Here is a 47,346-nt window from a genome sequence, read left to right on the forward strand (position 1 = left end):
GGACGCCAGGACAGCCCAAAAGACTCACGGGTCCTGACCAGCTGCAGACCGCTCCACCGAGCACGAAAAACCGGCGCCCACCCCGAGGGGTGAGCGCCGGTTCCGCTCTTGCCGGGAAGGTCAGCGGCGCCGGAACATCAGCGCGCGCTTGACCTCCTGGATCGCCTTGGTGACCTGGATGCCGCGCGGGCAGGCGTCCGTGCAGTTGAAGGTCGTGCGGCAGCGCCACACCCCGTCGACGTCGTTGAGGATGTCGAGGCGCTCCTCGGCACCCTCGTCACGGCTGTCGAAGATGAAGCGGTGCGCGTTGACGATCGCCGCCGGGCCGAAGTAGTTCCCGTCCGACCAGTACACCGGGCACGACGTGGTGCACGCCGCGCACAGGATGCACTTGGTGGTGTCGTCGAACCGGGCCCGCTCGGCCACCGACTGCACCCGCTCGCGGGTCGGCTCGTTGCCCGAGGTCATCAGGTACGGCTTGACCGACCGGTAGGCCTCGAAGAACGGCTCCATGTCGACGACCAGGTCCTTCTCCAGCGGAAGGCCCTTGATCGGCTCGATGGTCAGGGTCGTCTCGCCGCCCTTGACCAGCAGGTCCTTCATCAGGACCTTGCAGGCCAGCCGGTTGACGCCGTTGATCCGCATCGCGTCGGACCCGCACACGCCGTGCGCGCAGGACCGGCGGAAGGTCAGCGAGCCGTCGACGTACCACTTGATGTAGTGCAGCAGGTTCAGCACGCGGTCCGAGGGCAGCGCCGGGATCCGGTACGCCTCGAAGTGCGGTTCCTCGTCGGTCTCCGGGTTGTACCGCAGGATCTTGACGGTCACCATCGTGGCGTCGTCCGGGATCGGCGGTGCGTCGTCCGGGAGCTGGGTCGTCTCGTTGTTCGTGGTGGCGGCGGTCATCAGTACTTACGCTCCATCGGCTGGTACCGGGTGACGACGACGGGCTTGTAGTCCAGCCGGATGTCGGCCTGGAAACCGGTCAGCCCCAGCGGGGCGTCCGGGTCCTCCTTCTCCGGCAGCACCTTGTACTGCATGCTGTGCCGCATGAAGTTGACGTCATCGCGGGCGGTGTAGTCCTCGCGGGCGTGCCCGCCGCGGGACTCCTTGCGGGCCAGCGCGGCGTTGACCAGGGCCTCGGCCAGGTCGAGCAGGAAGCCCAGCTCGATGGCCTCCAGCAGGTCGGAGTTGTACCGCTTGCCCTTGTCGTGCACGGAGATCCGGCCGTAGCGCTCCTTGAGCGCCTGCACGTCCGACAGCGCCGTCTTCAGCGTCTCCTCGGTGCGGTACACCGACGCGTTGGCGTCCATCGTCTGCTGCAGCTCGGTGCGGATCGTGGCGACCCGCTCGCCGCCGTGCGCGGTGCGCAGGTGGTCGACCATGCCCTCGACGAGCTTGGTCGGGTTCTCCGGCATCTCGACGTGCTCGTGGGCCTTCGCGTACTCCGCGGCGGCGATGCCGGACCGGCGGCCGAACACGTTGATGTCCAGCAGCGAGTTGGTGCCCAGGCGGTTCGAGCCGTGCACCGAGACGCAGGCGCACTCACCGGCGGCGTAGAGGCCGGGGATGACGTTGTCGTTGTCCCGGAGGACCTCGCCCTCCACGTTGGTGGGGATGCCGCCCATGGCGTAGTGCGCGGTCGGGTAGACCGGCACCGGCTCCTCGGTCGGCTCCACGCCCAGGTAGGTGCGGGAGAACTCCATGATGTCCGGCAGCTTCGCCTCGAGCAGCTCTTCGCCGAGGTGCGTGACGTCCAGCAGCACGTAGTCCTTGTTCGGACCCGCACCGCGGCCTTCCAGCACCTCCAGGGCCATCGACCGGGCGACGATGTCGCGCGGCGCGAGGTCCTTGATGGTCGGGGCGTAGCGCTCCATGAACCGCTCGCCGTCGGCGTTGCGGAGGATGCCGCCCTCGCCGCGGACGCCCTCGGTGATGAGGATGCCCAGGCCGGCCAGACCGGTCGGGTGGAACTGGTAGAACTCCATGTCCTCCAGCGGCAGGCCCTTGCGGTAGACGATGCCCATGCCGTCACCGGTCAGGGTGTGCGCGTTCGACGTGGTCTTGAAGACCTTGCCGAAGCCGCCGGTCGCGAAGATGACCGCCTTGGCGTGGAAGACGTGGATCTCGCCGGTGGCCAGCTCGTAGGCGATGGCGCCGGTGCAGACCTGCTGCCCGTCCGGGCCCTCGCTGAGCATCACGTCCAGGACGTAGAACTCGTTGTAGAACTCCACGCCGTGCTTGACGCAGTTCTGGTACAGCGTCTGCAGGATCATGTGGCCGGTGCGGTCCGCGGCGTAGCAGGCGCGGCGGACCGGCGCCTTGCCGTGGTCGCGGGTGTGGCCGCCGAACCGGCGCTGGTCGATCTTGCCCTCGGGGGTCCGGTTGAACGGCAGACCCATCTTCTCGAGGTCCAGGACCGCGTCGATGGCCTCCTTCGCCATGATCTCGGCGGCGTCCTGGTCGACCAGGTAGTCACCGCCCTTGATCGTGTCGAAGGTGTGCCACTCCCAGTTGTCCTCTTCGACGTTGGCCAGCGCCGCGCACATGCCGCCCTGGGCGGCGCCCGTGTGCGAACGGGTGGGGTAGAGCTTCGTCAGCACGGCGGTGCGGGCGCGCTGCCCGGACTCGATCGCCGCGCGCATCCCGGCGCCTCCTGCGCCGACGATGACCACGTCGTACTTGTGGATTTGCATGGTCGCCTCCTCGGGCGGCGGCGAGGTCCGTGGTCGGGCGACGACCTCGCCGCGATGTGGTCGTCTGCGGCTAGCCGATGTTCGGGTCGAAGGTGAAGAGGACGAAGGTGCCCAGACCCACGGTCAGCAAGACCGAGACGTACAGCAGCATCTTCAGCCAGAAGCGCGTGCCGTCCTTGCGCGAGTAGTCGTTGATGACGGTACGCAGACCGTTGCCGCCGTGCAGGCCGGCCAGCCAGAGCATCGTCAGGTCCCACATCTGCCAGAACGGGGACGCCCAGCGACCCGCGACGAAGGCGAAGTTGATCCGCTGCACGCCGCCGTCCAGGAACAGCATGATCAGCAGGTGGCCCAGGACCAGGAACAGCAGGACCACGCCCGACAGCCGCATGAACAACCAGCTGTAGAGCTCGAAGTTGTTGCGGCGGGCGGCGGGCCGGGAGGAGGAGCGCGGCTTCTCCACGGAAAGCGGTGCGTCGGTGACGGTCATTGCCCTCAACCCCCGAAGAACTCGTTGACGGCGCGGCTGAGCAGGCTGATCGCGGCCGGGACGATCAGGACGAGCCACAGCACCAGGACGGTCCACAGCATCGGCTTCTGGTACTTGGTGCCCTTGGACCAGAAGTCGACGAGCATCACGCGGATGCCGTTGAACGCGTGGAAGATCACGGCCGCCAGCAGACCCAGCTCGAAGAGGATCATCACCGGGTGCTTGTAAGTCTCGATGACCGTGTCGTACGCGTTGGGCGAGACCCGCACCAGGGCGGTGTCCAGAACGTGCACGAACAAGAAGAAGAAGGTGAGTACGCCCGTGATCCGGTGGGCGACCCACGACCACATGCCCAGATCGCCGCGGTAGAGACGCCCCTTGGCGCGCACCTCGGTGGCGCGTTCCGGTGCGTCGGCCGCGGAGGCGGTGGTGCTGGCCATGGTGGAAGGCCTCCAACCTCGCTGGTGGACTGACGGCCCCGTTCGGGAACAGGAGCGACCGGCTCCCGAGTCGCAGTTGGTCCCAATGGGTATTGGGTGCACGCCCGTCACCGGCCACGAACAGGGGCCTTGACGCATCGGATGCTAGACCCGACCAAACACCCAGGCCTACTCGCCCGCGCTCTCTGTGATCGACCAGACAAGCCGGCCGGTCCGGTTGATCGATGTAGAAATCATTTCGTGACACGCGAGCAATGTCCACTCGGTGGCGTCAAGACTTAATTTCGAGAGCCACGTCACCGAATGGCGTGCGCCGCGAACCGGAAGAACAATCCACCGAGGACGACACCATCGAGTGGAGTTCTACCGGAACCGGATCTCTCCGGCATGCCGGAGGGGCGCGGTTGGGGGCGTCGCGGTGGGACCAACAGGAAAGGGGAACGGCATGCGGCGGACGCCGACATGGAGGCGCTCGGGTGCCGGACGTTCACGAACGGCCACCGCGGTGGCCGTGCTGCTCACCGGAGCGCTCGCGCTCTCCGGCTGCGCGAAGGACAGCGGAGGGGGTGGCGGGAACAACGCCAGCGGTCAGGGATGTCAGCTCACCGCGCCGCCGGCCGGAGCCCCGGCGCCGAACCCGCCGCAGCCGCCGCCGGCCCCGCCGAACGCCAAGGACATGCGGGTCGGGCTGGCCTTCGACATCGGCGGGCGCGGCGACGCCTCGTTCAACGACGCCTCGGTGGCCGGGCTGGACCGGGCGAAGTCCGAGATGGGCTTCTCCGACGTCAAGGAGCTCGACGCCGGTGCCGGTGAGTCCGAGGACGCCAAGCAGACCCGCCTGCGGCAGCTGGCGCGCGAGGGCTACAACCCGGTGATCGCCGTCGGCTACGCCTACGCGGACGCCATCAAAGCCGTCGCGCCGGAGTTCGCCGGCACCAAGTTCGCGATCATCGACGAGCAGGTCGACGGCGTGCCCAACGTCACCCCGCTGGTCTTCGCCGAGGAGCAGGGCTCGTTCCTGGTCGGCGTGATCGCCGCGCACCGGTCGAAGAACTGCCAGGTCGGTTTCGTCGGCGGGGTGCGGACCCCGCTGATCCAGAAGTTCCAGGCCGGGTTCGAGGCGGGCGCCAAGGCCGCCGCGCCGTCGATCAAGATCGACAGCAAGTACCTGACCCCGGCGGGCGACTTCAGCGGTTTCCAGGACCCGAACAAGGGCGCCGAGATCGCGACCGGCCAGCTGGAGGAGGGCGCGGACGTGATCTACCACGCCGCGGGCGCCTCCGGTAAGGGCGTGTTCTCGTCGGTCAAGCAGTCCGGGGCGATGGCGATCGGCGTGGACTCCGACCAGTACAACCAGCCGACCGTGGCCGAGTCCAAGGACGTGATCATCTCGTCCATGCTCAAGCGCGTCGACCTCGCGGTGTACGACTACATCTCCGCGGTCGCCCGCGACGACCTGGGCTCGTTGCCGAAGAAGTTCGACCTGGCCATCGACGGCGTCGGCTACTCCAAGTCCGGCGGCAAGGTCGACGACCTGGTGCCGGTGGTGGACGCCTACCGCAACGCCATCGCCAACGGCGACATCAAGGTCTCCGACAAGCCGTGACGTTCGACGGCGGTTCCGCGCGGGTCCCGCGCGGAACCGCCGCGCGGAGGTTTCACCCAGGCGGTGGCGGTTTCGCGCCAACGAGGTTGCGCCGGGGCCGAAACCGTCCATTGTTGAGCGTCCGTTCGCTTCGCCGCTGCGAGACGACGTCCCCTGGAGCGCCATGAACACCGCCACCGAACCGGAATCCGGTGATCCGCCGGCCGTCGAGCTGACCGGCATCACGAAGGCCTTCCCCGGCGTGGTCGCCAACTCCGACGTGAACCTGTCGGTGCGCGCCGGCGAGGTCCACGCGCTGTGCGGCGAGAACGGGGCCGGCAAGTCGACCCTGATGAAGATCCTCTACGGCATGCAGGCCCCGGACTCCGGCACGATCCGGGTCCGCGGCGAGGAGGTGCGGCTGCGCACCCCGGCCGAGGCGATCCGCGCCGGGATCGGCATGGTGCACCAGCACTTCATGCTGGCCGACAACCTGACCGTGCTGGAGAACATCGTGCTCGGCGCGGAGGGCGCGCACGGCATCGGCGCGAAAGCCCGCCGCGAGGTGCGGGAACTGGCTTCCCGGGCGGGTTTCGAAGTTCGCCCGGACGTGCTGGTCGAACGCCTCGGCGTCGCCGACCGGCAGCGCGTCGAGATCCTCAAGGTCCTCTACCGCGGCGCGCGGATCATCATCCTGGACGAGCCCACCGCGGTGCTCGTGCCGCAGGAGGTCGACGAGCTGTTCGCGACCCTGCGCACCATGCGCGAGCAGGGCTTCACGTTCCTGTTCATCTCGCACAAGCTCGACGAGGTGCGCGCGATCGCCGACACGATCACGGTCCTGCGCCGCGGCACCACCGTCGGCACCGTGCCCACCGGCGAGGTCACCAGCCAGCGGCTGGCCGAGATGATGGTCGGCAGCGAGCTCCCGGTGCCCGAGCGCGGCGAGTCCACGGTGACCGATCGCGAAGTGCTCGTCCTCTCCGGACTGTCCGCATCGGAGCAGGACCGGGCGGTGCTGTCCGACGTGGACCTGGTGGTGCGGGCCGGCGAGGTGGTCGGCATCGCCGGGGTGGAGGGCAACGGCCAGACCGAACTGGTCGAGGCGATCATGGGCATGCGCCCGGTCGACTCGGGCCGGATCGCCCTCGGCGAGCGCGACCTGACCGGCCTGCCCACGCTGGCCCGCCGCGAAGCGGGCATCGGTTACGTGCCCGAGGACCGGCACCGGCAGGGCCTGCTGCTCGACGAACCGCTCTGGTACAACCGCATCCTCGGTCACCAGACCCGCCGCCCGGTCGCCCGCGGCAAGTGGCTGGACCGGCAGGGCGCGAGGACCGACTCGGTGCGCATCGTCGAGCAGTTCGACGTCCGAACCCCGGGCATCGAGGTCGACGCGGCCGCGCTCTCCGGCGGCAACCAGCAGAAGTTCGTGGTGGGCCGGGAGCTCTCCGGTGACCCAGTGCTGCTGATCGCGGCGCACCCGACCCGCGGCGTGGACGTCGGCGCCCAGGCCGTCATCTGGGACCACCTGCGCGCCGCCCGCGCGGAAGGACTGGCGGTGCTGCTGATCTCCGCCGATCTGGACGAGCTGATCGGCCTGTCCGACACCATCCGGGTGATGTTCGGCGGCCGTCTGGTCGCCGAAGCGGACCCGACCTCGGTGACCCCGGAAGAACTCGGCGCTGCGATGACCGGCGCCAGGGACGGTGAGGTCGCATGAGTCGCTCTGTGCCCGACCGCACCTCAGGGGAACCACGGAAAGGCGGAACTGCCGCAGGAGTGGGTTCGTGCCCAACCGCACCTCAGGGGAACGTGACGCGACTCAGCCACAGGAAACCGCGAAACGTGAGGTCGCTTTCGGAGGCAACCACCACTGTGAATCGCGGAGAGGCGGAATGCGCATGAACAACTGGCGGACACGCCTGCTCCCCGCGGCGTTGGCGATCGTCTTCGCGACCGTGCTGTGCAGCGCGGTGCTGGTGTTCTCGGGCGCGAACCCGGTCGACACGCTGCTGGAGATGGTCACCCAGGTCGGCCGCGGGACGACCGCGGTGGACGTGGTCAACACCGCGGGCAGCTACTACCTGGTCGCCATCGCCGCCGCGATCGGGTTCCAGATGAACCTGCTCAACATCGGCATCGAGGGCCAGTACCGGCTGGGCGCCTGCGTGGCGGCGATCGTCGGCGGCGCGGTCAGCCTGCCGTTCGGGCTGCACGCGCTGCTGGTCGTCGTGGTCGGCGCGGTCACCGGTGCGCTGTGGTGCGGGATCGCGGCGGTGCTGAAGGTCTACCGCGGGGTGTCCGAGGTGATCTCCACGATCATGCTCAACACCCTGTCCATCGGGCTCATCGCCTACCTCGTGCAGGACTTCGGCGAGATGCGCGGCAACATGCAGGGCACCGCGATCATCCCGGAATCCGGCTGGGTGCCGGGGATTCCGCTGGGCGGTGCCGGGACGGTGTTCGGGCTGGTGCTGCTGTCGGTGGCGGTGGGCGTCGGGTACGCGGTGCTCGTCGACCGCACCCGCTACGGCTTCCAGCTGCGCGCATCGGGCCTGTCGCCGACCGCCGCTCGGGCCGGCGGCGTCGACTCCAAGCGCATGATCATGTCGGCGATGCTGATCTCCGGTGCCATCGCCGGGGTGGCCGGGCTGCCGGAGATCCTGAGCCGCGACCACACCTTCACCGTCAACTTCCCGATCGGCTACGGGTTCGCCGGCCTGGCCATCGCGCTGCTGGGCCGCAACCACCCGATCGGCATCGCGTTCGGCGCGCTGCTGTGGGCCTTCCTGGACAAGAGCTCGCTGACGCTGGACAACATCGGGGTGCCGAAGGAGATCGTGACCATCTTGCAGGGCACCATCGTGCTGTCCGTGGTCGTGGCCTACGAGCTGGTGCGCCGCCGCGAACTCGCCGCCGAGCAGCGGCGGGTCGGCCGCGCGCTGGGGACCGGCGAGCCGGTCGCCACCGGAGGTGAGCGGGCATGACGACCGCGCTGAGCACCGAACCGGAGAAGACTTCGCACAAGGCGGCTCGACGCCCGATGCCCGGCTGGGCGCGCGTCGTGCTCTGGGTGGTCGTCGCGTTCACGGCGGTGGCGATCGCCTCGTACCAGACCGGCGTGCCGCAGCTGACCTCGTCGGGCACCGTGCAGTCCGCGGTGCGCCTGGGCATCCCGATCCTGCTGGCCGCGCTGGGCGGCCTGTGGGCCGAGCGCGCCGGGGTCATCAACATCGGCCTCGAGGGCATGATGATCCTCGGCACCTGGGGCGGCGCCTGGGCCGGCTACCAGTGGGGACCGCTCGCCGGGCTCGTCGCGGCGGCCGTGTTCGGCGCGCTGGGCGGCCTGGTGCACGCGATCGCGACGGTGTCCTTCGGCGTCAACCACATCGTGTCCGGTGTGGCGATCAACCTGCTCGGCGCGGGCATCGCGAAGTACCTGTCGACGCTGGTGTTCGAGCCGATCTCGCGGAACCCGCGGGAATCGCCCATGGTGCCGAAGTTCGACACCTACTCCGCGCAACCGCTGGGCACCTGGCTGGAACAGCTCGAAGACCTGCAGCGGGTGGGCATCTCGGACCTCGCGGGCATCCTCGGCGGTCTGGTCACCGAGGTCTCGCCGCTGACGATGCTGGCGTACCTGCTGGTGCCCGCCAGCTACCTGCTGCTGTGGCGCTCGCCGTTCGGCCTGCGCCTGCGCTCCTGCGGGGAGAACCCGGTCGCGGCCGAATCCCTGGGCGTCAACGTCTACCGCTACAAGTACCTGGCGGTCATCATCTCCGGCGCGCTGGCCGGGATCGGTGGTGCGGCGCTGATCCTCAACCCCGGCCAGGCGGGTTACCTGGAGGGCCAGACCAACAACCGCGGCTACATCGGCCTGGCCGCGATGATCTTCGGCAACTGGCGGCCGGGCGGTCTGCTCGGCGGTGCGGCGCTGTTCGGCTACTCCGACGGCCTGCAGCTGCGCAGCGGCGAGACCAGCGTGCACGCGCTGTTCTACGGTGCGACGCTGCTGCTCGTGGTGGTCGCGGCGGTGCAGGTGTGGCGGCGCAGCTGGTTCGCCGCCGGTATCGCGCTGGTCGCCGCGGCGGTGATGTACTCGGTGTACTGGTACACCGATTCGCTGCCCGAGGAGCTCACCGCCTACACCCCGCATCTGGTGACGCTGGTGGTGCTGGGCGCGGCATCGCAGCGGCTGCGACCACCTGCGGCGAACGGCCTGCAGTACCGCAGAGGGGCGGACTAGTGACCGCAGTGGACTGGGAATTGCTGCGCGCCGAGGCGGTGAAGGCCGCATCGATGGCGTACTGCCCGTACTCGAACCTGCAGGTGGGTGCGGCGGCCCTGTGCGACGACGGCAGGGTCGTGACCGGCTGCAACGTTGAGAACGGTTCCTACGGCGTCACCCTGTGCGCGGAGTGCACGATGGCCGGTCAGCTCCGCCTGACCGGAGGGGGCCGCTTCGTCGCGGTGGCCTGCCGGAGCGGCACCGGGGACCTCCTGATGCCCTGCGGCCGCTGCCGCCAGGTCCTCCAGGAGCTGGGCGGCCCGGACTGCCTGGTCGACACCCCGCGAGGAATCCTCCCGATGACCGAAGTCCTCCCCGACGCCTTCGAGTTGTAGGCGCGGCAGAATTTGCCGCTCTGACCAGGACTTCTGGGTAGATCACTCGTTCGGGATGTATCTGTGGGAGGGGTTCGCGCCTCTATACATGCGAGGGGTTTCTTCGAGCTGGAGGTGGCTGGGATGCATTCCGCGGTTGATGTGATCCGGGCGAAGCGCGATGGCGGGCGGCTCAGCGATGAGCAGATCGACTGGGTGGTCGACGCCTACACGCGCGGCCAGATCGCCGACGAGCAGATGGCGTCGTTGGCGATGGCCATCCTGTTGCGCGGCATGACGGCGGCGGAGACCGCGCGCTGGACCGCCGCGATGGTCGCTTCCGGTGAGGTGTTAGCGCTCGACGGGGTGCGAAAACCCACTGTGGACAAGCATTCCACCGGTGGCGTCGGGGACAAGATCACCCTGCCGCTGACCCCGCTGGTCGCCGCGTGCGGTGCCGCCGTGCCACAGCTGTCCGGGCGCGGTTTGGGGCACACCGGCGGCACGCTCGACAAGCTGGAGTCGATCCCCGGGTGGCGGGCGCAGCTCTCCGACGAGGAGATCCGCGCGCAGCTCGACGACGTCGGCGCGGTGGTGTGCGCGGCGACGGAGGGTTTGGCGCCGGCCGACCGGAAGCTCTACGCCCTGCGGGACGTGACGGGCACGGTCGAGTCGATCCCGCTGATCGCCAGCTCCATCATGAGCAAGAAGATCGCCGAGGGCGTGCAGTCGCTGGTGCTGGACGTCAAGTGCGGCTCCGGCGCCTTCATGAAGGAACCCGGCCAGGCGCGGGACCTGGCCACCGCACTCGTGGAGATCGGTGCCGCGAACGGGTTGCGGACCAGCGCGCTGATCACCGACATGTCCGTCCCGCTGGGGCGCGCGGTCGGCAATGCGCTGGAAGTGGCCGAGGCGGTGGACGTTCTGCGCGGTGGTGGTCCACCGGACGTCGTGGAGCTGACCCTCGCCCTGGCCCTCGAGATGCTCGACCACGCTGGACTGTCCGATGTGGACCCCGCGGAGGTCTTGTCGGATGGTCGTGCCTACGACTCGTGGTGCCGGATGATCCGGGCCCAGGGCGGAGATCCCGAAGCGGAACTGCCACGCGCGCGGCACGTCGACGTGATCACCGCGCCGGAGGGCGGTGTGCTCGCCGAGCTCGACGCGTTCGCGGTGGGCATCGCGGCATGGCGGCTGGGTGCGGGACGGGCCCGCAAGGAGGACGACGTCGAGCACGCCGCCGGGGTGCTGTGCCTGGCCAAGCCGGGCGATCGGATCAGCGCTGGCCAGCCGCTGCTGGAACTGCACACCGACCGGCCCGAAACCGTCGCGGGCGCCAGAGAGGCACTGGCCGGCGCATACGAAATCAGCGGCGCCGACCGGAAGTCGACGCCGCTGATCCTGGATCGAGTGGCTGCGAACAGCTGACTCAGCTGATGCGCGGCGGCTCGGGCACTACCCGCGCCGCCGCGCAGAGCCTGGAATCAGGCGCTCTCGGCGGTGAAGTCCTCTTCGCCGTCGGTCAGAGCCTTGTCCGTGGTGTCGCGCTTGGCGCTCTTGGAGCGGCCGCGGCGCTGCTGGCGGGGGAGCGTGGTGGGCGGCGGCGGGGCCGACGGCGCGCTGCCGCCGAGGATCAGCTCGGCGAAGGTGGCCATGGCCTCGTCGAGCTGCCCGGCGTGGCGCCGCTCGCTCTCCTCGTTGGCCTCGCGGACCAGGGCGTTCAGCGAGTCGCTGTCCGGGCGGGACGCGAGCGTGCCCGACAGCTGCGTGAGGTTCTTCGACAGCGTGCCGCCGAGGTCGCCCAGACCCGTCTTGACGCCTTCCTCGACGGTGTCGAGGCGGTTGGTGAAGCCCTGCTCGACGGTGTCGATGCGGGTGTTGACGTTGTCCTCGACCTGGTCGAGGCGCGCGGTGACCTGGTCCAGCCGGTCGGTGAGCTGCCCCAGGCGGTCGGCCAGCTTGTCCAGCTTGTCGGTCGGGTCCACCGCCGGGCGGGCCGCGAGCTGGTCCAGCTTGGCGTCGATCTGGTCGCGGGTGCCGGCCACGGCGTCGGACAGCGCGTTCTGCGCGTTGCCGGTGGACTCGGTGACCGCGCGCTGCAGGGCCTCGCGGGTGCCGTCGAGGTGCTCGTGGACGCCCTCGTCGATCTCGGCGAAGCGGCCGCGCAGGCTGGTCTCCAGCGAGTCGATGCGCTCGCGGACCGGGCCGTGCAGCGTCGCGGGCAGCGACTCGAGGCGGCCGTCCTGCTTGTCCAGGTGCAGCCCCAGCTCGTCCAGGCGCTTGTGGATGTGGCCGAGCTTGTCCTCCAGGCCGTCCATCCGGCCGACCACGCCGTCCATCCGCCCGCCGACTCCGTCGAGCCGACCGTCCAGCTGGGCGAAGGGCTTGGCGAGCTTGTCGACCAGACCGTCGACGGAGCCCTTCAGCTCGAGCAGCGAGCCGTCGTGCGCCTCGAGCTTGGCCAGCGCTTCGTCGAGTCGTTCGGCCAGCACGCTGACTTCGGTGCGGTCCGGCAGCTCGCTCAGGCGTTTCCGCACGGAACCCAGCGACTCCAGCGGGGAGAGCCGGGCGTGGATCTCGTCCAGTGCGTCGAAGATCTGCTGTTGTTCGCTCTCGCGGATCTCAGCCGCACGCGTGAGCATGTTGCGCATGCGGTCGAACGACATGTTCTCGGTCACGGCTAGGGGCGTCCTTCGTCGAGGGGGGATGAGGACTCGCCGAGCCTAGCCACTCTGTTCCAGCGTTCCCAGGCGCCCCCCGATACATTGCGTGATTACCTGACGGGGCATGGATCCATTTGGAGCAGCATTGTTCCGCCGAAAAGTCCAGCCGACTCGCCGTTCGCTGCGATAAGCGTTGTATTCGGGATCCGTCCGAGTGAGTTTTGCGGGACGGTTGTCCGGTTCGGCGTGCCCCGGAAACCCGCTGTTCCCGAAGTTTTCGCAGGGCTGTCGCTGGTAGCTGTCCGTGGTGCGGCCATCGGCGCCCTGTAACGTGGATGCATGTCGACTCCGGTGAACCTGAACTCCATCCGGCAGGCGCCCAAGGTACTGCTGCACGACCACCTCGACGGTGGCCTGCGGCCCCAGACCGTGATCGATCTGGCGCATGCTGCCGGGTATTCCGAGCTGCCCCACGACAACGCCGCTGAACTGGGACGATGGTTCGAAGCTGCGGCGGATTCGGGTTCGCTGGAGCGGTACCTGGAGACCTTCGCGCACACCGTCGCGGTGATGCAGACGGAGGAGGCGCTGATCCGGGTCGCGGCCGAGTGCGTCGAGGACCTGGCCGAGGACGGCGTGGTCTACGCCGAGGTGCGCTACGCCCCGGAGCTCTTCCAGGACGGCGGGCTGACGCTCGACCAGATCGTGCAGGCCGTCCAGGACGGATTCCGGGAAGGTGAACGCCGCGTAGCCGCCGCCGGAAAACGTATCCGAATCGGTACCTTGCTGTGCGCCATGCGGCAGAATGCGCGGTCGCTGGAAATCGCCGAGCTCGCGGTCCGGTACCGGGACGCGGAAGTCGTCGGTTTCGACATCGCCGGACCGGAGGCGGGATTCCCGCCCACCCGGAACCTGGACGCGTTCGAATACCTGCGCCAGCAGAACGCGCATTTCACGATTCACGCTGGTGAGGCGTTCGGGCTTCCGTCGATCTGGGAAGCCATCCAGCACTGCGGCGCGGAACGGCTCGGGCACGGCGTCCGCATCGTCGACGACATCAAGGTCGACGAGGACGGCTCGGTGCACCTGGGCCGCCTGGCGTCCTACGTCCGGGACCGGCGGATCCCGCTGGAGATGTGCCCGTCGTCGAACCTGCAGACCGGGGCGGCCGAGTCGATGGCCGAGCACCCCATCGGGCTGCTGGCGAAGCTGCGCTTCCGCGTCACGGTGAACACCGACAACCGGCTGATGAGCCACTGCTCGATGTCGGGCGAGTTCGCCGCGCTGCACGAGGCCTTCGGCTACGGCTGGGAGGACATGCAGTGGTTCACGGTGAACGCGATGAAGTCGTCGTTCCTCGGCTTCGACGAGCGCCTCGAGCTGATCAACGACGTGATCAAGCCGGGCTACGCGGCACTGCTGGACTAATTGCTGCATCGCTTTTTGCGCATAAGGTGCTGCGTTCGGATCGGCGGCATTGGATACTGCCAGTCCTGAACGCGATTCGTGGTAGGCGCGAGGACAGCGGCGCCGGGGACTCCCGGGGAGGGACACGGTGGCACGGGGTGGCGAGCCAACGCTGATCACGTCGGTGCAGCGCGCGCTTCGGTTGTTGGAGGCCGTGAGCGAGCAGCCGTCTGGCACCACGGCGAAGAACCTGTCCAGGCGGACCGGGATCGCGCTGCCGACCACGTACCACCTGCTGCGCACCCTGGCCCACGAGGGCTACCTCGAGAAGCTGGACGACGGCGCGTTCATCGTCGGTTCCCAGGTCGCCGGGCTGCATTCGGCTGCGCAGGACCAGGTCCTGCGCAGCCGGATCCGCTCGGTGATGACCGAGCTCCGCGACGACCTGAACGCGGCGGTCTACCTGGCCCACTACCACGAGGGTGACGTGGTCGTGGCCGACATCGTCGACAGCCCGCGCAACCCGCGGGTGGACACCTGGGCCGCTTTCAAGGAAGCCGCGCACGCCACCGCGATCGGGAAGTGCCTGCTGTCCGGGCTGAGCCGGGAAGAGCGCGCGGACCACCTCGACCGCTACCCGCCGGCGGACCTCACCCCGCGCACGATCACCCGGACCCACGAATTGATAGACGGTCCGGAGAACGCGGTCGTCACCGATTCTGAGGAGTACTCGCTCGGCACGGCGTGCATGGCCGCGCCGGTCGTGGGCACCGCCTCGCCGATGACGCTGGCGATTTCGTTCCCGGCGCGCAAGCTCACCGCCACCGATTCCTTCGAGAACCCGTTGCGCACGGCCGCCGGGGAGATCTCCAGGACGGTCGCGGTCGTCGGCGACTTTCCCACGGTCGGGTGACTTTCGAGCGCGGAAATCCTTCCCACCTGGGAGGAATCACTATCTGAAATATTCCATCTTGTCCTATGCCAGCGGTTTCGCGAACATCTTTCGCAGCGGGGGCGTATTCGGTGAGGGGCGTTGACCACCCCCTTGGCGGCGCCCCTCACCGGTGCAAAGGCTGAGGGGAACCATGTACGCGGGCGACGACGGAACACTGCTCGAAGCGGTTCGATCCGGCTCGTCCGCAGCGTTCGCCGAGCTCTATGCCCGGCACCGCGCCGCAGCGCGGACCATGGCCAAGCAGGTCGCGGCGACCCCCGCCGATGTGGACGACCTGGTGTCCGAGGCGTTCGCCAACATCCTCGACGTCCTCCAGCGCGGTGCTGGACCGGTCACCGCCTTCCGCGCCTACCTGCTCACCACCATCCGGAACCTCGCGGCCGCGGCCAGCAGCCGTGATCGCCGCGTCTTCCTGGCCGCCGAGCTCGACGGCTCCCATCTGGACGAAACCCTGCCGTTCGTCGATCCCGCGGTGGCGGAGCTGGAGCGCAACCTGGTCAAGCAGGCCTTCTCCCGGCTCCCGCGCCGCTGGCGCCACGTGCTGTGGTGCGTGGAGGTCGAGAAGCAGACCCCGGCGGAGGTCGGCAGGTACTTCGGGATCAGCCGGAACAGCGCGGCAGCGCTGACCTACCGCGCCCGGAAGGGCCTGCGCGAGGCCTACACCCAGGTCTGCCGCGGCGAACCGGCCCAGCGCCGCCTCGCAGCCCCCGGCGAACTCCTGGCCGCCGCCTGATCCCCGTTCGAATCCGGAAACCGAAAAAGCGCGCACCTCCGATGAAGAAGTGCGCGCTTTCTCGAGTTCGGGTCAGTGCGAGCGGAAACGCTCCTCCAGGTCTTCGACCAGTTTGCGCCAGGATTCGACCTCGGTGTCGAACGGGCCGCTCGGGGGCAGCCGGTTCGGGCTGGGGCGCAGGATGAACGAGACCAGCCAGCCGAGCCGCTCCGACGGCTGCAGCGCCTGCTCGACGCTGGTGTCGCCGGCCCAGGCCGCCGCATCCATCAGCAGTTCCTCGGCCAGGTCCAGCTGCGTCGGGTCCACATCGGACGGACCGCTGCCGAGGTCGGCGTCCAGGCCGGTCAGCACGTAGGTGTTGTCGTCGTCGACCTCGACCTCGAGCTCACCGGCGGTGGCCTTGTCCCGCACCTGCGACCAGGTCGAGACCCGCTCCAGGTCGGTGCCGGACACCGCGTCGTCGTCGGCGACGAACCGGGCCAGCGCGCGGGCGCTCGGGAACACGTCGATCTTCCCGCCGCTGCCCAGGAAGACCGGGTCGTCGTCGAGGTAGCAGCGCAGCGAGTAGTGCTCGCCGGTGCTGGTGATGATGCGGATCGGGTCGATGCCGACCTCGCCCCAGAAGCCGAGCTCGACCTCCTCGATCTCGTCCACGTCGGACTCGTCGGAGGTGTCCGCCTCCTCCTCGGTGTCGGCCTCCAAGGACTCGGCGAGCTCGGTCTCGGCGGCGGCGACCGCGTCGGCCGGCACCTCCGGGGTGGTGACGACGGCGTCGATGGCGTCCAGGACCTCGTCCCAGCGCTCCACGACGACCTTGCACAGCTCGGTCCAGCGGCGCTGCCCGTCCTTGCCGGAGAAGGCGAAGGTGCCCTGGTCGAGGATGGCGAAGCCGTCGGCGGAGTCCAGCACCTCGTGCACCGCGTCCAGCTCGCAGACGTCGGCCAGCGAGCGGGCGATCTCGACGATGTCGGCGAGTTCGCCGACGGTCCAGGTGTCCAGCGGCTCGGCCACCAGCTCCGGGACGCCCACCAGGTCGTACTGGTGGTCCTCGTCCGGGTTCAGGTCCTCGGCGGCGAGCTGGGGCACCACGTGCCACGCCGGGTGGTCGTCGAGGTCGTGCTCCTTCGCGGTGCGCACGAACGCTGCCAGGTGCGCGGCGTCGGGGAACGCGTAGAGGTCGTCCTCGTGTCCGAGGAACGCTTCCCACTCCTCGCCGTCCTCGCGCCAGCGCGGCGCCCACAGGGTGACGACGTCGCCCTGCGGCAGCCCGAGCTCGATGGGGACGATGTCGTGCGCCATCTCTCTACCTCCGGTCACCGAACCAGACCTCGCGGAAGCCTACGGGTTGTCCGTTCGCTGCGTGTTCCCCGGTCCAGCTGTCACCGTATCGAGCCCGGGGAGTGCAACGGTCGACGGAACAATTCGTAACGATCAGTCGTCGGTGTGGTGGATGCGTCCCAACGCGGTTGGGCTGTTCGGCGCAGCGGGGCTCGAGGTCACCTTTGGCGGTACCCCTCCGACGTCCGCCGGGCGATCATGATCGGAATGGACGTCACGGAGCTGTGGACCGAGATCGTGCGCTGGTTGTCGGAGCACGCGCCGGTCACCGCAGCGTCGTTGCGCCCGCCCGTGCCCCCGGACCTGGCCGAGCTGGAGGGGGAGTTCGCCGTCGAGATCCCGGCCGAACTCCGCGAGCTGTGGCTGTCCTGCGGGGGTACCGACGCGGACGTGCTCGCTGACGTCCTGCCGCCGTTCTACACGCCCTACAGCGCGGCCGAAGCTCTCCAGGCGTGGCGCGATCACCGCAAACACTGGGCCGCTCAGTGGGAGCGCCCGGCCTGCGACTACTACGCGGGCTCGCCGGGTTCGAGCTTCCACCCTGCCTGGATCCCGATCGCCGGCGACGGTTTCGCCGACGAACTGGTGGTGGACCTGCGCCCAGGGCCGCTGCACGGCTGCGTCCTGGAGTGGGAGCAGGAAGCGGCCCAAGTCCTCCGCCCCGAGTGGAAGGGTGTCGCGGCGATGCTGTCCGACGTCCGCCGAGCCCTGGCCGAAGGAGTCCCGGCGGGCCACAGCTACCCGACGATCACCGAAGACGGCCGCCTCGACTGGCAAATCCGCTGATCGCCCAACCGCTCACTTCCAGGTGACATCAACTGCTGCTCCGTCGCCAGGTGAGGTCTGGTACAGAACCGCAGTTTCAATTGAAACTGTAAATCCCAGGCACGGCGGATCACAGTTTCAATTGAAACTGCAGGTTCCGAGGCTGCGTGCGCCCGAGGGGAGCCTCGGTGCGGGTTAGCTCTTTTGGGCAGGGGTGTGTTGATCGGACCTAGGGTCCATGTCGCCGACTAGTTTGTGACGCCTACTAGTTGGCGCTACAGTGTTGGCATGGCGGACAGGACGGTCTCCGGGCGGCAGGCGCAGTGGCTGCGCGGCGTGCTCGACCTCGCTGTGCTGGCACTGCTGGCCGAGGGCGGCGAGGGGTACGGGTACACGCTGCTGCAGCGGCTCGCCGAGGCCGGTTTGCCGGGGATGAAGGCCGGGACGCTCTATCCGCTGCTCAACCGGCTTGCTGCCGATGGGTTGCTGAGCGCTGAGTGGCGGGCTGGGGAAGGCGGGCCCGGTCGGAAGTTCTTCGCGCTGACCGACGAAGGGCGCGCGGTGCTCGCCGAACAGGGGCCCAAGTGGGTCGAGTTCGCGAAGAACTCGATCTCCGTTGTGGAACGAGGGGTGCAGTCGTGATGGCGCTTGACGAGAAGTACCGCGACGAGCTGCTGCTCGCGCTGCGGATGCACGAGATCTCCGGGGAGCACGTCGGAGAGGTGCTGGCCGAGGTCGAGGCGCACGTCCGGGAGACCGGGGAGGACCCGGCCGAAGCCTTCGGGAAGCCCCGCGAGTACGCCGCGCAGGTCGCCGAGCAGCTGGACGGCGCGGGCAAGTCGTCCACGCTGGGAATCGCGATCAGCGTGCTGGCGACGGCAGCGCTGACCATGTTCGGCTCGGACTTCCTGCTGGACGCGCTGTTCGAGCGAACCGACTCGATCGCCTACACGCTGAAGGACACCGTGGCCCTGCTGTCCCTGCTGGTGCTGTTCGTTGCCGGGACTTTGCTGGTGTTCAAGGCGTACACGGCGAAGGCGGCGAACAAGGCCTACGGGTTTGCGGCGATCGCGGCGTTCGGGCTGGGCATCCTGGCCCAGTACCTCGCCGGCCAGTTCTTCGACGACGTGACCCCGCTGTACGAGCTGCCGCGCTGGGGCGCAGGCGTCCTCGGTGCGCTGGCGCTCGCAGGGGCCATCGCCTTCATGGTCCGTGCGGCCCGCCGAGGTCGAGTGGTCTACCCGAAGGTCAGCTGACTCCGCCGAACCCAGCGATGTCCACCGCGGCTAGATGTTTCAGTCGCGACTGAACACAGTTTCAATTGAAACTGTGGTCCCACGAGGTGTGCCGGGTGCCGGACACGCCGGAGGGTGTGGACAGGTCGTGGGTGTTGTGGAGAACTTCCGCAAATTCAATGGAAATCGGACGTCTGATTTCCATTGAATTTGCGGAAGTCCAGGAGCCGGGGTCAGGTGCCGACGGGGTGCCAGACGGTTTTGACCTCGGTGAAGGCGCGGAGGCGCTGGATGTCCGGCTCGCGGGTCCAGTCCGGCTCGCCGCGGACCGGGAGCACCCGCTTCACCGTTTCCGCCGCCGCGCGCCCGAGTTCCGCGCGCAGGTCCGCCGGGGCGCCGGTCGGGTCCAGGGCGTTGACGTCGGCGTGCGAGGCCAGCCACGGGCCGAGCTCGGCCGCCTGACCGGTCAGGACGTTGACCACGCCGCCGGGGACGTCCGAGGTGGCCAGCACCTCGGCGAGGGTCACCGCGGGCAGCGGCCGGTCCGCGCTGGCCACCACCACGCAGGTGTTGCCGGCCGCGAGCACCGGCGCCACCACGCTGATCAGGCCGAGCAGCGCGGATTCCTGCGGCGCGAGCACGCCGACCACGCCGGTCGGTTCCGGCACGCTGAACGAGAAGTACGGTCCCGCCACGGGATTCGCCGCGCCGAGGACCATCGAGATCTTGTCCGTCCAGCCCGCGTACCAGACCACCCGGTCGATCGCCGTGTCCACGATGGACTGCGCCTGATCGGCCGAAACACCTTCCGCGGCGGCGACTTCGGCGGCGAACTGGTCGCGCCGGCCCTCCATCACCTCGGCGATCCGGAACAGCACTTGGCCCCGGTTGTAGGCCGTCGCGCCGGACCAGCCGGGGAACGCCTTGCGCGCGGCGGCGACCGCGTCGCGGACGTCCTTGCGGGACGCGTGCGCGGCGTTGGCGAGGAACTCGCCGTCCGCGCTGCGCACCGGGTACACCCGGCCGGACTCCGAGCGCGGGAAGGATCCGCCGATGTAGAGCTTGTAGGTCTTGGCCACGGCAAGCCGCTCCGAGGTGTCAGACATCGAGGTACGCCTCCAAACCGGCTCGGCCGCCTTCCCGGCCGAATCCGGATTCCTGGTAGCCGCCGAACGGGGCGGTCGGGTCGAAGCGGTTGAAGGTGTTCGCCCACACCACCCCGGCCCGCAGCTGCTGCGCCGCCCACAGGATCCGCGAGCCCTTGTCGGTCCAGATCCCGGCGGACAGGCCGTACGGGGTGTTGTTCGCCTTGGCGACGGCCTCGGCCGGGGTGCGGAACGTCAGCACCGACAGCACCGGGCCGAAGATCTCCTCGCGGGCGATCCGCATCGACTGCTGCACGTCGGAGAACACCGTGGGGGAGAAGAAGAACCCGCGTTCCGGCAGCGGGCACGAGCTGGTCCAGCGCTGCGCGCCCTCGGCGTCGCCGCTGTCGGCCAGTTCGGTGATCTTGGCCAGCTGCTCGGCCGAGTTGATCGCGCCGACGTCGGTGTTCTTGTCCAGCGGGTCGCCCACGCGCAGCGTCTGCACCCGCGCCTGCAGCTTCTCCAGCAGCTCGTCGGCGATCGACTCCTGCACCAGCAGCCGCGAGCCCGCGCAGCAGACGTGGCCCTGGTTGAAGAAGATCCCGTTCACGATGCCCTCGACGGCCTGGTCCAGCGGCGCGTCGTCGAACACGATGTTGGCGGCCTTGCCGCCGAGCTCCAGCGTCAGCTTCTTGCCGGTACCGGCGACGGTGCGCTGGATCTGCTTGCCGACCTCGGTGGATCCGGTGAACGCCACCTTGTCGACGCCGTCGTGGGCGACCAGCGCGGCACCGATGTCCCCGGCGCCGGGGACGATGTTCACCACACCCGGCGGCAGCCCGGCCTGCTGGCAGATCTCGGCGAACACCAGGGCGCTCAGCGGCGTGGTCTCGGCGGGCTTGAGCACCACCGTGTTGCCGCAGGCCAGCGCCGGGGCGATCTTCCAGGCCAGCATCAGCAGCGGGAAGTTCCACGGGATGACCTGCCCGGCCACGCCGAGCGGCCGCGGGTCGGGGCCGTAACCAGCGTGGGCGAGCTTGTCGGCCCAGCCGGCGTGGTGGAAGAAGTGCGCGGCGGCCGTCGGGATGTCGGAGTCCCGGGACTCCTTGATCGGCTTGCCGTTGTCCAGGGTTTCCAGCACCGCGAGTTCGCGGCCGCGCTCCTGGATCAACCGGGCGATCCGGAACAGGTACTTGGCGCGCTCGGTGCCCGGCATCGTCGACCAGGTCTGGTCGAAGGCCCGCCGCGCCGCCCGCACCGCCCTATCCACATCGGACTGATCGGCGCCGGCGACCTCGGCGAGCACCTCCTCGGTGGCCGGGTTGATGCTCTTGAGCGGCTCACCGCCGCCGTCGGCGAACTCGCCGTCGACGAACATCCGGTAGCTGGGCTTGAGGTTCGCGATGTCCCGCGACTCGGGGGCGGGCGCGTACTCCCACGGGGTTTCGATCATCAGTCCACCGCCACGTAGTCGGGGCCGCTGTAGTGGCCGTCGAGCTGGGTGCGCCGCTGCATCAACAGGTCGTTGAGCAGGCTGGACGCGCCGAAGCGGAACAGCTCGGGGGTGAGCCATTCCGGACCGGCGACCTCGTGCACGGCCACCAGGTAGCGGATCGCGTCCTTGGTGTTGCGGATCCCGCCCGCCGGTTTGACACCGCGCAGTTCGCCGGTGGTGTCGCGCCAGTCGCGGACCGCCTGCAGCATCAGGTGCGTCACGGGCAGGGTCGCGGCCGGGGAGACCTTGCCGGTGGAGGTCTTGATGAAGTCGCCGCCGGCCAGCAGCGCCAGCCAGGACGCCCGCCGCACGTTGTCGTAGGTGGCCAGCTCGCCGGTCTCGAGGATGACCTTCAGGTGCGCGTCGCCGCAGGCGGCCTTGACGGCCTTGATCTCCTCGAAGACCTGCCCGTACCGGCCGGACAGGAACGCGCCGCGGTCGATCACCATGTCGATCTCGTCGGCTCCGGCGGCCACCGCGTGCTCCACGTCGGCCAGCTTGATGGCCTGCGCCACGCGGCCCGCCGGGAACGCGGTGGCGACCGAGGCGACGTGGATGCCGGTGCCTTCCAACGCCCGCACCGCGGTCGCGGCCAGGTCGGAGTAGACGCAGACGGCGGCGACCTGCGGGGTGTCCGGTCGCGCCGGGTCCGGGCGGCGCGCCTTGGCGCACAGCGCGCGGACCTTGCCCTCGGTGTCCGCGCCTTCGAGCGTGGTCAGGTCGACCATCGAGATCGCGGTGTCGATCGCCTGGAGTTTGGCGTCCTTCTTGATGCTCCGGGTGCCGAGCCCGGCGGCCCGCTGCTCCAGCCCGACCTGGTCGACACCGGGCAAGCCGTGCAGGAACCGCCGCAGCGACCGGTCATCCCGGACCGCATCGGCGAGCTCGGACGAAGTCGGCGACTGTGCCATGCCCGGAGTCTATTCGGCGCGCCCTCGCCACCGCTGGGCTTGGAGCGATCACGCCAACGGCGCAGCCGGCCGACCTGCTCCTTCAGGTGTTGTCGTCGTCCGGTTGGGTGCGAAGGCGGTCTCCGACGTGGTCGAGCAGGCGGTGGAAGATCGCCAGCTCTGCTGCGGGAACGTCGCCGAAGAGGTCCGCGGCTGCCCGGTCCGCCCGGTGGTGCATCTCGGTCAGCATGGCGTGCCCTTCGTCGGTGAGATCGACCAGTGTCGCTCGCCGATCTGTCGGGTGCGCGTGGCGGGCGACGAAGCCGCCGTCCTCGAGTGCGTCGAGCAAACCGGTGACGTTTCGCGGGGTTACCTCGAGTGCGCGGCTGATCTCGCGTTGGGTCGACGGTCCGCGCTGGTAGAGCTGCCAGAGCACGTTGGCTCGCGCTCGGCTCAAGCCGCGTTCAGCGAGTCCGCGTTCGACGCCGTCGGCCAGCAGCAGCGCTACGTCCCACAGCTTGCCGAGCATGGCGAACGGCACAACTGGTTCGTCCGTCATATTGTGTACCTAGTTCACTATGTATTAGATTCCCGTCTGTCGCCACGGTACCGCCGCGCACTGGGGCGCGGCACGCGAGATGGGGGTTTGCATGCCGACGACGAAATATCCCTCGTACCCCTTCGGCCGTCCGAGCGCGTTCGCGGTGCCCCGCGAGTACGCGCGGCTGCGGAAGAACTCACCCGTTGCCCGCGTGGAGGTGCCGGAGATCGGCCCCGCCTGGCTGGTCACGCGCTACGACGATGTGCGCAAGGTGTTGTCGGATAACAGGTTCGGCGTCGAACCGCCCGGCCGAGCGGGCTCGAACGACTCGTTGTTCCAGGATCCGCCCGGGCACACCCGATTGCGGAGCTTGGTGTCGAAGGCGTTCACTCCGCGCTACCTGGCGGGCATGCGAGCGCGGGTCGGTGAGATCGCTGCATCGCTGTTGGCCGACATGTCCCGCCGGGCCGGGCCGGTCGATCTGGTCGAAGCACTGGCGATCCCGCTGCCCCTCGCAGTGATTGGCGAATTGCTCGGAATCGCCGAGGTGGAACGGGATGCCTTCCGGGACCGGGTGGATGCGGTGGTCACGATGGATCTGATGAGCCCGGAGGCGGTGCGGCGTGGGCGAAGCTGCAGGACTACGTGCTTGGTCTGGTCGCTGCGAAGCAGGCGGACCCCGGCGCGGACCTGCTCAGCACTTTGATCGGGATCCGCGAGGACGATGGGGACAAGCTCAGTGAACCTGAGTTGGCAACCATGGCCATCGCCCTCCTCCTCGCCGGATACGCCACGACGTCGCACGCGATCAGCATCGGTACCGTGCTGCTGCTCGCCAGTGGCGAGTACGCCGAGCTCTCCCGTGATCCGGATCTGGTCGCTCCGGCGGTCGAGGAGGTCCTGCGGCACCAGACCGGCCGGAACGCCGAGATCACGCCGCGCGTCGCGCATGCGGACGTGCGGCTCGGCGACGTGGAGATTCGAGTAGGAGAGACCGTGCTTGCGTCGTTGGAAGCGGCCAACAACGACCCCGCTCGCTTCCCCGAGCCGCACCGGTTCGACATCACTCGGCGACCCAATCCGCACCTGAGCTTCGGGTACGGGCCGCACCACTGCCTCGGTGCCGCCCTGGCGCGCATCGAGCTCCAAGCGGTCTTCGTCGCGCTCACCGCCCAATTTCCCGGCCTTCGGCTGTCCACGCCGCCGGAGCAGTTGCCGTGGCGGACCGTTCTCATGGACTGCGGCCCGCAGCACGTTCCCGTCACGTGGTGATGTCCGTGAGCATTTTGTGGTGCTATAGCCCCACAAAATGCTCACGGGTCCGAGCCTGGAGCGATCACGCCAGTTGATCGGCCGACTCGGCATACTGGTCCGGGACCGAACGGGGTGGTGCACGTGCTGATCGGGGAGCTGGCGCAGGTCAGCGGGGTGAGCGCGCCGCTGTTGCGGTACTACGAGGCGCAGGGACTTCTCGACCCCCGCCGGGGTGCGAACGGTTATCGCGAGTACGACGAGGACGCGGTGGTCGTCGTGCGGCAGATCCGCGCGCTGCTGGACGCCGGGCTGTCCACCGAGGTGATCCGCGCCGTGCTGCCGTGCGTCCGCGGTGAGCTGCCGGAGTTCGAGTGGTGCGTGGACGTGCGGGCCATCATGGACCGGGAGCTGGCGATCGCCGAGGAGCGGATCGCCGAACTCCAGCGCAGCCGCAGCAACCTCGCCGCATACCTCGAGAAGTCCTGATTCACGGCGCGACGAGGGGTTCGGCCGCGTACGCCTCGTGCAGCAGCTCCACGAACTCCGGTGCCGCGGTGATGGGCGTGGTGTCGATCCGGTGCACCGCGACGCCCGGCGTCCAGGAGTTCATGACCACTGCTCCGGCCAGATCCGGGAGGCCATCGGGCGTGATCTCCGCGGTGCGCTGGGGAACGCCGAGTTGTTCCAGCTGCCTGCGGAGGATGGTCATCGTGATGCCGCCCAGCATCTCGGCTTCGGGCCACACCACCGCTTCGCCGTCCCAGAACGCCAGGTTCCAGATCGACGCTTCGCTGAACCGGCCGCGGCGGTCGACGAAGGCCGCGTCGTCGAAACCCCGCGCCACGGCTTGCCGCAGGTAGTAGGTCTTGGCCACCTCGCCCACGTGCTTCAGCTCCGGGAGCATCCGCTCGTGCTCGACCGCCGCCAGCGACAGCGGCCCGGTGGGTCCGCTGGTGGCCGGGGAGGTGCGGACCAGGACGTTGAGCGGGCGGTCGGCCGCGGTGAACTCGCCTGCTCCTGAGAACACGTTGGCGAGCAACGAGTGGTCGGAGGGCGAACCGCCGACGGCCGTTCGCAGGTAGGACCGCACCTGGTCGTCGGGCAGCGCCTGCCCGAACATCGCCAGCGAGGCGGTGCGCAGCCGCTCGAGGTGCAGGTCGAGGCCTCGCACCCCGCCGTCCCGCACCTGCATCGCGGTCATGTGGGCGAAGCCGGCGAAGGCCAGCGGCGCCAACTCCTCGGCGGTGGCTTCCCGGCCGTTGCGCTGAACGACGTAAGAGGTCATGCCCATCTCCCAAGCTCGTGCTTCTCACCCGTCCGGGCTCAGCGAGGAAGCTATGGCCTCAAACCGGTTTGAAGGTCAATCCACGATGGTGCGGATCACAGCTGCGGCATGCTGGGGAGGTGGCGCGCACGCACACCCCGTGGGGTGATTGGGAGCCGGCTGCACCGGCCGATGTGCACGAGTTGTTCGCCGGATTCCCGGCGCCGTGGTGGCTGGCCGGTGGCTTCGCCGTCGAGCTCGCGCTGGGGCATTCGCTGCGCGAGCACGGCGACATCGACGTGCTGGTGCTCCGACGCGATCACCTGGCTGTTCAGGACGTCCTGCGCGGGTGGGAGTTGTGGGCCGCCGATCCGCCGGGAGCGCTGCGCCCTTGGCGCGCCGGGGAGGTTCTGCCTGCCGGGGTCTGCGACGTCTGGTGTCGCCCGGCCGCTGATCAGCCGTGGCGGATCCAGATCATGGTCGACGAGTCCGAAGGTGAGTGCTGGACGTCGCGGCGCAACCCGCGGGTGCGCCGCAGCGTGTGGTCGATCGGCCGCATCGGCGAGGGCGGTATCCCCTACCTGGCGCCCGAGATCTTGCTGTTCTACAAGGCGAAGAACACCCGGGCGAAGGACGAGACCGACTTCGCCGCGCTGCTGCCGCTGCTCGGTGCTGAGCAGCGGAGGTGGTTGGCCGAGGCGATTCGCGACACCTGCGGGGCCCACCAGTGGTTGTCGCGCATCGGACCGGGACTCGGCAGTCCTGGCTGCTGCTGTTGACCTTCGCAGTGGCGGTGCTGGTGGACGCCTTCGTGATCCGCGTGCTGATCCTCCCGTGAGTACTTTGGGCTGTCATAGCGACCCAAAGTGCTCACGGGACTGGGGGATCCGCAAATTCCATTGAATTTCGACGTTCGATTTCAATGGAATTTGCGGATCCCTCGGTCACCTGCGGGCGCGGCGGGTTGTTGCTGGGCGGCGGGCTGCTGGTTGGCGGTCTCCTCGGTTGGGGGTGGTGACTCCTGCCGTTTGCTGGCGGTCCCAGGGGAGGAGCTGCTTGGAGCTGCTGCGGTCGGCCAGGCGGAGGGACTGGGCCGAGGTGAGCCATTCCTCCGACGGTTCGGCGATCTCCAGCAGCAGCGCCTCGAACTCCGAGCGGGTCGTCTCCAGGATGTGCGGGGCCGCCAGCCAGCGCAGGACCTTCCGGCCGGTCACCGCCATCCGCTGGCGCGGCGAGGTGACCAGCTGCTCGCCGAAGTAGCGGACCAGCACCTCGTCCATCACGTCCCACGCGTTGGCCGCGCCGAACAGGTCCTTCACGTCCTCGGCGTCGAGGATCCGGAAGCACTCGTCCAGCAGCTGCATGACCTCCACCCGCAGCACGTTCAGGTGGCCGTAGGAGGTGAACTTCAGGTTGTTGCGCAGGTCCAGCCCGCTGCGCCGCACCACCGCCATGCTGCCGAACGACGGGTCGTGCGCGCGCTCCCGGATCACGTCGGAAACCCGCTTGTCCCGCCAGAACAGCGCGGTCTGGTTGTTGAACTGGGTGAACAGCCGGTGGAAGTCGGTGTTCGGCCGCGAGTGGCCCGACCCCAGGCCGCGGCCGTAGCCGAGCACCCGGCGGTAGGCGTTGATCCGGTCGCGCTTGGTGTAGCGCAGCACGTCCCGCCGGTCGAACCGGTACAGCCCGAACGCGCCTTCGCCGTCGAACAACCGGATCGCGCCGCGCTCGAACAGCTCCCGCAGCTTCTGCACCACGCGGAACATGCCCATCCGCTCGTGCTGGTACAGGTAGTACATGTCGGCGACGGCGATGATGCGCTCGGACGCGATGGTCTCGTCGTAGTTCTCGATGCCGTGCGGCATGCGGGTCGAGCCCATGTCCCCGGCCGACTCGCCGCCGATGCCGACCAGCTGCGCGAGACCGCCGTCCGGTGGTCGGGGTTCGCTCTGGTCCTCGGTCTCAACGGCGAAGAGCATGTCGTCGATCTGCTTCAGCAGCGCCTCGCCGACCTGCGGGTTGCTGCCGAGCTCGTTCGACAGGTTGCCGGCGACTTCCCTGCGCAGCGCGGCGACCCGGTCGAACAGTTCCCGGTACTGCTTTTCGGTGGCCATCATTCCTCCGTGCGGGGCGCGGGCGGACCGCTATTCCGGCCGCGGGGCGGGCTTGGGCTCGGGTCGCGGCTTGCGTGTCCGCCGCTTGGTCGCGGCATCGGGCTCCGCGACGACCGGTTCCACCGAGGCGCTGACCACCGGCGTCGGCTGCCCGGCGCCCGGCGGTGGTGCGGGAGCCGGGGGTGGTGTCGGGCCCGCGTCCGGTGGGGGCATCGGTCCGGGGTTCGGCGGCGCTGGTGGACCAGGCGGGTCTTCGGGCACCGCGCCGTGCCGGATCGGCTTGGCTACGCGCACGATCTCCTGGAGGTGGTCGTGCAGCTCGTCGATCGCGCGCTGCACGCGGGAGCTGAAGAACCCGGCAGGCAGGGTTGCGCGGTAGTTGCCGTGCACGTCCTCGGTGCCGCCTTCGTCGCGCCGCGGCAGGGCGCCGACGATCCGCGTCAACCGCGTCACCACCTGCAGGAACGCGCTGTCCACGCCGTCCTTGCCCGCCGATTCGATCAGCGTGCGGCCTTCGAAGCAGGCGAAGTCGTGCACCCAGCGCAGCAGACCGCCCAGCGCCATCGAGCCGCCCTCGGGATCGGGGATCCGCAGGACCTCCCGGTCGCCGCGGTGGATGTGCACCGACTTCAGCGCCCCGACGAGCTCCTCGACCTGCACCGCGGTCGCCGACAGCAGCTGGGACAAGGCGGTCACGGCCGGCCCGAAGAACGGCTGGCCGTTCTCCGGCTGCGCGAACGGGTCGATGCGGTCCCGCGAGTCCAGCCAGCCCCGGTACAGCGACAGCACCCAGTCGACCAGCGTGATGAACGAGGTCTGGATGCGTTCTTCCTCGATGGTGTTGACCAGGCCGCCGACCATGCCGAACTCGTCGCGCAGCATCCCGAGGTGACCGCGCACCCGGTCCGGGTCCACCGCGGCGGAGGGGCTGCCGAGCAGCAGCAGGAAGAGCTGGTCGACGCGCGGCACGCGGAGCAGCGCGCATTCGAGCTCCTTGCGGATCTCCTCCAGGTCGTGCCGGACCAGGCTGCGGAATCCTTCGCAGTTGTCCGGATCAGCGCCCGGGCGCAGCGGTTTCAGCGAGTCCAGCAGTTCGGTCGCGTCCTTGATGGCGCTGCGCGCGCGGGCGGCCAGCGAGGCCTGGCCACCGGTGACCGCACCCAGGTCGGCCTGCACCGCGTAGCCGCGCGGCGTCCACCGCGCTTCGGTGTGCCCCTCGACGCGCTTGAGCTCGAAGCTGCCGGTCAGCGCGGCGGTGAAGGCCTTGGTGTCGCCGTTGCGCCACTTCCAGCCGAGCACGTCGCTGATCGCCTTGTTCGCCACCTTCCCCGGATGCGCCCACCACGGCGGGCAAGGTGGTTCATGCCGTGTGACCAGCGGATATGCGCTGTCGATGTCCTGGGCTTGGGGGAGTGCGGCGCCCCGGTCCTCTTCCGCGTTGCGCTGGCGGTCGTCGTTGATGGTCATCGCCTGCCCTCGCTGCCTTCCTCGATGCCGAACCGCATCGCGAGTTCGGCGGTTTCGCGCCAACACCGCAGCATGGTGTTCTCCGTGCTGCGCAACGAATCCACGCATCCGTCCACACCGGACCGGATGCTGCGGGCCCAGCCGATCCACTCCGGGCCGCGCCCCTGCACGGCCCGCGCCAGCTCGGTGGCCGCGTGGTGGCACCGGAACTCGTCGTCGAGCCGCCGCTGCGTGCGCAGCAGCGCCAACGCGGCGGCGTGCAAGGCGTCCGCAATTTCAATGGAAATCGGACGTCCGATTTCCATTGAAATTGCGTCCATGGCACGCAACGCAGGCTGCAGGTCCGCGGTGCCGTCGGTGACGACTTCGGCGAGCCGGTCGGAGGCGGCCGGGCGCTCACCGCTCGGCAGGTCCTCGACCACGCTCACCTCCAGCGCGCGCCACGCCGCCGCGAGCTGCCGGAACTTCCGGGCCAGCACTGGGAATTCGCCGCGCAAGGTCACCGCGCCCGCCTCCCCAGCTCTTCCACGAAGAAGTTCGCCAAGCGCTTCGGCGGCGCCATCCGCTGCTCCAGCGCGTACCGGACGGCGCCGATCAGGAACCGCTCCGGCGCGACGCCGGGGGACACCCCGCAGGCGAGCCGCTCCGCGACCTCCTCGACCATCCGCTGCTCCTTCGGCTCGAACCGCAGGACCTGCGCCAGCTTCCGGTCGCCCAGCGTCGGGTACGAGGTGAAGCACATCGCCTGCACCACGGCCGGGACCGCCTTGTTCGCGGAGGCCAGCAGCGCGGGCGGTGCGCCGATCAGCTTCGGCCGCGGGTACATCGCGTGCCACGCGCGCTCGTGCTGCTCGGCCCGCTTCGGGAAACCCATCCGCCGCAGCAGCTCGATGTTCAGCTTCCCACGCAGGTAGGACGCGGGGTGCGGGTCCCGCGCGCGGAACTTCGAGGCGGCGCGCGGATCCCGGGCGATCACGTCGAACAGCGAGCCCACGATCATCGGCCCGCCCAGCAGCAGCCCGGCCAGGTCGGCGAAGGTCTCCCGGTTCCACCGCACCCACTGCGACACGATCGTCGGCGGCACCCCGGTCTCGGTCAACCGCGCCGCGACCTGCATCGGCACCGCCTTGGCCAGCCCGAGGTCGTTCTGCAGGTTGTGGCTGACCTCGTGCAGCACGGCGCCGAGCGTCCACGGGTTGATCAGCCGGTGGAACGGCAGCTGGATCAGCGGGAACGGGTTGATCCGGTGGCTCAGCCGCTGCAGCGGGATGCCGCGGCGCGAGGTGGCTGGCCCGTGGCTGGGTTCCAGGTAGCAGAACGGCGGCGGGGTCGGGATCGAGCGCCACTTCCCGATCCCCAGGTAGGCGTACTGGTAGCAGTCGAGCGCGATCCGGTCCGCGGCGACCAGCCACGGGGCGAACGAGCTCTGCCGCTGGTTGAACAGCTCCAGGTAGAAGTCCCAGATCCGCTCGGTGTCGCGCACCAGCCGGTAGGTCTTGGACTTCGCCCGCAGCACGGTCCGCACCCGCTGCGAATCCGGTTGCCGGGCCGCCTGTTCGGCGACCCGCCGCAAGTCGCGGGTGGCTTCGTGGAGGGGTTCGCGGAGACCGGCCATGGTCTCGTTGACCGCGGCCAGGTGCGCTCGGCTGGGGCCGGTGGCCGGGTCGCCGAACTCCGACCAGCTGAACGGCCGGAGCGCGGCGAGGTGGCGTTCGCTGCTGATGGCCTGGGTGCGCACCCAGGTCGCCAGCAGGCGCGCGGTTCCGCGGTCGATCGGCTGCGCCGGCCGCCGGGTGCGCGCCGCGGCCGACCGCAGCTCAACGCCGGCGGCCACGGCCCTTGCTCCGGCGCGGCGCCTTCGCCCGGCCCCTGGCGACGCGGGCCTTCCGCATCTGGGCTGCGCGGCGGGCCTGGATGGCGCGGCGGTTCTTCGGCGCGGTCACGCGGCGCTTGGTCGGACGCCGGCGCCCGCGCACGGCCTTGCTGCGGCCGACGGCGTTGGCGGTGTGCCCGGCCAGCGAGCGCGCGATGTGCTTGCCGGTGACCTTCTGGCCCCGCGCGTAGCGGCGGCCCATGTCCCGGACCGTGCGGCCGGCGATCTTGGGCACCTGGCGGACCGCGCGGCGGGTCACCGGGCTGCGCCACAACTTCTTGCCGACCGACTTGACGCCCTTGATGATCTTCGGGGCGAACTTCTTGGCCAGCGGCGCGACCTTCGGCGCCAGGCTCATCGCAATCGGTGCCAGTGCGCCCAGGAATCCCTCGACCTCGGCCTCGGACTCGGCGCGCTCGGCCTCGAAGGCGAGCTTGGCCATGGTTTCGGCGTCCGAGTAGACCCGGCTGACCGGGTTGGCGAAGGACTCGTACTCGTCCTCGAACTCCGCTTCCAGCTCGCGGACCAGCTGCTCGAACTCCGCTTCCAGCTCGTCCTCGTCTTCGTCCTCGAACTCGTCCTCGTCCTCGAATTCGAACTCGAGCTCGTCCTCCAGCTCCTGGACCAGGCCTTCCAGCTCGTCCTCGAGCTCGTCTTCGAACTCGTCCTCCATCTCGTCCTCGAGCTCCCGGGCGAAGTCCTCGTCTTCGAACTCGTCCTCGAACTCGCCTTCCAGCTCGTCCTCAAGCTCGCGGGCCAGCTCGTCCTCCAGCTCCCCGTCGACCGCTCGGTAGCGACTCATGGTGGGTCCTCCTGTCCTGCACCGCGGCCGGCGGAGTTGTCGGCCGGTCGTCGGTGAGCGCGTGCGAACAGTCCAGTTCAAGCGGCATTCGGGTGGTAGTCACACGTTCTGATGCCGATTTGAAGGATTAGTCAGCCCGCGTGTCACACGAATCGACGATGCGCGGATGGACGATGTTGGCTTTGCTGGTACGCGCGGTGGACGCCGCATCGGCCCGGCGTGGGGGCGCGGGGCCACTCCGAGGTGGCGCGACCCGCCGCCCGAACTGGTTCTGGGGAGGCCGGTTGCATTGACGAAAGACGCGACTGCAACGCCGATTCCGCACGTCGGACGCGAACTGCCGGAGCCGACCCGGCGCAGTCCTGACCTGCACTCCGACGAACTGGTCCAACACCTGGTGCGGGCGCTGGTGCGCCGCGTCGGCGAGATCGCCGGACCGAACCGGGGCGTGCGAAAACCGCTGCTGGACATCACCGATCTCGGCGTGCGCTGCCTCCTGGTGCCGGTTGCGCCGAAGGTCGACGAACTGCTCAGCCCGCGGGAGCGGGAGATCGCGCGGATGGTCGGTCTGGGCTACACCAACCGAGCCATCGCCGCCGTCCTGGACATCAGCCTCTACACGGTTTCCGCCCACATGCGACGGATTTTCACCAAGCTCGGCGTGGGATCGCGCGCCGCGATGGTGGCCGCGCTCTCCGACAACCCCGACCTCTACGCCGCGGACTGACGCGGCGGAATCCGGATGCTCCGAACACGGCTTCTGCTCCGCTTTCCGATCGGGCGAGCGCGGAGCGGGAAGGCGCGTTCAACGGGTTCCCGTCTTCCCCGTCCCGCTCGACGCCCTCGGCTGAAGCTGATCCTGGTAGAACGGGTCGTGAGTGCGTAACCGTGTTCTTACCACCATCCGCACTCACGACCCCGGTACCGCACCGGGGCGAGCTGGGGCTCGGAGGTCCAGGTGATCCAGCTACCGAAAGCGCTGCTGTGGGACCACAACGCGCACTACCACCCGTGGTTGCTGCGGCAGTTGCCACCGCGGAGCGCGAAGGTCCTCGACGTCGGATGCGGAACCGGTGCGCTGGTCCGGCAGCTCGCGGAGCGGGCGGAGCACGTCGACGCGGTGGACCGCTCGGCCGAGATGATCGAGCACGCCAGCAGCGCATCGACTGCGACGAACGTCCGGTGGTTGTGCGGTGACCTGCTAGATCCCGAGCTGGAGCTCGATCCGTCCGGGTACGACGCGGTGACGGCCATTTCGAGCGTCCACCACATGCCGTTGGACCTGGTGCTGACCAGGCTGTCCGAGCTGGTGCGGCCAGGTGGGGTCCTCGCCGTCGTCGGCCACTACCGGAAGGCGACCCGGGCGGACTTCGCCCTGGACGCGCTGACGCTCCCGGCGAACGCAGCGGTCGGCGCCTACAAGGCCGCGCGGGGTCGCGCGGGCAAACCCCACGACAAGGGCATGCCGGTCAAAGACCCGACGGACACCCTGTCGGAAATCCGCGCAGCAGCAGCGAAAACCCTCCCAGGATCAGTGCTCCGCCGCCGCCTCTTCTGGCGCTACACGCTCCTGTGGCGCAACCTCAGCCACATCGTCGAACAGCAGCCAAGAACCCAGCCCACTGAGCCCGGCTGAAGGGGAGGGGCCCGCCGGCGCGGTCCTTCGTATCGCTGAGAGCGCACTTGCCGGTCTCAGCCACGTCCTCCAGGGCCGGTGCTTCCCGCAGTTTCAATTGAAACTGCGGATTCAACGGAAATTGCGGATCACGAGCTGCGGCCGGAAGAAGTGCAGTGGCCGCAGGAACCGGTCGCCGAGTACGTGGGTCGACATCGGCTGCGGTGGAACGTCGACGAGCATCCTCAGTGCCCGGTCGATCTCCACCTGGGTCAGGTTTTACCTGGTCAGGTCACGTGAGTACTTTGGGGTGCCAGGACGCCCCAAAGTACTCACGAGCCAGCGCCTGACCGGTATCAGGCGGAGCAAGGTGGGGACGCGACCGGGCGATCACCGGGACCGCGAGTGCTTTTCGGCGCAGCAGGACCGAAAAGCACTCGCACGGCCGCTATTTCCGGAACGGTCCGCTGATCTCGTAGGTGTAGCCGTCGGAGAACTCGCCCGAAGGGCCGTACTGCGAGGAGAAGTACATCCGGTCGCCTGCCGGGTTGAACGCCGGTCCGGTGAGCCCGGACGAGTCGTGCCCGTTCACCCGAAGCATCGGCGCCACCACGTCGTCCGGCGTGATGATGCAGATCTCCATGTTGTCGCCGTCCTCGGCGACGTAGAGGTCGCCGAACGAGCTGCCGGTCATGTTGTCGACGGCGCCCAGGTCCCCGCCGCCGTCGTAGGCGAGCCCGAAGGTGTCGTCGGCGACGTTGAACTGCCACACGCGGGTGTCGCCGGTCGTGGTGAACCAGCACCGGTCGGCGGCGTAGTAGCAGCCCTCGCCGCCGTCGAAGTGCTTCGCGCCGTCGACTTGCTCGCGCGTCGGGGTGTCGCCCTCGGACGGCGTCGGGTTCGGCACCTCCACCCAGCTGGCCTTGCCCGAGGTCTCGTCCCCGGCGACGAGGAGTTCCAGCAGTCCGCCCGCGCCCAGGTCGCCCCAGTTGTTGGGCCGGAACCGGTAGAAGCAGCCGTCGGGTTCGTCCTCGGTCAGGTAGATGACCTTGCGCACCGGGTCGCACGCCGCGGCCTCGTGGTTGAAGCTGCCCATCGCATCCCGCCGAACGGCCTCGTTGCGCCCCCACGGGTCGGTCTCGAAGACGTACCCGTAGCTGACCTCCTCGCAGGAGAGCCAGGTGTTCCAAGGAGTTGCGCCGCCCGAGCAGTTCCGCCGGGTGTCCTCGAGGATCCGGTAGGCGTCGACGACGTTGCCGCCGGCGTCGAACTTGATCGCCCCGACCCCGCCGCCGGGCTCGACCTCGGAGTTCGACACGTAGATCCAGCCGTCCCCGTCGACGAAGCACGCCCCGCCGTCGGGTGCGTCGTGCCAGGTGTAGTCGGTGCCCGCGACCTTGTCGGAGGAGTGCGCGATGACCCGGCTGGTGAAGCCCTCCGGCAGCTCGATCCCGTTGTCATCGGCGCCCAGCAGCGGCCCGTAGGGACTTTCGGCAACCCGCCGGACCGGCCCGCCCACAGCGGCCCCGGTCCACAACCCACCGGTGAAAGCGGCAACCCCGCCACCGATCACGGCAGCCCGAAGAAAAGAACGACGCCGCACAACGACTCCCTTCAGTCCGTCGGCGGCGGACCCCCATCCTGACCGTCCGCTGCGGCGAAACACCAGCGTTGGCCCCCGAATGGCCGAGCGGCAGCTGTGCGTCGATTCCTTGCGCGGTGTGGATCTGGTCGACGCCGCCGGGTGGCCGATTTTCGAGTGCCCTCGTTCGGGTGACCGCCATCCGTGTCTTGTTTCGCCCGGTACGGGGTAGTCCCGAGGCGGCACGGACAGGGGAAAACGCGCGTCTTCACCCGGAGGTGGTCTGCCATGAAGGCAGTCGTGTACCAGGAGCCGTTCTCGGTGGCCGTCGACGAAGTGGACCGGCCATCGATCCAGCACCCCAACGACGTGATCGTGCGGGTCACCTCGACCGCCATCTGCGGCTCCGACCTGCACATGTACGAGGGCCGCACGGCCGCCGAGCCGGGCATCGTGTTCGGGCACGAGAACATGGGCATCATCGAGGAGCTCGGTTCCGGGGTGACGAGCCTGAACCGCGGTGACCGCGTGGTGATGCCGTTCAACGTCGCCTGCGGGTTCTGCAAGAACTGCATGGCCGGCAACACCGGGTTCTGCCTGACCGTGAACCCCGGTTTCGCCGGCGGGGCCTACGGCTACGTCGCGATGGGTCCCTACACCGGTGGGCAGGCCGAGTACCTGCGGGTTCCCTTCGCCGACTTCAACTGCTTGAAGCTGCCCGCCGACGGCAGCCACGAGGCCGACTTCGTGCTGCTCGCCGACATCTTCCCCACCGGCTACCACGGCTGCGAGCTCGCGCAGGTCGCGCCGGGCGAGAGCGTCGTGGTGTACGGGGCCGGACCGGTCGGGCTGATGGCCGCCTACTCGGCGCTGCTGCGCGGGGCCGCGCGGGTGTTCAGCGTTGACCGCGTTCCGGAGCGGCTGGCCAAGGCCGAGGAGATGGGCGCCATCCCGATCGACTTCTCGAAGGGCGACCCGGTCCAGATGATCAAGGATCAGACCGACGGGGAGGGCACGGACAAGGGCGTCGACGCGGTCGGCTACCAGGCGCAGGTCGGCTCCGGCGAGAAGGAAGAACCGGCCGTGGTGCTGAACTCGCTGATCGACACGGTCCGCCCGACCGGGCGGCTGGGCGTGCCGGGCCTGTACGTGCCCTCCGACCCCGGCGGTCCGACGGACGAGGCGAAGAAGGGCATGCTGCTGGTCTCGGTCGGCCGGATGTTCGAGAAGGGCCAGGTCATCGGCACCGGTCAGTGCAACGTCAAGCGCTACAACCGGCAGCTGCGCGACATGATCATCGCGGGTAGGGCCAAGCCGAGCTTCGTGGTCTCCCACGAGCTGTCCCTCTCCGACGCCCCGGACGCCTACCGCAAGTTCGACCAGCGGATCGAGGGCTACACCAAGGTCGTCCTCCACCCGTGACGACCTGCTCAGGTGCAGGGCGCTGATCATTTCGGCGGAAGGCGCCCTGCACTTTCCGCCCGGAGGTCGCCGCAGATCCCGTCGAGGCCGGTGCGCAGCATGTCGAAGGCGCACTCGGCGGCGGCGACGGCCTCGGGGTAGAGCTCGTCGGGGGAGCGGCCGCTCGAGAGCTGGCGGACGTTCTCCTCCGCGAGCACGCGCTGTGCCGTCACCACTTGGTGCGCCGCGATGCGAGTCGCGATTCCCGCCGGCGCACCTGCTTCGACCAGCGCGTCCGCCAGCGCTTCGGCGCGGCGTTCGGCGAAACCGAGCATGCGGGCAGACAGGGCGGGCGTGCTCTCGATCAACTGGTGCAGGCCCCGGACTTCCGGAGTGTCGTTCAGGCCGGTGATCGGATCGCGCGCGGCGAGCGCTGCCAGGTGGTGCCGCCGCAGCGCCGCGAGCGGATCCTCGCTCGCGGCCCGTTCCCGGGCCACCGCCGCCGCTTCGCCCTCGTGGTCGGCGATGCGGTGCAGCACCAGGTCTTCCTTCGCCGGGAAGTACTTGAACAGGGTCGGTTTCGACACCTCGGCCCGCGCGGCGACGTCAGCGCAGGAGACCTCGTCGAAGCCGGATTCGAGGAACATCGCGATCGCCGCGTCCGCGATCGCGGCCCGGGTTCGCTGCTTCTTCCGCTCCCGGAGACCGACTCGTTCTGCCACGTCACCGAGGCTAGCACGAGTGGTTACACAGTAAAATTTTTAACTCGGTTAACCTTTGTGCTCCGCGAAGGAATGGAGCACATGATGCGCATCGGCGTTGCACTGCACAGCGAGACCACCGGGGTCTCCAGCGAAGCGAACTCCGTGGACGCCCTGATCGGCCAGGTGGAAGAGCTCGCCGACGCCGGGCTGCACGCAGCCTGGTTCACCCAGCGTTTCGACTACGACGCGACCACGGTGGCCGCCCTCGCCGCGAGGGAGGTCCCCGGCATCGACGTCGGCACCGCGGTGGTGCCGATCTACCCGCGGCATCCGATAGCCCTCTCGATGCAGGCCCAAACGGCGCAGGCCGCCGGCCACGGCCGCTTCACCCTCGGCGTCGGGATGTCGATCAAGTCGTTCGTCGAGCACGCCTACGGGATCACCCCGCACCCGAGGGGCCGGCACCTCCGCGAATTCCTGGCGGCGCTGCGCGACCTGTTCGAATCGGGGTCGGTGGACCTGGTCGGGGACACGCTGGTCGCCAGAACGGCGATGCCCGCGAGCGTGCTCGGAGCCCGGCCGCGGGTGCCGGTGCTGGTGGCGGCGGCCGGTGATCTGACCCTGCGCGCGGCCGGCGAACTCGCCGACGGTGCGCTGCCGATCCTGTCCGGGCCGCGGACGCTGGCCGAGTACACCGTCCCGACCCTGCGCCGCTACGCCGAAGCCGCCGGGCGGCCGGAACCCAGGATCGCCGTGATCGTCCCCGGCGTGGTGACCGCCGACGTCGCAGGTGCCCGAGCTCGCGCCGAGGAACTCATCGCTCCCTACGGGAACATCCCGTCCTACCGCGCGGCGCTGGATCGCGAAGGGATCGACAACCCCGTCGACCTCGTCGCGATCGGAGATGAGGAGATGATCGCGAAGCAGGTCGCCGAGTACTTCGAGGCGGGCGCGACCGAGCTCATCTACGTCCAGACCTCGATCGGTTCGGCCGAGGACGAGCGCCGGACCTGGAAGCTGCTCGGCGAACTGGCCGCGAGCTGATGGTGCGGGTGCGCGGGTGCGGCTGGAACCGCGCACCCGGCTCTCAGCGGTCGAGGACCGCGCGGAGGGCGCTTTCCAGATCGGCGGCCGAGCCGGCGCCCTTGGCGCGCCAGGCGATGAAGCGGTCCGGGCGGACCAGGACGGCTCCGTCGGCGGTGACGCCGTACTTGCCGGTCCAGTCGCCGGTCACCTCGCCGCCGAGCAGTTGCGCGCGCAGGCGGATTCCGAGGTCCTCGGCCAGCTTCTCGGCCGACTCGGCCCAGGTCTCGGATTCGGTCAGCAGGACGAACTCCCGGCCGAACAGGTCGATCGTGGACCGCTCTCCGTCCGGTGTGGACAGTCGGACGTGCGGAGCTCGCGAGCCGGGACGACCGGTCGGCTCGGTCGGTTCCTCCAGGAGCTCACCCTCGTCACAGGGTTCCGCGACGACCGCGCCGTTGTGCCGGTAGCCGAACATCAGCACGGCGGCGTCCTCGATCGGCGGGGTGTCGTCCGGCCGCATCAGGTGCGGCATGCTGCGCACGATGGCGTTCATGTACTGGTTCTTCGCGATCAGCTCGCCCACCGGGCGCCGTTCGACGTCGTGGCTGTCCAGCAGGCCCGGACCGGCTTCGCCGCGGAGCACGGCGGCGAGCTTCCACGCCAGGTAGAAGCCGTCCATCACCGCGGTGTTGCCGCCCATCCCGCCCTGCGGCGGCATGGTGTGGGCGGCATCGCCGACCAGGTGCACCCGGCCGCTGGAGAACCGGTCCGCGACGTGCATGCCGGCGGTCGTGGTGTCGGCGTTGAGGATCTCCAGCTCCACGTCGGGCTTGCCGATGACCATCCGGATCTGGTCCAGCGCGCGCTCTTCCGGGAAATCGGCCAGGTCTTCGCGCTGCGGGTCGTAGCCGACCCCGGCCACGAACTCGTCCGGCCGGTCGGTGCTGACCAGGAAGCCCATGCCTCCGGAGAGCTGCGGGTTCTGCAGGTTGTACAGGACCTGGCGGTCGCCCACGACGGGCGCCAGGTCGGCGCGGATCAGCCAGAGGACCGAGTGCCACAGGGCGCCGCGGCCGTGCGTGCCGATGCCGAGCCGCTCGCGGATCGGGCTGCGGTGGCCATCGGCGGCGACGAGGTAGTCCGCGTGCACCGCGTGGGTTCCGCCGGCGTCGGAGAGCACTGCGCGCACCCCGGATTCGTCCTGCTCGAACGACTCCAGCGCGGTGGAGAAGCGGATCTCGGCGCCCAGTTCGCGGGCGCGCTCGACGAGGATGCGCTCCGCGCTGGCCTGGCTGGCATCCGCTGAGCGGCAGGGCGTCAGCTCGTCGAGCGGGATGAACGTGTCGTGCAAGATCTCGCGGAACACCGGGCCGCTCGCGCTTTCCGCTATTCGCAGCTGGAAGCCCGTGTCCCGCGGCGATGCTCCGACCATGGCATCGGCCAGGCCCGCGTAGTTCAACGCCTCCATCACGTGGTGCTGCTGGCCTCGTGCTTTCGGCTGGGTGGAGGTCGTCGGGTGGCGCTCGACCACCAGCGACGGAGTGCCGTGCAGGCCGAGGAAGACGGCGGTCGACAGACCGGCCAAGCCGGCGCCGACGATCAGGACGGGAGTGCGTTCGGACATCTCGGTGACCCCTCTTCGCGAACAGTGTTCGTGTGACGAACGCTGTTCTACGCTCGAACGGTGTTCGCGTCAAGTACGGTGTTCGTAGCAGCGACCGGAGAAGTGGAGACCGATGTCCGTGCCCGTCCCGCCCTGGCGGCAGCGCGTTGCGCGCGAGCGGCCGGTGAAGCAGCCGTTGAGCCTGGAGCTGATCGTGCGCACGGCGCTCGACCTGCTCGACACCGAAGGGCTCGACGCGGTCAGCATGCGCAAGGTCGCGCAGCGGCTCGGCACCGGCGCGGCCTCGCTGTACGCCTACGTCCGCAACAAGGACGAGCTGCACGAACTGATGCTCGACCTGGTGATCGGCGAGATCGCGTTGCCGGAACCCGCCCCGGAGAAGTGGCAGGAGCAGATCAAGGAGCTGATCCGCCAGCAGGTCGCGGTGCTCAGCGCCCACCCCGGCATCGCCCAGGTCGTCATGCGCACGCCGGCGCCGACCGGTCCGAACGCGCTGGTCGTCAGCGAAACGATGATGGCGGTCCTGCGCTCGGCCGGGATGCCGGACCGAACGGTGGCCTTCGCCGTGGACATCCTCGCCCTCTACGGCACGGCGGTGGCGATGGAGCGCACCGCGGACTTCGGCCTCACCGACGCCGAACGCGACGAGCGCTTCGCCCAGGTCGGCCAGTACTTCGCCCAGCTCCCGCCGGAGCGCTTCCCGACGATCACGGCCCTCCTCCCGGTCCTGATGGACGGAACCGAGGAAGACCGCTTCGAATTCGGCCTCGACCTCCTAGTCCGGGGCCTCGCCACCACCCCCCGCTGACCAAGATCAACGCAATTTCCATGGAAATCAGACCTCCGATTTCCATGGAAATTGCGGAAGTTCTCCACAACCCGGACGACCTGTCCACAAGCCCGGTGTGTCGGGGTCTGACACGCCGGTGCCGTGTCCGGGTGGGTCTGCAGTTTCAATTGAAACTGTGATCCGCCGTGGGTGGGGTCCGCAGTTTCAATTGAAACTGCGGACCTCGGGACGGCGGAGGTGTGGCGCCTGGTGATCGGTGCTTGACTTTGCGCAGCGGGTGGTTGCGATCGGCGACACGTTGTCGAGCAGCTGCGACGTGGATGCGGTGGGCGGCCGTTACTGTTGTTGGTCATGGATGTTCGGGTCGTGGACCACCCCCTGGCGAAGGCAAGGCTGTCCACCATGCGTGACGCGCGCACCAACAGCGCCGCGTTCCGCGCCGCGTTGCAAGAGCTCACCCTGATGCTCATCTACGAGGCGACGCGGGATGCCGAGGTGGCGGTGGAGCCGATCCACACGCCGGTGGCGCGCACCGACGGCTACCGGCTGGCGAACCCGCCGTTGCTGGTGCCGGTGCTGCGGGCTGGGCTGGGCATGGCCGACCAGGCGCACCGGCTGATCCCGGAGGCGCAGATGGGCTTCGTCGGCCTGGCGCGCGATGAGACCACCCTGCAGCCGACGCCGTACCTGGAGTCGCTGCCCGCCGACCTGTCCGGCCGTCCGGTGCTGGTGCTCGACCCGATGCTGGCCACCGGCGGTTCGATGGTCCACACGATCCGGATCCTGGTCGAGCGCGGCGCCACCGACGTCACGGCGATCTGCACCCTGGCGGCCCCGGAAGGCGTCCGGAAGCTGGAGGACTCCGGTCTCCCGGTGCGCATCGTGACCGCGAGCGTCGACGAGCGCTTGAACGAGTCGGGATACATCGTCCCGGGCCTCGGCGACGCGGGGGACCGCGAGTACGGCGCGGTCTGACCCGTTCCCACATTTCCACCGCAGCAGGATCCCGATTTCCCCGAAATCGGGATCCTTTCGCATTTCTGGGCGCAGCACGCCGCGGTGTGAACGGTGAAGGGCGCTTTCCGGGGAGCAAGCGGGTTCGGCTGGACGGGCGATGGCTGGTCTAGACCTGATCGGAATATGGTCTATACCACACATGGAGCGATCCCCCCCGATGAAGCAGGAGTCGCCATGTCCAGTCGAAGACGACGGTTCCCGTTCCGGCTCCCGGTGCTGCTCGCCGCGGTCCTCGCGCTGGGACTGCCGGTCCTGGCCTCCCCGGCCGGTGCCACCGACACCCCCGCCGACCCCCAACCGCAGGCCGCCGCCCGCAAGGTCGGCTACTTCACCCAGTGGTCGATCTACGACCGCAACTACTTCGTCAAGAACCTCGACACCTCCGGCGCCGCAGGCCAGCTGACCCACCTCAACTACGCCTTCGGCAACCTCGACGCCTCCGGCCAGTGCTTCCAGGTCAACCAGGCGGGCGAGGGCGACGCCTGGGCCGACTACCAGCGCCGCTTCACCGCTGAGCAGAGCGTCAACGGCCAGGCCGACGCCTACGACCAGCCGCTGGCGGGCAACCTCAACCAGCTCAAGCAGCTCAAGGAGAAGTACCCGAACCTCAAGGTCTACATCTCCTTCGGCGGCTGGACCTGGTCGAAGAACTTCCACGCCGCGGCGGCGACCCCCGAATCGCGCGCCGCGCACGTGAAGTCCTGCATCGACATGTGGTTCCGCGGCAACCTGCCGCAGATCGGCGAACCGCAGGGCGGTGAGGGCGTGGCCGCCGGGATCTTCGACGGCGTCGACCTGGACTGGGAGTGGCCCGCGTCCGAAGGCGGCCCCGGCAACGTCGTCGACCCGGCCGACAAGCAGAACTACACCGCGCTGCTGCAGGAGTGGCGCACGCAGCTCGACGCCGCCGGCCAGGAGCTCGGCAAGAACTACGACATCAGCGCCTTCCTGCCCGCCGACCCGGCCAAGATCGAGGCAGGATACGAGGTGCCCAAGGTCTTCGACCTGCTGACCTTCGGCACCATCCAGGGCTACGACCTGCACGGCGCCTACGACCCGACGACCAACCACCAGTCGGCGATCCTCAGCCCGGACGGCGACCCGTCGCCGGAGAAGTGGAGCATCGACCAGACCGTCAAGGCCTGGCGCGATGCCGGGGCGCCCGCCGACAAGATGGTGCTCGGCGTGCCGTTCTACGGGCGCGGCTGGACCGGCGTGACCAACGAGAACAACGGGCTGTTCCAGAACTCGACCGGCCCCGCCCCGGCCACCTACGAGGCGGGCATCGAGGACTACAAGGTGCTCAAGGCCAAGGCCGGCCAGTTCACCCTGCACCGCGACGACAAGGCCGGTTTCGCCTGGCTCTTCGACGGCACCACGTTCTGGACCTTCGACGACGCCACCGAGATCACCCGCAAGGTCGAGTACCTGAAGCAGCAGGGTCTCGGCGGTGCGATGGTCTGGTCGATGGACGGTGACACCCCGGAGGGCGAGCTGATGACCGCCATCCACAACGCGCTCGGCTGACACCGCGAGCTGTCGTGGTCGGTGTGGTGAGACCCGCCAGATCGGGCACGACGCGCTGGCCCCGGAGGAACCCCCCGTCGCTCCGGGGTCAGCGCATCCAGCCGGCCATCCCGTTCCGCAGCGCCCGTTCGTAGCGGGCGCTGCTGGCGTTCCCGGCCACCGCGGATCCGAGCAGCTCCAGCGAGATCAGGCCGTGCACCAGCGACCAGGCGGCGAAGGTGATCTCGTCCGGATCGGTGTCGACGAGCTCGCCCTGCTCGATGCCCCGCGCGACGGTCTCCTGCAGCGGCCCCATGCTGCGCAGCGCGGTGGCCGCGGCCTCCTCGTCCGGGACGAAGTCGGGCACCGCCCGGCCGAACATGATCGAGTAGAAGTGCGGGTTGGCCAGCGCGCTCTCCCGGTAGGCCAGCCCGAGCGCGCACAGGTCCTCCACCGGGGAGCCGGTGCGCGGCACCTGCTCCATCCGGTCGCCGAGCCGCCGGAAACCCTCCACGTACAGCTCCCGGACGAGCCCGGGCTTGCCGCCGAACAGCGAGTACACCGCGGTGGTGGAGGTGTCGACGTCCGCGGCCAGCCGTCGCAGGCCCAGCCCTTCGGGGCCGTGCGCGGACAGCAGCTCGCCCGCCCGGTCCAGCAACCGGGTGCGCAGGGCGTCGTCGTGCGCTCGCGGTCTAGCCATTGCCAGAAACTATCGCCTTCAACGAGTGGTATCAGCGCGATACCATCTAGCGCATGGCCATGACCCTGCGCCTCACCGAGGAAGAGAACCAGCGGCTCGCCGAGCTGGCGGCGGCTGAAGGCCGGTCCAAGCAGGAGGTCGTGCGCAGTGCGCTGGCCGAGCGCTGGGCGCGGCAGCAGAAGGAGCAGCAGCTCGACGAGGTCGTGCAGCGGGTGCTGCCCCGCTACCAGGGCTTGCTGGACAAGCTCGGAAGCGCATGATCGACCATTGACGGCGTGATCGTTTACCTCGACACGTCGGACCTGCTCCTGCTCGCCACGGCGGTGACCGACGGCGACCTGATGGTGCGGGACGGCGGCCTGCTGGACGCGGCGGCGTACCGCCCGCACGCCGAGATGTTCGGCGTTCCCGCCTACGAGACGTTGTGGTTGAAGTCCGCCGCGCTGCTGGACTCGATCGTCCGCACCCGCCCGCTGGTCGAGGGCAACTGGCGGTTGGCCTGGGTGGCCGCGGTGGCGATGTGCGATCTCAACGGATGGTGGGTGGAAGCCGGCGACGACGCGGCCCTGGACCTGGTCCGGGAGGTCGGCCGGGACCAGCGCGAGCTCCCCGATGTCGCCGCTCTCCTGGAGTCCTGGGCGAAGCCGAAGGCTTGAGTCCGCGTGCACGCCGGGGGAGCGGTTTCTGAAACGCTCCAGAACCCCGGTGCTCGCCGGGCGAGCGGTGGCCCGGTCGGGATTTCCGGCCGGGCCACCGAGTTCGTGCTTCGGTTGGGGTGGTGGTCAGCCGACGGGGCCGCCTTGCAGCTTGCGCATTGCGATCGGCGCGCCCGCCAGATCCTCTTCGTTGCAGAGCAACTTCAGGTTGTAGTACGGGGCGCCTTCGCCGTCGTCGTAATCCAGGTGGACTGCGATCACGTCGACGGGTTCACCCAGCCATTCCTGGGCTTCGCGTAGCCACTTGGCGGAACGCTCCAAAGCGGCCGGTAGGTCGTTGTCGCGGAACTCGACAGGTCGGTAGGGGACGCCCTGAACCTGATCGTGTGAACCAGGGGGCTGTGGAAGATCCACCGAGACGCCGGAATCGTCGAGTTCGAGTCGGATCGTTTCCTCACTCACTGTCGCAGCGTAACCCCTCCGGCCATGCAAATGCTGTCGGAGTCCCTGCATGGATGCACCGGTGTGGGCCGAACGGGGCAGTTGAGCGGGATTCGGCCGGTTACCGAGTGCGAGGAGGGAGGGCGCCCCGAACATCGCACGTTGATGAGGGAAGGCGGGCTTTGCCCAGGGCGCCCCTGTCGTCAAGGGGCGCGCCCCGACGACACGATCAGGTTACAAGGCCCGTCCGGACCAAGATCAACTGGGGTTCTTCTGCTGCCCCGCAAGCGAAAGCGGCTCATGGGTCGTGAGTACTTCGGGGCGTTAGAGCACCCCGAAGTGCTCACGAGGGCCGATCAGTCCATGAGCCCGGCGGCGACGGTGGCGCCGAGCTCCCAGCAGGCCGCCAAATCGGACTTCTCGGGCGCGCCAAGCACGGTGACCGGCTCGGCGACCTGCTGCCAGGCGAGTCCGGTCGTGATCGAGCGGATCGCGCGCTGCGCGCCTTCGACGCCCTCGTTGCCGTGCACGTAGTAGCCGAACGGGCGACCCGCGGTCGAGTCCAGGCACGGGTAGTAGATCGTGTCGAAGAAGTGCTTGAGCGCGCCGCTGATGTAGCCGAGGTTCGCCGGGGTGCCCAGCAGGTAGCCGTCCGCCTCGAGCACGTCGGACGCGGTGGCGCTCAGCGCCGCGCGGCGCACCACCTCGACGCCCTCGATCTCGTCGGTCGTCGCTCCCTCGACGACCTTCTCGAACATCGCCTGCATGCCCGGCGACGGCGTGTGGTGCACGATCAGCAGGCGGGGCATTCAGCCTCCTCGCACGAGTTCGGAAACGGCCTGCTCCAGCGCGGCGAGCCGGTCCGCGGCGCGCTGCTTGGCGGCGGGCAGCGCATCGACCTGCTCGACGACCTGCAGGTAGCACTTGAGCTTCGGTTCGGTCCCGGACGGCCGGATGACCACGCGCAGACCTCCGGCGCCGGTGATCACCAAGGCATCGGTGTCCGGTAGCAGGTCCTGGACGTCCACAGTGGTCTCGGCGAGCCGGGTCGGCGGCGTTTCGCGGAGGCGCTGCATGATCTGCGGGATCACGTCCAGGTCCGAGACGCGGACGGAGATCTGCCCGGTCCGGTGCAGGCCGTGCGCGGTGGACAGCTCGTCGAGCAGCTGCGGGAGGCTGCGTCCGGTGGCCTTCAGCGTGGCGGCCAGGTCGCTGGCCAGCACCGCGGTGGAGATGCCGTCCTTGTCGCGCACGAAATCCGGGTCGACGCAGTGGCCCAGGGCTTCCTCGTACGCGTAGACCAGTCCGGTGCCCGCGCCGTCCCCGGCGCGCACCAGCCACTTGAACCCGGTCAGCGTCTCGTCGTAGCGGACGCCGAACTCCGCGGCGATGGAGCGCAGCATGGTCGCGGACACGATCGTCGTGGCCACCAGCGGATCCGGCGTCGCCGTGCGATCCAAAGTGGACAAGATGTGCCAGGCCAGCAGGACGCCGGTCTCGTCGCCGCGGAGCATCCGCCAGGTGCCGTCCACCGGCACGCCCAGCGCGCACCGGTCGGCATCCGGGTCCAGCGCGATCGCCAGGTCCGCGTCGACCTCGGCGGCCAGCTCCAGCAGCGCGTCCGTCGTCCCCGGCTCCTCGGGGTTCGGGAAGCCGACGGTGGGGAAGTCCGGATCCGGTTCGGCCTGGGACGCGACGAGGTGCACGTCCTCGAAACCCGCGCGGCGCAACGCTTCCCGGAGCGGTCGTGCGCCGACGCCGTGCAGCGCGGTCGCCGCGATGCGCAGGCCGCGGGCGCTGCCGCGCGGCAAGGTCGCGACCCGGTCCAGGTAGTCGTCCAACGCGGACTCGTGGATCGTCCAGGTCGCCGCGCGGGGCACCGAATTCGCCGCCGGCGTCGCGGCCACCGCGGCCTCGATCTCGCCGTCGGTGGGGTTCACCAGGTGGATGCCGCCGCGCAGGTACAGCTTGTACCCGTTGTCCTGCGGCGGGTTGTGCGAGGCGGTGATCTGGATGCCGGCGACCGCGTCCAACGCGCGCACGGCGTGCGCGACCACCGGCGTCGGCAGCGGTTCGGGCAGCAGCTGCACGTCGAAACCCGCTGCTGCCAGCACCCCGGCGGCATCGGTGGCGAAGTCCTCCGACCCGTGCCGGGCATCCCTGCCGACGACCACGACGCCACCGCCGCAGCCGTGCCCGGTCAGCCACTCGGCGACCCCGGCGGTGGTGCGCACGACCACCGCGCGGTTCATGCCGTTCGCCCCGGCGCGGACCTCGGCGCGCAGACCGGCGGTGCCGAACCGCGGCATCCCGGACATCCGGTCCGCGAGCTCCGGCGAATCGGCGTCGACCAGCTGCTGCAACTCCGCCTGCGCGCGCGGGTCGACGTCCTCGGCGATCCACCGCCGAGCCGCCGCACGCACATCAGTCCCGGACCCAACCACCGATTCGCTCACGCGGCCTCCGATACACCCAGGTGTGCCCAGCAAAGGGGTCGTGTGTGGGTTATTGAGTTTGTTCAGGTATTATCACAAAAATAACAAAGAAGCATGGAAGACGCGGGCGATTAACATTGCGAAAAAGGGAG

The 47,346-nt window shown here is 69.3% G+C and carries 50 protein-coding genes; 25 read left to right on the forward strand and 25 right to left on the reverse strand.

The genetic code is table 11. The annotated features are described in order from the left end of the window. Positions 1-120: 120 nt before the first annotated feature. The 4 genes from ABTZ89_RS02620 to sdhC form a co-directional block, all read right to left on the reverse strand. On the reverse strand, positions 121-906 hold the full coding sequence (locus ABTZ89_RS02620) for a succinate dehydrogenase iron-sulfur subunit (RefSeq protein WP_270948408.1): 786 nt from the start codon (positions 904-906) through the stop codon (positions 121-123). Further along, complete coding sequence (sdhA, locus tag ABTZ89_RS02625) at positions 906-2,696, reverse strand: succinate dehydrogenase flavoprotein subunit (RefSeq protein ID WP_351039254.1); 1,791 nt, start codon at positions 2,694-2,696, stop codon at positions 906-908. Before sdhA ends, ABTZ89_RS02620 begins: the two co-directional genes overlap by 1 nt. 70 nt (positions 2,697-2,766) lie before the next feature. After that, positions 2,767-3,186: a succinate dehydrogenase hydrophobic membrane anchor subunit gene (locus tag ABTZ89_RS02630; protein ID WP_270948406.1), complete on the reverse strand. Its 420-nt coding sequence runs from the start codon at positions 3,184-3,186 to the stop codon at positions 2,767-2,769. Between the two features lie 5 nt (positions 3,187-3,191). Continuing rightward, a complete protein-coding gene (gene sdhC, locus ABTZ89_RS02635; RefSeq protein WP_270948405.1) occupies positions 3,192-3,626 on the reverse strand; it encodes a succinate dehydrogenase, cytochrome b556 subunit in 435 nt (144 codons plus the stop codon). Between the two features lie 445 nt (positions 3,627-4,071). On the opposite strand from sdhC, the gene ABTZ89_RS02640 reads away from it, so the two are divergent. The 6 genes from ABTZ89_RS02640 (at position 4,072) to ABTZ89_RS02665 (ending at position 11,244) form a co-directional block, all read left to right on the forward strand. After that, on the forward strand, positions 4,072-5,232 hold the full coding sequence (locus ABTZ89_RS02640; protein WP_502949505.1) for a BMP family lipoprotein: 1,161 nt from the start codon (positions 4,072-4,074) through the stop codon (positions 5,230-5,232). 163 nt (positions 5,233-5,395) lie between these two features. After that, a complete protein-coding gene (locus tag ABTZ89_RS02645; RefSeq protein WP_270948403.1) occupies positions 5,396-6,934 on the forward strand; it encodes an ABC transporter ATP-binding protein in 1,539 nt (512 codons plus the stop codon). Between the two features lie 181 nt (positions 6,935-7,115). Beyond that, positions 7,116-8,201 (forward strand): ABC transporter permease, encoded by a 1,086-nt coding sequence (locus ABTZ89_RS02650; protein WP_270948486.1) that lies wholly within the window; start codon positions 7,116-7,118, stop codon positions 8,199-8,201. After that, the gene (locus tag ABTZ89_RS02655; RefSeq protein ID WP_351039262.1) at positions 8,198-9,460 is read left to right on the forward strand and encodes an ABC transporter permease; all 1,263 of its coding nucleotides are present in this window, start codon (positions 8,198-8,200) and stop codon (positions 9,458-9,460) included. The genes ABTZ89_RS02650 and ABTZ89_RS02655 overlap by 4 nt, the downstream gene beginning before the upstream one ends. After that, positions 9,460-9,837, forward strand: a complete 378-nt coding sequence (locus tag ABTZ89_RS02660) for a cytidine deaminase (protein ID WP_270948401.1) — start codon at positions 9,460-9,462, stop codon at positions 9,835-9,837. The genes ABTZ89_RS02655 and ABTZ89_RS02660 overlap by 1 nt, the downstream gene beginning before the upstream one ends. A gap of 123 nt (positions 9,838-9,960) precedes the next feature. Next, a complete protein-coding gene (locus ABTZ89_RS02665; protein ID WP_351039265.1) occupies positions 9,961-11,244 on the forward strand; it encodes a thymidine phosphorylase in 1,284 nt (427 codons plus the stop codon). A gap of 56 nt (positions 11,245-11,300) precedes the next feature. On the opposite strand, the gene ABTZ89_RS02670 is transcribed toward ABTZ89_RS02665, so the two are convergent. After that, positions 11,301-12,494 carry an Mce/MlaD family protein gene (locus ABTZ89_RS02670; protein WP_351039268.1) on the reverse strand — a complete coding sequence of 398 codons (1,194 nt, stop codon included), beginning with the start codon at positions 12,492-12,494 and terminating at the stop codon, positions 11,301-11,303. A 324-nt stretch (positions 12,495-12,818) separates the two neighbouring features. On the opposite strand from ABTZ89_RS02670, the gene ABTZ89_RS02675 reads away from it, so the two are divergent. The 3 genes from ABTZ89_RS02675 to ABTZ89_RS02685 all read left to right on the forward strand — a co-directional run bounded on the left by ABTZ89_RS02675 (position 12,819) and on the right by ABTZ89_RS02685 (position 15,574). After that, positions 12,819-13,907 (forward strand): adenosine deaminase, encoded by a 1,089-nt coding sequence (locus ABTZ89_RS02675; RefSeq protein ID WP_270948398.1) that lies wholly within the window; start codon positions 12,819-12,821, stop codon positions 13,905-13,907. A 127-nt stretch (positions 13,908-14,034) separates the two neighbouring features. Then, the gene (locus ABTZ89_RS02680) at positions 14,035-14,799 is read left to right on the forward strand and encodes an IclR family transcriptional regulator (protein ID WP_351039272.1); all 765 of its coding nucleotides are present in this window, start codon (positions 14,035-14,037) and stop codon (positions 14,797-14,799) included. A gap of 172 nt (positions 14,800-14,971) precedes the next feature. Beyond that, positions 14,972-15,574, forward strand: a complete 603-nt coding sequence (locus tag ABTZ89_RS02685; RefSeq protein WP_270948396.1) for an RNA polymerase sigma factor — start codon at positions 14,972-14,974, stop codon at positions 15,572-15,574. Between the two features lie 72 nt (positions 15,575-15,646). On the opposite strand, the gene ABTZ89_RS02690 is transcribed toward ABTZ89_RS02685, so the two are convergent. After that, complete coding sequence (locus tag ABTZ89_RS02690) at positions 15,647-16,873, reverse strand: SatS C-terminal domain-containing protein (protein WP_351039345.1); 1,227 nt, start codon at positions 16,871-16,873, stop codon at positions 15,647-15,649. Between the two features lie 246 nt (positions 16,874-17,119). Here ABTZ89_RS02690 and ABTZ89_RS02695 point away from each other — a divergent pair, with 246 nt between their 5' ends. From ABTZ89_RS02695 to ABTZ89_RS02705, 3 genes are all read left to right on the forward strand, one after another. Then, a complete protein-coding gene (locus ABTZ89_RS02695) occupies positions 17,120-17,698 on the forward strand; it encodes an SMI1/KNR4 family protein (protein ID WP_270948395.1) in 579 nt (192 codons plus the stop codon). 267 nt (positions 17,699-17,965) lie between these two features. Then, the gene (locus ABTZ89_RS02700) at positions 17,966-18,319 is read left to right on the forward strand and encodes a PadR family transcriptional regulator (protein WP_270948394.1); all 354 of its coding nucleotides are present in this window, start codon (positions 17,966-17,968) and stop codon (positions 18,317-18,319) included. Beyond that, a complete protein-coding gene (locus ABTZ89_RS02705; protein WP_351039277.1) occupies positions 18,316-18,933 on the forward strand; it encodes a hypothetical protein in 618 nt (205 codons plus the stop codon). The genes ABTZ89_RS02700 and ABTZ89_RS02705 overlap by 4 nt, the downstream gene beginning before the upstream one ends. Before the next feature lie 212 nt (positions 18,934-19,145). Here the strand turns inward: ABTZ89_RS02705 and ABTZ89_RS02710 are convergent, their stop codons facing one another. From ABTZ89_RS02710 to ABTZ89_RS02725, 4 genes are all read right to left on the reverse strand, one after another. Then, entirely contained in the window at positions 19,146-20,018 is an 873-nt protein-coding gene (locus ABTZ89_RS02710) for an aldehyde dehydrogenase family protein (RefSeq protein ID WP_270948392.1), read from the reverse strand. Continuing rightward, positions 20,011-21,450 (reverse strand): aldehyde dehydrogenase family protein, encoded by a 1,440-nt coding sequence (locus ABTZ89_RS02715; protein ID WP_351039280.1) that lies wholly within the window; start codon positions 21,448-21,450, stop codon positions 20,011-20,013. The genes ABTZ89_RS02710 and ABTZ89_RS02715 overlap by 8 nt, the downstream gene beginning before the upstream one ends. Then, on the reverse strand, positions 21,450-22,403 hold the full coding sequence (gene deoC, locus ABTZ89_RS02720) for a deoxyribose-phosphate aldolase (RefSeq protein ID WP_351039283.1): 954 nt from the start codon (positions 22,401-22,403) through the stop codon (positions 21,450-21,452). Before deoC ends, ABTZ89_RS02715 begins: the two co-directional genes overlap by 1 nt. Before the next feature lie 82 nt (positions 22,404-22,485). Then, complete coding sequence (locus ABTZ89_RS02725) at positions 22,486-22,941, reverse strand: MarR family winged helix-turn-helix transcriptional regulator (protein WP_351039286.1); 456 nt, start codon at positions 22,939-22,941, stop codon at positions 22,486-22,488. Between the two features lie 193 nt (positions 22,942-23,134). Here ABTZ89_RS02725 and ABTZ89_RS02730 point away from each other — a divergent pair, with 193 nt between their 5' ends. The 3 genes from ABTZ89_RS02730 to ABTZ89_RS02740 all read left to right on the forward strand — a co-directional run bounded on the left by ABTZ89_RS02730 (position 23,135) and on the right by ABTZ89_RS02740 (position 24,663). Continuing rightward, the gene (locus ABTZ89_RS02730; protein ID WP_351039289.1) at positions 23,135-23,629 is read left to right on the forward strand and encodes a cytochrome P450 family protein; all 495 of its coding nucleotides are present in this window, start codon (positions 23,135-23,137) and stop codon (positions 23,627-23,629) included. Then, positions 23,626-24,195, forward strand: coding sequence for a cytochrome P450 (locus ABTZ89_RS02735; protein WP_351039292.1), 570 nt, complete (start codon positions 23,626-23,628; stop codon positions 24,193-24,195). The genes ABTZ89_RS02730 and ABTZ89_RS02735 overlap by 4 nt, the downstream gene beginning before the upstream one ends. 123 nt (positions 24,196-24,318) lie before the next feature. Then, positions 24,319-24,663: a MerR family transcriptional regulator gene (locus tag ABTZ89_RS02740; RefSeq protein WP_351039295.1), complete on the forward strand. Its 345-nt coding sequence runs from the start codon at positions 24,319-24,321 to the stop codon at positions 24,661-24,663. A 1-nt stretch (position 24,664) separates the two neighbouring features. Here ABTZ89_RS02740 and ABTZ89_RS02745 read toward each other — a convergent pair whose 3' ends face one another. Further along, positions 24,665-25,462 (reverse strand): aminotransferase class IV family protein, encoded by a 798-nt coding sequence (locus ABTZ89_RS02745; protein ID WP_351039298.1) that lies wholly within the window; start codon positions 25,460-25,462, stop codon positions 24,665-24,667. Positions 25,463-25,581: 119 nt separating this feature from the next. On the opposite strand from ABTZ89_RS02745, the gene ABTZ89_RS02750 reads away from it, so the two are divergent. Continuing rightward, entirely contained in the window at positions 25,582-26,220 is a 639-nt protein-coding gene (locus ABTZ89_RS02750) for a nucleotidyltransferase domain-containing protein (RefSeq protein ID WP_351039301.1), read from the forward strand. A gap of 165 nt (positions 26,221-26,385) precedes the next feature. Here the strand turns inward: ABTZ89_RS02750 and ABTZ89_RS02755 are convergent, their stop codons facing one another. From ABTZ89_RS02755 to ABTZ89_RS02775, 5 genes are read right to left on the reverse strand one after another with little or no spacing between them, the layout of a single operon-like run. Next, on the reverse strand, positions 26,386-27,558 hold the full coding sequence (locus ABTZ89_RS02755; protein ID WP_351039304.1) for a hypothetical protein: 1,173 nt from the start codon (positions 27,556-27,558) through the stop codon (positions 26,386-26,388). Positions 27,559-27,585: 27 nt separating this feature from the next. Beyond that, positions 27,586-29,022, reverse strand: coding sequence for a hypothetical protein (locus ABTZ89_RS02760; RefSeq protein ID WP_351039307.1), 1,437 nt, complete (start codon positions 29,020-29,022; stop codon positions 27,586-27,588). Further along, positions 29,019-29,525, reverse strand: coding sequence for a hypothetical protein (locus tag ABTZ89_RS02765; RefSeq protein WP_351039310.1), 507 nt, complete (start codon positions 29,523-29,525; stop codon positions 29,019-29,021). Before ABTZ89_RS02765 ends, ABTZ89_RS02760 begins: the two co-directional genes overlap by 4 nt. Next, on the reverse strand, positions 29,522-30,856 hold the full coding sequence (locus ABTZ89_RS02770; protein WP_351039312.1) for a hypothetical protein: 1,335 nt from the start codon (positions 30,854-30,856) through the stop codon (positions 29,522-29,524). Before ABTZ89_RS02770 ends, ABTZ89_RS02765 begins: the two co-directional genes overlap by 4 nt. After that, entirely contained in the window at positions 30,840-31,697 is an 858-nt protein-coding gene (locus ABTZ89_RS02775; RefSeq protein ID WP_270948382.1) for a hypothetical protein, read from the reverse strand. The genes ABTZ89_RS02770 and ABTZ89_RS02775 overlap by 17 nt, the downstream gene beginning before the upstream one ends. A 289-nt stretch (positions 31,698-31,986) precedes the next feature. On the opposite strand from ABTZ89_RS02775, the gene ABTZ89_RS02780 reads away from it, so the two are divergent. Further along, complete coding sequence (locus ABTZ89_RS02780; RefSeq protein ID WP_270948381.1) at positions 31,987-32,424, forward strand: helix-turn-helix transcriptional regulator; 438 nt, start codon at positions 31,987-31,989, stop codon at positions 32,422-32,424. 231 nt (positions 32,425-32,655) lie between these two features. Beyond that, complete coding sequence (locus ABTZ89_RS02785; RefSeq protein WP_351039316.1) at positions 32,656-33,333, forward strand: class I SAM-dependent methyltransferase; 678 nt, start codon at positions 32,656-32,658, stop codon at positions 33,331-33,333. Here ABTZ89_RS02785 and ABTZ89_RS02790 read toward each other — a convergent pair. The 3 genes from ABTZ89_RS02790 to ABTZ89_RS02800 all read right to left on the reverse strand — a co-directional run bounded on the left by ABTZ89_RS02790 (position 33,281) and on the right by ABTZ89_RS02800 (position 34,915). After that, on the reverse strand, positions 33,281-33,397 hold the full coding sequence (locus ABTZ89_RS02790; protein ID WP_351039348.1) for a DUF397 domain-containing protein: 117 nt from the start codon (positions 33,395-33,397) through the stop codon (positions 33,281-33,283). The genes ABTZ89_RS02785 and ABTZ89_RS02790 overlap by 53 nt on opposite strands. Positions 33,398-33,444: 47 nt before the next feature. Further along, the gene (locus ABTZ89_RS02795) at positions 33,445-33,579 is read right to left on the reverse strand and encodes a hypothetical protein (RefSeq protein WP_351039319.1); all 135 of its coding nucleotides are present in this window, start codon (positions 33,577-33,579) and stop codon (positions 33,445-33,447) included. A 181-nt stretch (positions 33,580-33,760) separates the two neighbouring features. Then, entirely contained in the window at positions 33,761-34,915 is a 1,155-nt protein-coding gene (locus tag ABTZ89_RS02800) for an alkaline phosphatase PhoX (protein ID WP_270948378.1), read from the reverse strand. A 267-nt stretch (positions 34,916-35,182) separates the two neighbouring features. Between ABTZ89_RS02800 and ABTZ89_RS02805 the strand changes: the two genes are divergently transcribed. Continuing rightward, entirely contained in the window at positions 35,183-36,316 is a 1,134-nt protein-coding gene (locus ABTZ89_RS02805; RefSeq protein ID WP_270948377.1) for a glutathione-independent formaldehyde dehydrogenase, read from the forward strand. Positions 36,317-36,342: 26 nt separating this feature from the next. On the opposite strand, the gene ABTZ89_RS02810 is transcribed toward ABTZ89_RS02805, so the two are convergent. Continuing rightward, a complete protein-coding gene (locus ABTZ89_RS02810; protein ID WP_351039323.1) occupies positions 36,343-37,017 on the reverse strand; it encodes a TetR/AcrR family transcriptional regulator in 675 nt (224 codons plus the stop codon). A gap of 81 nt (positions 37,018-37,098) precedes the next feature. Here ABTZ89_RS02810 and ABTZ89_RS02815 point away from each other — a divergent pair, with 81 nt between their 5' ends. Further along, positions 37,099-38,043 carry a TIGR03564 family F420-dependent LLM class oxidoreductase gene (locus ABTZ89_RS02815; protein WP_351039326.1) on the forward strand — a complete coding sequence of 315 codons (945 nt, stop codon included), beginning with the start codon at positions 37,099-37,101 and terminating at the stop codon, positions 38,041-38,043. Between the two features lie 43 nt (positions 38,044-38,086). On the opposite strand, the gene ABTZ89_RS02820 is transcribed toward ABTZ89_RS02815, so the two are convergent. Then, positions 38,087-39,649, reverse strand: coding sequence for an FAD-dependent monooxygenase (locus ABTZ89_RS02820; RefSeq protein WP_351039329.1), 1,563 nt, complete (start codon positions 39,647-39,649; stop codon positions 38,087-38,089). 112 nt (positions 39,650-39,761) lie between these two features. On the opposite strand from ABTZ89_RS02820, the gene ABTZ89_RS02825 reads away from it, so the two are divergent. The 3 genes from ABTZ89_RS02825 (at position 39,762) to ABTZ89_RS02835 (ending at position 42,983) form a co-directional block, all read left to right on the forward strand. Then, positions 39,762-40,457 (forward strand): TetR/AcrR family transcriptional regulator, encoded by a 696-nt coding sequence (locus ABTZ89_RS02825; protein WP_351039331.1) that lies wholly within the window; start codon positions 39,762-39,764, stop codon positions 40,455-40,457. Between the two features lie 333 nt (positions 40,458-40,790). After that, positions 40,791-41,414, forward strand: a complete 624-nt coding sequence (gene upp, locus ABTZ89_RS02830; RefSeq protein WP_351039334.1) for a uracil phosphoribosyltransferase — start codon at positions 40,791-40,793, stop codon at positions 41,412-41,414. A 216-nt stretch (positions 41,415-41,630) separates the two neighbouring features. Then, positions 41,631-42,983 carry a glycoside hydrolase family 18 protein gene (locus ABTZ89_RS02835; RefSeq protein WP_270948371.1) on the forward strand — a complete coding sequence of 451 codons (1,353 nt, stop codon included), beginning with the start codon at positions 41,631-41,633 and terminating at the stop codon, positions 42,981-42,983. An 88-nt stretch (positions 42,984-43,071) separates the two neighbouring features. On the opposite strand, the gene ABTZ89_RS02840 is transcribed toward ABTZ89_RS02835, so the two are convergent. Continuing rightward, a complete protein-coding gene (locus tag ABTZ89_RS02840) occupies positions 43,072-43,662 on the reverse strand; it encodes a TetR/AcrR family transcriptional regulator (protein ID WP_270948370.1) in 591 nt (196 codons plus the stop codon). 53 nt (positions 43,663-43,715) lie between these two features. Here ABTZ89_RS02840 and ABTZ89_RS02845 point away from each other — a divergent pair, with 53 nt between their 5' ends. Both ABTZ89_RS02845 and ABTZ89_RS02850 read left to right on the forward strand, forming a co-directional pair. Then, complete coding sequence (locus ABTZ89_RS02845) at positions 43,716-43,922, forward strand: type II toxin-antitoxin system VapB family antitoxin (RefSeq protein WP_270948369.1); 207 nt, start codon at positions 43,716-43,718, stop codon at positions 43,920-43,922. 15 nt (positions 43,923-43,937) lie between these two features. Next, positions 43,938-44,318, forward strand: a complete 381-nt coding sequence (locus tag ABTZ89_RS02850) for a type II toxin-antitoxin system death-on-curing family toxin (protein ID WP_270948368.1) — start codon at positions 43,938-43,940, stop codon at positions 44,316-44,318. A 126-nt stretch (positions 44,319-44,444) separates the two neighbouring features. On the opposite strand, the gene ABTZ89_RS02855 is transcribed toward ABTZ89_RS02850, so the two are convergent. The 3 genes from ABTZ89_RS02855 to ABTZ89_RS02865 form a co-directional block, all read right to left on the reverse strand. Continuing rightward, positions 44,445-44,780 (reverse strand): hypothetical protein, encoded by a 336-nt coding sequence (locus ABTZ89_RS02855; protein WP_270948367.1) that lies wholly within the window; start codon positions 44,778-44,780, stop codon positions 44,445-44,447. 335 nt (positions 44,781-45,115) lie between these two features. Then, on the reverse strand, positions 45,116-45,568 hold the full coding sequence (locus ABTZ89_RS02860) for a flavodoxin family protein (RefSeq protein WP_270948366.1): 453 nt from the start codon (positions 45,566-45,568) through the stop codon (positions 45,116-45,118). Further along, positions 45,569-47,215 (reverse strand): phospho-sugar mutase, encoded by a 1,647-nt coding sequence (locus tag ABTZ89_RS02865; RefSeq protein ID WP_351039342.1) that lies wholly within the window; start codon positions 47,213-47,215, stop codon positions 45,569-45,571. It abuts the gene before it with no gap. Between the last annotated feature and the right edge of the window lie 131 nt (positions 47,216-47,346).

The sequence above is a fragment of the Saccharopolyspora sp. NPDC002686 genome (assembly GCF_040295745.1).
Taxonomy (GTDB): domain Bacteria; phylum Actinomycetota; class Actinomycetes; order Mycobacteriales; family Pseudonocardiaceae; genus Saccharopolyspora; species Saccharopolyspora oryzae.

Coding starts and splice junctions, on each gene's coding strand:
- ABTZ89_RS02620 (WP_270948408.1), bottom strand. CDS start 906: ATGACCGCCGCCACCACGAACAACGAGACGACCCAGCTCCCGGACGAC.
- sdhA (WP_351039254.1), bottom strand. CDS start 2,696: ATGCAAATCCACAAGTACGACGTGGTCATCGTCGGCGCAGGAGGCGCC.
- ABTZ89_RS02630 (WP_270948406.1), bottom strand. CDS start 3,186: ATGACCGTCACCGACGCACCGCTTTCCGTGGAGAAGCCGCGCTCCTCC.
- sdhC (WP_270948405.1), bottom strand. CDS start 3,626: ATGGCCAGCACCACCGCCTCCGCGGCCGACGCACCGGAACGCGCCACC.
- ABTZ89_RS02640 (WP_502949505.1), top strand. CDS start 4,072: ATGCGGCGGACGCCGACATGGAGGCGCTCGGGTGCCGGACGTTCACGA.
- ABTZ89_RS02645 (WP_270948403.1), top strand. CDS start 5,396: ATGAACACCGCCACCGAACCGGAATCCGGTGATCCGCCGGCCGTCGAG.
- ABTZ89_RS02650 (WP_270948486.1), top strand. CDS start 7,116: ATGAACAACTGGCGGACACGCCTGCTCCCCGCGGCGTTGGCGATCGTC.
- ABTZ89_RS02655 (WP_351039262.1), top strand. CDS start 8,198: ATGACGACCGCGCTGAGCACCGAACCGGAGAAGACTTCGCACAAGGCG.
- ABTZ89_RS02665 (WP_351039265.1), top strand. CDS start 9,961: ATGCATTCCGCGGTTGATGTGATCCGGGCGAAGCGCGATGGCGGGCGG.
- ABTZ89_RS02675 (WP_270948398.1), top strand. CDS start 12,819: ATGTCGACTCCGGTGAACCTGAACTCCATCCGGCAGGCGCCCAAGGTA.
- ABTZ89_RS02685 (WP_270948396.1), top strand. CDS start 14,972: ATGTACGCGGGCGACGACGGAACACTGCTCGAAGCGGTTCGATCCGGC.
- ABTZ89_RS02690 (WP_351039345.1), bottom strand. CDS start 16,873: ATGGCGCACGACATCGTCCCCATCGAGCTCGGGCTGCCGCAGGGCGAC.
- ABTZ89_RS02695 (WP_270948395.1), top strand. CDS start 17,120: ATGGACGTCACGGAGCTGTGGACCGAGATCGTGCGCTGGTTGTCGGAG.
- ABTZ89_RS02700 (WP_270948394.1), top strand. CDS start 17,966: ATGGCGGACAGGACGGTCTCCGGGCGGCAGGCGCAGTGGCTGCGCGGC.
- ABTZ89_RS02710 (WP_270948392.1), bottom strand. CDS start 20,018: ATGTCTGACACCTCGGAGCGGCTTGCCGTGGCCAAGACCTACAAGCTC.
- ABTZ89_RS02715 (WP_351039280.1), bottom strand. CDS start 21,450: ATGATCGAAACCCCGTGGGAGTACGCGCCCGCCCCCGAGTCGCGGGAC.
- deoC (WP_351039283.1), bottom strand. CDS start 22,403: ATGGCACAGTCGCCGACTTCGTCCGAGCTCGCCGATGCGGTCCGGGAT.
- ABTZ89_RS02725 (WP_351039286.1), bottom strand. CDS start 22,941: ATGACGGACGAACCAGTTGTGCCGTTCGCCATGCTCGGCAAGCTGTGG.
- ABTZ89_RS02745 (WP_351039298.1), bottom strand. CDS start 25,462: ATGACCTCTTACGTCGTTCAGCGCAACGGCCGGGAAGCCACCGCCGAG.
- ABTZ89_RS02755 (WP_351039304.1), bottom strand. CDS start 27,558: ATGATGGCCACCGAAAAGCAGTACCGGGAACTGTTCGACCGGGTCGCC.
- ABTZ89_RS02760 (WP_351039307.1), bottom strand. CDS start 29,022: ATGACCATCAACGACGACCGCCAGCGCAACGCGGAAGAGGACCGGGGC.
- ABTZ89_RS02775 (WP_270948382.1), bottom strand. CDS start 31,697: ATGAGTCGCTACCGAGCGGTCGACGGGGAGCTGGAGGACGAGCTGGCC.
- ABTZ89_RS02805 (WP_270948377.1), top strand. CDS start 35,183: ATGAAGGCAGTCGTGTACCAGGAGCCGTTCTCGGTGGCCGTCGACGAA.
- ABTZ89_RS02815 (WP_351039326.1), top strand. CDS start 37,099: ATGATGCGCATCGGCGTTGCACTGCACAGCGAGACCACCGGGGTCTCC.
- ABTZ89_RS02820 (WP_351039329.1), bottom strand. CDS start 39,649: ATGTCCGAACGCACTCCCGTCCTGATCGTCGGCGCCGGCTTGGCCGGT.
- ABTZ89_RS02825 (WP_351039331.1), top strand. CDS start 39,762: ATGTCCGTGCCCGTCCCGCCCTGGCGGCAGCGCGTTGCGCGCGAGCGG.
- upp (WP_351039334.1), top strand. CDS start 40,791: ATGGATGTTCGGGTCGTGGACCACCCCCTGGCGAAGGCAAGGCTGTCC.
- ABTZ89_RS02835 (WP_270948371.1), top strand. CDS start 41,631: ATGTCCAGTCGAAGACGACGGTTCCCGTTCCGGCTCCCGGTGCTGCTC.
- ABTZ89_RS02840 (WP_270948370.1), bottom strand. CDS start 43,662: ATGGCTAGACCGCGAGCGCACGACGACGCCCTGCGCACCCGGTTGCTG.
- ABTZ89_RS02845 (WP_270948369.1), top strand. CDS start 43,716: ATGGCCATGACCCTGCGCCTCACCGAGGAAGAGAACCAGCGGCTCGCC.
- ABTZ89_RS02860 (WP_270948366.1), bottom strand. CDS start 45,568: ATGCCCCGCCTGCTGATCGTGCACCACACGCCGTCGCCGGGCATGCAG.